The following is a 57,671-nucleotide window of genomic DNA, read 5'->3' on the forward strand; positions in this document are numbered from 1 at the left end:
CAAGTATCTACATGCAATTTGTCTATAGTCTTCAACCAAACATTTCGGTAGATTCCAGATCCGGAATACCAACGCGAGTTAGGCTGTTTAGAATTATCAACTTTTACTAAAATTTCGTTCTCTTGACCATTGTATTTTATGTAAGGTGTAAGGTCGTACTCGAACCCAATATACCCGTTGGGACGATTTCCTACATGATGACCATTAATCCATACGTCGCTGTCCATATACACACCGTCGAAATGGATAATCGTCATTTTGTTGGCATCTTCAACTGTAAATGTTTTCTTGTACCAACCTAAACCTCCAGGTAAATACCCGCCTCCTAAATCGGCAGGATGGTCTTTTTTGAACTCGCCTTCAATGCTCCAATCGTGCGGTACATTTAATGTACGCCAATTGATGTGTTCCGAAATCGAATCGGATGCTTGAGCGGCTAAATAAAACTGCCAATTATTGCTAAAATTCACTTCTCTTGCGGAGGTTTCACCAGAAACTTTTGGCGATTGACAAGAAGTGCCGACAACCAAAATTGTCAAAAATAGACTTATCGATTTAAGCGAAAAAAAATTGAACATTGCTCTAATTGGATTTTGTTTGTGTTACTATTTATAAATAGGTAAGAAGCAGTAAAACACACTGCTTCTTACCATAATTTTAATTCAATATGACAATTGCAATTGTCATGATTTTTCAGTTTTTATCGGCTAAAACCGATGGTGATAGATTAGTAAATTACAATACTGTCTATAGTTGCCGTTACAGCTTCGAGATCTGCAAGATCTGGCACCAACCCTGCAATATCAATCACAAACACGACTACGCCTTCTACAACTGAACCTGGATTAAAAGAAACTGTATAGGTACCATCTCCGTTTACAGTAACAGCATTTCCATTTCCTTGCGGGTTCCAGTCTGAATCGGCATAATACATGGAAGCGTCATAAGTTCCAACTGCTCCTTCATTCAAGGTAACACCACTAAGGGTAAAGGTCACATCAATAGATTCAAAAGATGCCAAATCCTCTGTATTCAATCCAGGATCTGCAACAGTTCCTCCATATTCATTATAAATTTCTATTCGGTATTTATCATTTGAATCTTCAAGATTTCCAAATAACAACTTAGAATTATCGAAGGCCACTTCTGTTCCTTCAACATCTCCGCCTCCGCCAGCACCACCGGCACTAGGCACTAAATGGAATGCTGTATATTGGGAAGGATTGTTCACATCATCAACAGCTCCTAGCCACATATCGGAAATGTTACCATTCGCATCGGTATCTATTTGTAGAATTCGAAGCTCATTATTAGCATCTGGAGCAAAGCTTGCCCAGTTGATTAAGGTAAAACTTGGCACAGTTACATCGAAAGAATAAATTCCTGAACTGCTTACTGCATATGTTCCCTCAGTGGTTGTGCCATCTGGAGTTACAAACACAACCGAATTGTCTTCTGAATCCATAGTCATCGAGAAATCTCCATACACTGCTGGATCCGGTGTTCCTAACCAATCAGGATAATCCTCTGGCGACTGCCATCCGTTCATCATTGTACCACTTAAAGTTGCCCAATCTAATGGGTTGCTTTCAGACAATTTCCATTCAATAGCTGTGGTTGTAATTTCAGAAATAATCTCTTCCCATCCACCTGGCAAGGTTGGTTCTTCTGGTCCAGTTTCTTCTGGCACCCAGTTATCACTATACTCTTGAGAAATAAAGTTATATACCAATAAAGCTGGTCCATCACCTGAACAATCTCCAATGTGATCTCCTCTTAAAACGCCTAATTGCATAGTATCTTCAGTAAGAGACATTACTCTAACATTAGCCCAATCAAGTACACAAGTATCAAAATTGGAATTATGTAGCATCACAGCATCAAAAAATGACAACTGATAGCTGTTGATATCTAAGTAATAAGTACCGTTTTGATCTCCATAAGAAGGCATTGTAGCATGATTTACAGTTACTGCCGGACTTCCTTCCAAACTAAATGTCATGCTACCAAAGTCTGCAGCATCCATAAGCCAAGTGTTACTTGCCCAATCAGGATTCCAGTTCCAACAATCGTCACCATAGCAACCATTGTCTCCACCTTCTAACCATCCATTATCGGTTCCATAGAAATACATTGGTCCTGCAAAGTATTTAGACACTCCGTCCGAATCTAAATCCAACAACCAAGTTTTAGAATACCCTACACCACCAGTTAAAGCAGTCCATAAAGGATCGTTAACATAGTTCAGGTTATCTTGAGTTACACTTATTGTTACTGGCTCTGCATCAACTAAACCTCCTGCTGTTACTGCAGAAAATTTAATAGTATAATCTCCTGCAAATGCAAAACGTACAGTATCGATAGCTCTGTTGGATTTTCCTGTACCATAGTCCCAAACAGGCACGGTTTCTGGAGTGTTATTGATTAAAATAACCGTATTTCCTCCTTCGTCTAAAGAATAATCTTGAATTATCGCGAAGTCAAGTTCTGAAGGATCCAATTTTCTTCCTAAATCATAGTCATCACTACAGGTGAAGAAGGTCATTAAGATCCCAATTAACATAAAAATTTTAATAGTACTTTTCATAATTTTCTATTAATTAGTTAATTACCAACCAGCATTCTGTTGAAGAACACCACCCGATAATGTAATTTGCGTATTTGGAATTTGAGACAACCCTTGTGTTGTTTGGAAATTGGCTCCAGAAATAGTTTTTGGCTCCTCAATGTTACCTGTTAGTACAGTTGAACTTTCCTCCAGTTCAGAAGCTGCTGCTCCTACACCTTGACGCATTAAATCCCAATATCTAATACCTTCCAAAGCAAACTCCTTGTGTCTTTCATTCAACAAGTTTTCTGAAGTCACTGTTAAAGGCGTGAAGTTATTACCGTAAGCACGTTGTCTTACTTCATCGAAGTAACTTTGTGCACTTCCACTACCAAGTTCAGCTGCCATTAGCAACACATCTGAATATCTGATAGCAAAATAATCTTGGAATTGTCCAATTTGGAAACTTTCGTTGCCCGCTGCAATGGCAGAACTTACCAATTCACCCTCTTCGTTATACTCAGACATTGGGGTATACTTTTTATTGTAATATCCAGTATATTCTCTTTGGCCTTCAAAGTTGTCGAAAGGAACGCCTTCCTCATCTACCGCGATAACCGTCGCAAAACGTCTGGAATCCCCATCGTTATATAAATCGTACAATTTTTGGGTTGCGGTGATTCCCCAACCATTTCCGTAAGGGAAGCTCATGAACTCACGCATACCAAACAATACCATCCAGTGGTTTCCGTCTGTATTGCCGTTGTAATCACTAGTGTAAGTATACTTTACAGAGAATACTACTTCCTCATTAGCTTCACCTGCATAAGTAGTTCCATCTTCTGTTGTAGAAGCAGCTGGCCATAAATTAGCAAAATCAGAAACCAAGGCATGACCACTAGAAGCTATCACATCTTCCATATGAGCCAAAGCTTCCGCTTGCGATACCAAACCAACCAAATCTGAAGCACCATAGTATCCTGTATAATACAAATACACACGTCCTAACATTGCTTTAGCCGCCCAACGGGTTACGCGCCCATTAGGAAGCGCATTATAAGCTTCAGAAGGAATGTTTTCAGAAGCATACAATAAATCTTCTGCAATTACTGTATACACTTCAGCAGGATCTGCCTGTGGAATGTTTTCTGTTGAAGGCTCAGTCAACAATGGAATGTTCCCCCAAAGACGCACCATATCGAAATAAAGATATGCTCTAATAAAACGTGCTTCTCCAACATAACGGTTTCTCAATTCCTCTTGTCCTGACCAATCTATTTGATCGATTCTTTGTAACAACACATTACAACGGTATAGTGCTTGGTAATACTTAATCCACGTATCGTTGTACAAATCTTGAAACGCAGGTGCCACACTCATATCGAATTCGTCGATGGCTTGGTAATCTGGATTATCTGAATATCCCAAACCACTGAAACAATCGTCTGACATTACTTCCGAAGCGGTATAGAAGGTTCTTCCTGCAGCTCCAGTAACTACCTGCAACCCATCATAACACCCTACTAAAGCTGAATAGGCATGTTCTGGAATTTGGTAATAACTCTCATCTGTTGTATCTGTTATGGGAGCCGTGTCCAAAAAGTCATCGGCACAACCTACCATGGCGAGCATTCCTAATGCTACTATATATTTATTTATTTTTTTCATGGTTCAATTTTTAAAATTTAACGTTTAACCCTAACATATAAGTTCTAGGTCTTGGATAATACCCAACGTCCACTCCAGATGAGAAACTGTAATTATCATCGGAAATACCAAATCCTACCTCTGGATCCATACCATTATAATTTGTAAAGGTGTAAAGATTCAATACAGAGAAGTACAAACGGAATTGCTCAGCAAAGAAATCTTTCTTTTTAGCACCTCTGGCAATGTCATACCCTAAGGTAGCCGTACTGATTCTCAAGAAATCTCCGTCATGAACAAAAATATCAGAAAACGTACTGTAGTTTTTGTTGTCTACGGTTACTCTTGGAAGGGTATTTGAAGACCCTGGCCCATGCCAACGATCCAAGATTTCACTTGTCCAGTTTTGGTTTGCAGAAATGTTTCTGTACGACTGTACAATTTGATTACCCGCAACCCCATTAGCCTGTAAAGAGAAATCAAAGGCTTTATAGTTAAATCCTAGAGAGAATCCATAAGTGAAATCTGGATTTGGATCTCCTATTTCGGTTCTGTCATCTCCATCAATCACACCGTCACCGTTGGTATCCTTATAAATTAGATCTCCAGGCTGGGCACTTGGTTGCAATAAGTCTCCATTAGCATTTACGTAGTTATTTATGTCTGCTTCCGTTTGGAATACACCTGCCGTTTCATATCCCCAGAAGTATCCAAGTGGATGTCCTTCTTCTGCTCTATAAAACTCTTGAGAGTTATCCCATAATTGGCCACTGGCACCGTGAATAATCCCATCTTCCGTTGGAATTTCACCAACTTCATTTTTGTTGTAAGCGCCGTTGAAACTGAAGTTATAACTAAAGTCTTCATTCACGTGGTTGTTGTATCCCAACACAAATTCAACCCCAGTGTTCACTACACTACCGCCATTGATATATGGGGCATCAGCTCCTGCTGTAGCTGGAATTGGCGCCAATACCAACCAATCTTTTTGTGTTTTACGATACCAATCGAAAGCAAGAGTCAACTTAGAATCGAAGAATCTGGCATCAAATCCAAAATCCAACTCTTCAGCAGCTTCCCATTGCAAATCAACATTTCCCAATCTGTATGGATAGGCTCCAGGAATCAAAGCATCTGCACCTTCACTATCTCCAAAGATATAGTTGGTGTTACTTGTTCTTACCAATCCTAAGAATTGGAAGTTCCCTACATTTTGGTTACCAACTTGCCCCCAGCTACCTCTAAGTTTCAAGTAATTCATGAAAGAATCGCCATCTCCCATAAAATCTTCTTTGGTAATGATCCAACCCGCAGATAAGGAAGGGAAATATCCCCAACGATTTCCTCTAGCAAATTGCGAGGATCCATCAGCTCTAAAAGTAGCATTTAATAAATACTTACCTTTAAAGTTGTAGTTCAATCTTCCAAAATAGGACATTCTTTTACTAATGTTATCAGGTCCACCTGTAAGTGTAATAAAAGAACCATCTAAGTTTGTTGCATTACTTAACCAAGCATGAGTTAAATCATCATAAATCAAATCTACATTTTCTCCGTACATAGAGTTCCCGTCATATTTAAAGGCCTCTGTACCTAACATGGTTTCAAAATGGTGGTTTTCTCCCAAATCAAAATCGTAAGTCAACAAGTTGCTCCAAATCATGCTTTTTCCTTTGCTCATACTTTGGTTAACTTTTCTAAACCTACTGAAAGCATAAACAGACAAATCATAAATTGGGGTAAAACTGTGACCTTGACTTGCAAAATAGTCAATCCCTAAATTGGTTCTGAAGTTTAAGTTTTTGGCCAACTCAAAATCGAAGTATACATTCCCAACCAATTTTTGAGTGTCATTTTCATTTTGGTTAGAATAGGCCATTTGCGCATATGGGTTAGACACTCCTTGTAACCAAGGCTCACCATATCCTACAGAACTAAAATACTCACCGTTTTCGTCATACATTGGGAATAATGGGTTGGTTTGGAAAGCTCCTCTTAAAGAGTTGTTGTATTGGTTTCCAACACCGATACCATTATTGTTGATCCAAGCGAAACTCAAGTTTTCACCAAACTTGATTCTGTCCCCATACAATTTGTGCTCAGAGTTAAATCTGAAGTTGTAACGCTCGTAATATGAATAATCTGAACCACCTACAATACCTGCTTGGTTCAAATAAGACAATGAAGATGAATAGGTCGATGTTTCAGATCCCCCAGTGATTCCTAAAGTATAGTTTTCAGTAGGAGCAGTTTCGAACATTTCGTCCATCCAATCTGTACCATTACCAGCATTGGCAATATCATCATCAGAAAACTGTCTAGCCATTCCAGAATTGATTCTAGCTTCATTTATCATGGTCATATACTCCGTAGCATTTAGCATGTCTATCTTTTTAGCCAACGTTTGTACCCCATAAAATTGGTCGAAGGTGATTTGTGCTTTTCCTGCCTTACCTTTTTTGGTAGTAACCAATACTACCCCGTTAGCTGCCTGAGACCCATAGATAGCCGCAGAAGCAGCATCTTTTAAGATAGAGATGCTTTCAATATCGGCATTGTTAAGATACGAAATATCTCCGGTTTGCACACCATCTACAATGTACAATGGCGAATTGCTTCCCGCAGATCCCAAACCACGAATTACTACATTCATAGATTCTCCAGGTTGCCCCGAAGTAGAGGTAATTTGTACCCCTGCCGCTTGCCCTTGCATAGCTTGAAGAGCATTGGTAGTACTTTGCTTTTGAAGGGCTTCCCCATCAACCTGCAGATTGGCACCAGTTGTCAATTCTTTCTTTTGAACACCGTACCCAACTACCACCACTTCACTCAATTCTTCAACATTAGTCTCCAATTGAATGTTAATTGTGGTTCTGTTTTGAACACTTACCTCCTGGGTTTTGTATCCAACATAACTCACTACCAACACCGCATTTGGCGATACCGTTAGCGAGTAGTTTCCGTCGAAATCTGTGGAGGTTCCTTTTGTTTCGTTGCCCTTTACAATAATCGATGCTCCGGGAATTGGCATTCCGTCCGCAACATCTTTTACTACTCCGGACACAGTGATTTCACTTTGCGCAAACATGGATTGTGTACTGAATGCACAAAGTAAAATTGCCACCAAAATGGCCAACACTCCAGAAGAGTCATAAAATTTACTTCTCATAATGAAAAACGTTAGTTTAATTGATTAATTTAAATGTTAATTAGTAAGCGTTCGCAATGATTTGCTCAAACAATTCTTGCTTGCCGCTTATTTGCTGTGGTTCCCCATTTGCTCTTCCAATTTTGCTTAGCTCTTCCAAGATCAATTCTCCCTTTTCAAACTTAGCGCCATTACCAGAGTCAAATGATTGGTAACGTTCTGTTCTTAACTTTTTATAGTTGGTATTCTGTAAAATATGATCTGCACATATCAACCCTCTAGCAAAAATATCCATACCAGAAATGTGGGCGATGAATCTATCTTCAAGGTCTGTTGAGTTTCTTCTAACTTTCGCGTCGAAGTTGACACCTCCACCTTGGATACCACCTCCTTCAAGAATCACAAGCATGGCTTGGGTAATCTCATAAACATCAATTGGGAATTGATCTGTATCCCAACCGTTTTGATAATCTCCGCGGTTAGCATCGATACTTCCAAGTAATCCGGCATCAACCGCAACTTGCAATTCATGCTCAAATGTATGCCCAGCTAAGGTTGCGTGGTTCACTTCCAAGTTCAGTTTGAAATCCTTTTCAAGACCATAATGTCTCATAAACCCAACACAGGTAGCTGCATCAAAATCGTATTGGTGTTTTGATGGCTCCATTGGTTTTGGCTCAATTAAGAAATTTCCTTTAAAGCCTTGGCTACGTCCATAATCTCTACACATTGTTAAAAAACGCGCCATATGCTCTTGCTCACGTTTCATATCGGTATTTAGCAAGCTCATATATCCCTCGCGGCCACCCCAGAAAACGTAGTTTTGTCCACCTAAGGCAATGGTAGCATCCATAGCTATTTTTACTTGTGCTCCCGCATAGGCTACAACGTCGAAATTAGGATTCGTAGACGCTCCGTTCATGTATCTTGGATTCCCAAACAAATTGGAAGTTCCCCAAAGCAATTCAATTCCTGAATCGGCTTGTTTTTGCTTCGCATATTCCACCATTTGCTGAACTCTATTTTCAAATTCAGCCAAGGTTGGAGCCTCGTCTACTAAATCTACGTCATGAAAACAGTAAAACGGAATTCCCATTTTGGACATAAATTCAAAACCGGCATCCATTTTATCTTTTGCTCTCTGCACCGCATCTTCACTTTTATCCCAAGCAAAAACTGATGTTTCCTTACCAAAAGGATCTCCCCCTTTATCACACAGTGTATGCCAGTAGGCCATTGCAAAACGCAAATGGTCCTTAAGCGGCTTCCCTGCTACAATTCTGTTGGCATCATACCATTTAAAAGCTAGTGGGTTATCACTCTCTCTTCCTTCATACTTAATAGTATCGATTCCTTTAAAGTAAGCCTGTTGGCTATTTGTACTCATAATTAAATTTCTTGAAGTTTAATGTGTTCTTTCCAATTAAAATATATGTCCTCGTACTGTGCCGCCAAATCCTTGTTAGGTTCCAACTGCTCAATACATTCCAAATCACCAAAAGCCTCCGCCAAAGTTTTATAAAATCCAAAGCCATAAGCCGCACCTCTAGCTGCACCTTCAGACCCCGAATTGTTATAAAGCTCCAATGAAGTTTTGGTTGTGTTCACAAAAATTTCTCTAAATACCGGGCTCAAGAATAAATTCCCTTTGGAAGCCCTAACGATGTTCCCTGAAACCCCAATAGATTTCATGACATCAAACCCATAATTCATTGCGAATACAATGCCTTCGCAGGCAGCTCTTACCAAATAATTGGAATTATGGATATTGAAGTTTAAGTTCTCAATTCCAGAGTTGACCTCCTTATTGTCAAAAATGCGCTCTACGCCATTCCCAAAAGGATAAAACCTTAAACCCTTACTCCCTATTTCAGCTTTTGCTGCGGCACTATTTAAAAGTTCATAGGAAACCAATTCATCGCTTCCTAATGACATCATTTTTCTTAACCATTGATACAAAATCCCAGAGCCATTAATACACAATAGCACGCCGTTGCGCTTTTGAAGCTCTGTATTGTTCACATGCAAAAAGGTATTCACCCTGTTTTGCTGGTCCATATGGTTTTGATCCGAAACCGCATAAATCACTGCCGAAGTTCCTGCAGTGGTCGCAATTTCACCTGGATTCAAGACATTCAAAGACATGGCATTGTTTGGCTGATCTCCCGCGCGATAGGTAACTTTCACTTTTGGATCCAATCCCAAATCGGCCGCAATAGCAGGATCAATAGTGGCGTGCTCACCAAATGTTGGCACGATTTCCGGAATTTTACTCAATGGTAATCCCATGCCATCCAAAATCTCGGTTGCCAATCTATTTTCCTTAAAATTCCACAAAGCCCCTTCAGACAAACCAGAAGTACTGATTTGAGGCACCCCCGTAAATTTAGCCGCGATGAAGTCCCCAGGAAGCATCATATAAGCCGCCTTGGCAAACACCTCCGGTTCATTCTGCTGCACCCACTTAAGCTTAGAAGCCGTAAAGTTACCAGGTGAGCCTAATATTTGCTGTTGGCAAGCCTCAGTCCCGATGGATTCATAATACTGCCTCCCAATTTCAGCTGCTCTTCCATCACACCAGATAATGGATGGACGTACTGGGTTTAAAACCTCATCCACCAATACCAAACCGTGCATTTGGTACGCTATACCAACAGCAACGATTCGCTTAACATCTATAGAGTGCTTGTTTTTAAATTGTGAAATTCCGCCTTTGATATACTCCCACCAAAGATTGGGATCTTGTTCAGCCCACCCCAATTGAGGCGCATTGATTTCTGTTTCAAAATCAGGTACAGAAATTGTCTTCAACACACGTCCGTTATCCCCATCGAATACGGACATCTTAATTGAAGAACTACCTAAATCTATTCCTAAAAAGTACATGGATAGATATATTTTAGTTTCAAATAGTTTAAAAGACTATTAGTATTTGCCCAAACCTCATCATAACCTCCTCATTTTAAAAACCATGGTCTTAAACAATTCTTATGGTTATTTTGACTACAAGTATACGCAAGATTGTTGGATTTAACAAAAAATTAATGTTTATTTTTCAATTTTCTTAAAAAAAATTTAATTAAATGAGTATTTCGTAATATCTTTGAACTCAAATCGATAAGGGTTTTAACAATCTTTTTTGCACACGCTCTTTTCCGATTCATCCTGAAATATCTTATTTTGCCATTTTATGGTCCAAAGGACATTTACATTTACCCCAGGCCATAAAATTAGTTTTCGACATTTACAGCATCATGCCAATGATTAAAAAATTTATTGACGAAGAGTCTGGAAAGGTAATCGAGCGCTCTGTAATGAATTCCATTACAATCGATTGCGTGATTTTTGGCTTTGACAAAGGAAGCCTTAAAGTTTTATTGGTTGAACACGCCGAGGGTATCAGCAAAGGAAAGTGGGCCCTACCTGGAGGTTGGATTAAGGAAGAGGAAAGCATTGACAACGCCGCCCACCGATTGCTAAGGGAACTTACCGGCCTTGACAACATCTACCTAGAACAGTTAAAAGCTTTTGGTGATCCTGACCGTTTCCCCTTGGGACGCGTTATTACCATAGGCTATTATGCCCTTATCAAGATTGAAGACTATAACATTACCGCCGGATTTACAGCCTCGGATGCCAAATGGTACGAAGTTGCCGATATCCCTGAGCTTATTTACGACCACAACAAGATTATCAATTTCAGTCTAAAACAATTACGAAACAGGGTAAAACAAGCCCCCATAGGCTTCAATCTTTTACCGGAAAAATTCACCCTTCTGCAACTTATGCAGCTATACGAGCAGATTTTAGGTATCGAAATGGACAAGTCCAATTTCCGAAGAAAAGTTTTACGCATGAAGCTCCTACAAGCTTTGGATGAAAAACAACAAGATGTTTCCCATAGAGCGGCCAAACTATATCGTTTTGACTACGCCATCTATAAAAAGCTCACGGAAAAAGGATTTAATTTCGAGTTTTAATTTTTGTACAAAGAAAAAAGAGCCTGAACTTCAGTTCAGGCCCTAATTCACAAAATCAACTCAAACAAAATTATTCATTTACTGTGCCGTCCAGCCTCCATCCAAAGTAAAGGACGAGCCGGTAATAGTAGTAGAAGATTCTTTGGCCAGAAGCAATGCCATATCGGCAATAGCCTCTACAGGCACAAACTCTTTCACCGCCTGTTTTTTCAACATCACCTTAGTAACCACCTCATCGGGCGTCATGTTATGGGCCTTTGCTTGGTCCTGAATTTGCCCTTCAACCAAAGGCGTTTTTACATACCCAGGACAAATGGCATTCACCGTAATATTACATCTGGCTCCCTCCAACGCCAACACTTTGGTCATCCCAATCACGCCGTGCTTCGAAGCCACATAGGCCACTTTAAATTCAGATGCCCGAAGACCATGCACAGAAGACACATTAATGATTCTTCCAAATTTCTGCGCCTTCATATAACCCCAAGCTTCCTTGCTGGCAAAAAAAGCTGCATTAAGATTAATAGCTATAATATTCAAATATTTTTGATCAGGGAATTCTTCTATTGGAGACACAAATTGAATTCCAGCATTGTTCACCAACACATGAATCGTCCCGAAATACGCCACAGCATCCCGAACCAGTTGTTTCACCTCCTCCGCATCCAATAAATTTGCGTTGGAAAAAGACGTCTTTACATTAAATTCTTCAGAAATTCCTTTAGCAATCTCTGCTCCATTCACTTCTAGGCCATGAAACATTATATGATATCCATTTGCAGCAAATTCTCTCGCAATACCAAACCCAATACCACTGGTACTCCCAGTTATCAACGCTACTTTATCCATGCTTCAAAAATTTATAAAGTTCATAATTAAAAGCCCCTGCTTGATCCATAACCACCCCATGTCTTGAATCTTTGATCACAACCAATTCTGCATCTGGAAGTTCTTTGACATAGGCTTTCTTGAAATCAACAGGCGTATAATCCATATCTGAAGCAATCACCAAAGTCTTAGCTTTGATCTTCTGGATTTTATCTCCCAGCCCCCATTTCATCAATGTTACAAAAGACTGGTAATAAGCATTCAAATCATTTTGTTTACAACGCTTTTCAAAAGCCTCTCGCACATCTTCCTGACCTTCTTCAGGAAACATATTGAAAGCAATTTGTTCCGCTAAAGGACCGATCCCAAATTCATTTAAGGATTTGGTGCGCTCAGTAACCATCTGGTCACCTATTTCCCCCATAGCATTAAAATCTGGACCACTATTTACAATTACCAATTTGTCCACCATTTCAGGAAATTGGCTCGCAAACTGAAACGCAACGGCACCACCCATGGAAAATCCAACAATAGTGACTTTCCCTATATTTAGCTGTTCCAGAAATTGCCTAATGTCCTCGGTCATAAAGTCAACCCCATACCCCTCTTCTGGTTTTGAAGTTTCCCCATGTCCCCTAAGGTCCACCGTGATTACTTTAAATTCCTTTGAAAAGACTGGGACTTGTGCCTCCCAGTCTTGTTTTGTTGAGCCCAAACCATGGAGTAACAAAAGCACATTTCCTTCTCCTGCCACCTCATAGCTCAGGTCGATATTATTTACTCTCAAAAAAGGCATTTGCAGTGGATTAGTTAGTAGCCGATTTTTTCTTGAAGAAATTCACTTGATATTTCAACTCCACAGAGAACAAAGTCTCTATTACAGGAGAGGCCACGAACTCACGAACCTCTGCATTGAACAAGTTGGCTACACTTGCTCCAACAGAAAGCTCATCTGTGATATAATACCCTACATTGGCATCTACAGTAAAGCCTCCTAGAGGACCATAGTTCCAAGACCTCCCATTTCTAGCGTTCTCAATAACATCATCAACACCATCCCCATTCAAATCTTGAGTTTCGGCTGCTGTATAGATTCCTGAGAAGAAATCGTAATCCTGCACCCATCTTCCAAAAATGGACCCGTAGAATTTGTTTTTAGAATAATGCAATCCTAAAGCCAACTTGTTTGCCGGCGTGTTCACAGGCAATTCAGATTCCAATACTTGTCCATCCAAGTTACCATCATTGGCAGGATCATTTTTATCTAAATCCCTTCCGAAGTAAGAGTAGTTAAGAGTCGCTCTAAAGGCATCGGAAAAATAATAGTTCAAACCAACGTCAAATCCATAGGTATCTACCTTACCGAAGTTTTGGTAAGTCAAAATAACAGCTCCGGTAGATCCTGGAACCACCTCATCAATTGGCTTGTCCCCCACATGCGTTACCACAACACCATTGGCTGCATCCGTAATCGTTCTAAGTGGACTGATGAAGTTTTCAGATTGGTTGTAATAGGCATTGGCATCAATAAATAATTTATTGGCGATTTTTCCTTTGTACCCTATTTCATATGTATTGATAGACTCTACATCCAAAGGAGACACTTTGTTTCCATCAGACAAGGTAAACCCTTCTCCGTTCCCTAATACCAAACCTCCAAAAAGATTTCCTTTTAAGTTCAAAATTGACGGCACAGCGATTCCTTTTCCATAAGTCACCCTAAGTTGCCCTTCTCCAAGCGCCTTGGTAATAGCCGCCTTTGGAATAAAATTGGAACCATACAAATCATGCTTATCCAATCTGGCTCCAAGAAGGAATCCCCATCCTGAACTTGGAATGCTATATTCCGTTTGCGCATAAAACCCCGTTTGGCCAATGTCAATTCCACCTTCATCCAAAAGATATGTCCCTTTAGAATCGGCCATATCCAATTGGTACTGCGCACCAACAGTTAAGTCAAAATTCCCCCAGCTATTGTTGTACTGCAATTCCGAATTGAAACGTTGGGAAGCATCCTTAAACACAGCGCCTCTTGGCAATACAATACCGGTATCCGGCCCTGTTGGAAACCATTGCTCCGTATATGATCTTGCCAAAGCCTCTTCTTCAGAAAATCCATTATTTATGAAGGACACATAGTTTTGTGTTCTTTGGTTAATAGCATAAGTATCGTCAGTATTACTCCAAGTATAGTTTACGTTGGCAAAGAAATGCTTAGAAATATATTTTAACTGAGCCACGTCAATGCTCCAATCCTTAATTTGGTTTCTTCCAGCGTTAGTAACCGCCAGATTATTGTTGTTACTGTGACCATAATACCCAATAAGCTCTGAACTAGACGTAGGTCTGAAATACAAACCTGCTCCATATTTCTGCGTATCGAAATCTCTATCCAATTCCAACTCCTTGTAGGCTGTAGTTCCTACATACACACTATCTACATATTCAAAATCCTCTCCTTGAGATCTTTCAAAATGGAACTTGAAAGCAAATTTATCACTAACCACTTGCGCATGACGAGCACGGGCTGTGAATACATTTTGGTTTCCACCTCCCAAGGCCAAAGTTGTCCCTTCTGAAGTAAATGGATTTTTAGTTCTAGTACTAATCAAACCATTGTGGGCATTAGGCCCATAAAGCGTTCCGTTAGGCCCCAACAAAATTTCAACTTGCTCGATATCGTCTGTAGTTACCGTAGCGAATGTTCCTAATGGTAAACCAGTAGCAATCAAGGTGGATAATCTATCATCCGTTACCTGAAGGTTTTTAGAATTAAAGGCAGAGTTGAATCCTCTAATGTTGATTCCTGTCCCTAAAACCCCGGTTCTCACAAAATCAACTCCTTTTTCACGAGCAGCCAGTTCTCCAACATTAAAACCTACATGTTCCTTAATGTCTTTGGAAGTTATCACGTTAACCGTTGCGGGTACGTCTGTCATTTTTTGAGGCTTTTTGTTGGCCGTCACCACCACTTGCGAAAGCATACTTGTAGACTCCGCTAAAACCACATTAACCTCAACAGTTTGTCCCGCCACTACCGAGACTGATTTGGTAATTGTTTCGTACCCCAAATAAGAGTACACAACATTGTAAGTGCCCGCTGGAACATTTTCTATAATGTACGCTCCATCAAAGCCAGAAACCACCCCTTTGTTCAAACTTTCAATATGAACCGTCGCACCAGAAACTGGCACATTGTTCTCATCAAGAGTCAATCCTTTAATACTTCCAGAATCCTGAGCAGAAGCATAAAAAGAAAGTAACAAAGCGATAAGTGCAAAAAATTTCTTCATTGTTTTCATAAATAGTTAATTAGATTACCGCAATCTATCATGAAAATAATTTAATGGCCTATCTGGATTTTTAGCATTTTGCTGCGACTTTTAAACATCAAACCTCATCAAAACACACAAAACACACATTTTTAAATGAAAATATCCATTACAATTGCATGTGTGACTTTAGATATAAAAAAGCTTCAGGAAGGTTATTTGACAGCTTATCGATGACTTGAGTCATCAACAATTTTTGGTTATCGGTCGCTTCAATTCCTTGAATTGGCTCCTTAATTTCCTCCAATAACTTACTGGAATTAATCTCTCCCTCCATATAACGAGACAAGGAAATACTCCACGAAATATTAGGCACATAATTGCTCTTGCGCTTGCGTTCAATTTCCCGTTCCCTTAAATTGAATTTTTTGGTCAGTTTTAAAACCTCAGCATACTTTTCCTGAATAACCAACACATTAATATAAGACGTGAAGAAATGGTGCCATCTATGGTTGAACACTTCCGTTTTATTATGTTTTAAAAACAGCCTAGCCAAAGTTTCGGCATCATGATATTTATAAAGGTCTGTCAAAACCCTAACCTTATAGGACACATAACTATTTTTCTGGTGGTTGTTATGCGTTGTATCAAACAACGGTTTGTACTCTTCCAACAAAGAAAAAGCGAGTTGGGTTTTCTTATTCCTCAACGTAATAGCCACGAGATTATTGAGATACATTAGGGTATCGTCATTATACTGACGGATTGATAAAAACCCATAATATTCAGCCTTCTGAAGCTCATTGTCTTTGGAATGCATCAGCACCCTATTGGCGTAGTAATTGGAAAGTAAACGACGGGAATACATTTCACCTTGACTGAAAAACACATCTATTTCATCAAACAAAGATCTTAGCTTTAACTTTTCATTGTAATTGGTGTACATAAAAGTGAGTAATACAAAAGCCTGATACCTATTTTTCCCATCAACAGTGTTGGACCTAAACACTTCCAACAGCCAATCTTCCCAATATTTGGTTTCTTTATTATTTAAGGTGTATTGACTGGTGATTTCCTCGGTAGCATTATAAAGTTTCTCATGGATTTGAATAGCCCGTTCATAATGCTCCCTGTAGGCCTGCAGAAAATCGGCCACTATTTTATGGTCTCGGTATCGCATCCTTATAAGAAGGTAGGACTGATACTCCTTTACCAGCTCAAATAAATTCTGAAAGTAATAATCAATATGCTTGTAATGATGCAGGAAATGAAGGAATTCTTTTTCGTCCTCATAACTTATGGCATCGGTAAGAATCAATTGGCGCAACCGAAGCAACCACACAATGTTTTTATCGACATCTATGGCCTCCAGCTTTTTGTCTACCCAATTTTTTATATAGGTATACTTTCGCTTGTCAATAGCGACATCAAAATCTACAAAACCTGTTTCTAAAACAGCATTGTCGATAATTCGGGTAAGGATTTGCATTTTTTCGTCATCCTGAATTTGATGACTTAACGAAGCCAAATATTTGGCTTCATTGGGCAAGATACTTTTACTAAATTCTGTAAACTTTTTAAGTTTAACTTTCATTCTTAGGGCGTCTCTACAAACTGCGAAATAAAAGCACTGACTTCCATTGGCTTTTCAAATTGCACAAAATGCCCACTCTCATTTATCATTTTCACCTCAGCCTGTTTTATTTCCTCTTGAGCCATTTGCACTACAGCTTGCGTAGTTAATTGTGGATGAAGATAGCCATTTGGAATCAATTTATCGTTATTGCCAAAAATAACCAACACGGGCGGCTGAATCCTTTTCAAATCCTCAAACACAGGATCATCCAACATCCCCCAAACACTGCTTACAATGGCTTTGCAGTGCATATCAAAATCGGCCGCATCCCTAATACGCTTTCTATCCGCTATCATTTTATCCACCTCTTTTGGTTGCTGAAAAAAGTTGAGTGCATAATTTCTTTCTATTTGAGCATCGGTGGTTCCTTTTACCACCGCTTCGGTCATTGCGCCTTTCATAAGATTGGCCTCCGCTTCAGAAAAACGTTCAATTCCCGCAGGTGCCACAAGTACTAATTTTGAAATAGCCTCAGGATGATTTACAGCCAATTTAACGCTGGCCTGACCTCCCATGGAATGTCCCACCAAAATCACATTTTTAAGCTTTAGCTCAAGGATAAATTGATGCACCACATCCGCAAAAAAAGTAGAGGTATATTGGGTTTCAACAATGGAAGATTTCCCAAATCCAGGCAAATCCAACGCAATGCAAGTGTACTTATCTTTAAGCTCCTGAATATTTTTAGACCAAGCATCGGCATTACTGCTCAACCCATGCACAAACAACAGGGTTTGTTCATGATTACCCTCCTTTACATAAGCCACTTCCAAACTATCCAAAGTGACGTAATGCGTTTTATATTCATATTCTGAAAGCAGCTCCTTCATAGCAAGCGCTTTGTTTTGAGAAATTCCTACCATAGACAACAGACAAAAAACAGACAAAAAAAGGAACGATTTCATCACTATAATTTTAAGGTATTAAAATACTTATTGAGCTTTTTACGAGACACCTTGCTTAAACTGGTAAGCGGAATTTCGTCCAAAACAAAGATGTATTTAGGCTGCTTAAAATCGGCTATATTCTCTTTTAAGTACGCCCGAAGCACTTCACTGGTCACTGCCTTATCCTTACTTTCCACAAAAGCGATTCCACAGGCACCCCAACGCTCACATTTGACACTGAAAACTGAAGCTTTGGTAACTCCTTGATAATTTTCCAACAACAGTTCAATTTCCTGGGGATAGATATTTTCCCCTCCCGAAATATACATATCGTCTATGCGTCCTTTTAGATACAGAAAGCCTTCTTCATCCTTTAAAGCCAAATCTCCCGTATGCAACCAACCATCAACAATCTTACTCTTAGTGACCACGGAATTATTCCAATATCCAGGAGTAACAATATCCCCCTTAATACACAATTCCCCAATTTCATCAACACCTAACGGCTCATCATTTTCATTCACGATTTTTAAATCCAAATAGAAATTTGATTTCCCTATGGAATTTGGCTTTAAAAGAGCCATATCATGATGGAGGGATGTAATGCTCGGCCCTGCTTCCGTCAGGCCATAGCCAGGGCGGATATAGATATCCTTTTCCTTTTTCCAAAAGGACACCAATTCTGCATTTACCTTTTCACCCCCGGAAATAATATATCGTAGCTTCTTTAAATTTACCCGCTTAAAAACTTCCGCTTTTTGCATCATCAACAGCATTGTGGGTAATGCCATGAACAAGGTTGTTTTTTCAAGCTCCAATAAACAGAGTGCTTTTTGGGCGTCAAATTTTTCCATCATTCCAATGTGGCCACCTTTATGCAAGAGCGGTGTAATGAACACATTCCATCCAGAAGTATGATAGGGCGGTAAGGTATTGATTGTAGAATCCCTATAGGTAATCCCCAATTGCATGGAGGTATTTAAGCTGTTCCAGAACAACATTTTATTGGTATAGATGACCCCCTTTGGCAACCCAGTTGTACCTGATGTGTAAAAGATAAACAAAGGATTGTCTTCTTTAATATCATAATCCCGTTCAGGAATCGACACCTCTTCTTTATAAGCCTCGATGACACGTTCCATGTTCACCGTTTCAATGCCTTCCAAAGTGAGTTCGTTTAACTGAGAACGCAATGTTTCACTAAAAATCAAAATTCTTGGATTGCAATCTTTAACCAGTTTATCCAATTCCCTGGATGCCATTCTATAATTAAGTGGCACTAGAATTAGCCCCATTCGCTGACACGCCGCAAACAACACTATGTAAGCTACATTATGCTCCGCAATCACCGCAATTCTATCTCCTTCCCGATACCCGGCCTCATGAAATTTCTCAATCAACCTATTGGCATAAATATGCACATCTTTATAGGTATACTTTTCATTGGAGGCATACGAAGTCAATGCCACTTTATAAGGCGTATAATCAGCCCATTTTGCTATCCAGTCCAATACATTCATACCAAAACAGGTTTTCTATTCAACTTATATAAAACATATCCCACTATCAAGGATACCACAATAGCTATTGCAGCCGATACCCCAGGATTATTTACAGGCTCCTGCATATATGGCGTTAAACGTCCATAATAGATTCCAAAATGCACTACAATGGCCATGATACTAGCAATAAACACGGCACTCACTGGTACGTCCTTTAAGAAAATTCCAAAAAGCACCGGAACAAAGGCTGCTGCAAAATAGGCATACACCCCGTTTTGCGCGAAAATGGCAACACTCACGTTGGGAGACTTGATTTGCTGCCAACTCAACACAAAACTCACAATGGCTAATATCAATATTACAATTTTATTGATCATAAACGAATTGTTAGTGACCTTGCCCTTAAAAATAGGCTCCAAAATATCAGAGGTCACCGTTATAGAAAGTGACTGAATCAAACTCTCTAAGGTTGACAATCCCGCAGAAATGAGCCCAACCACGATTACCATACCCACTCCTACCGAAAATTTGGTCACCACATAAGTTGGAATGATCTCGTCCATTTTTAAGGTTTTTCCCATCACTGTCAACTCCGGAAAGGTTAAGCGCGCATACAAACCAACCACTACCACCATAAAAAACACAACCATGACCGCAATGGCACTAAACAGATACGAATTCACTTTGGTTTGGTCTTTCAACAACAATGATTTTGTTATAATATGAGGCTGACACACAATAGCTATTCCAATTACAATCTGAACTACAACGATTTCGAAATAATCGCGAAATAAAAAACTTTGGCTATTTGTGGCCTTAGACAGATTAGGATCTATATTGGAGAGTTCTTTAAGAATTCCAGAAACTCCCCCTTCAAAATATTCGCGACCAGAAGTTATTAATATGATAGCTACAACAAACATGATGACCGCTTGAATGGTATTGGTATACACCATGGAATTGGCCCCTCCAAACATCATATACCCAAACACAAACACCGTAATCCCCAAAAGCACATAAAAAGGCTCTACATTCAAGGATTTTGAAATTACCTGAGTCACCCCTACATTAATTAGCACGATAAAAGTTATGAGCAGCATGGCGGTAACCGCAAAAAAGAACGCATAGTTTTTACTTTCATAACGTCTTCCTATCCATTGTGCCATGGTGGTTGCCTTTACCACGTTGCCATGTTTAGCAAAACCTTTGGTAAACATGATCAAAGAACCAAAAATGGCAATCGGCATGACAACCGCAAACGAAATCACCCCTGAAACCCCATACAAGGCGATAAAACCCGGATTAATTATAAAAGTTGCCGCACTGGTCATGGAAGCCGCCAAGGACAAACCTACCACCCAAGGGGAGAAACCTATATTTCCAACCGCATAATCGGCTATGCTATTTGCTTTTTTAGCGCCACGCATTACAAAAAAAAGGATTACAAAAGCATAACATGCCAAAAGAATCCACATATAGGTTACCCAATCATCGGTTGCTACCATAAGTTACATTTAAGGTTTTCACAAATAAAAAAAATAATCCCTGAAGGCAATCACAATATCCCAATGCAAGCGCTACGACTTTTACAAAAATTATTAACAAAATAACAAATTCACCCATAATAACAACAACTTATCAATGTGCGACTATAAAAAAAGCGCAGTAATTAATTACTGCGCTTTTCCATATTTAAACATTAACACTTTCTAGTCTTGATGATCTTCCTTTACATCTTGATCGCGATATCTACAACAAGCATGCACACTATTATAAGCTTCCTCTGTTGCTGTCATCTCTTTAGTATCATGCCCTACGGCCACGATATTTTTTTGAATGCTATCCAAATTGGTTTTACGCTCATCGTAAATCAGCTTTAGCTCATGGGTATCAACATTCCACACTGCAGACTTAACCCCTTTCGTTTGTATGCACGCCTTTTCAATTCGCTCCTTACACATCATACAAACACCATCTACCTCTAAAGAAGCTTTTGCATTTTTATTTTGACCTATGGCAGTAATTCCCACCAAAAACATAAGGCCCATTATTAGTTTTTTCATCTTTCTAAAAGTTATTTTTTTTATTAATTATTGAATTCTAAAACGCAACCCAGCATAATACATACTTCCAAAAATTGGACCATACACATAAGTTGAATCAAAATAAGGCCCAAATGGATCATCGGCCGCCAAGATAGGATTATCCTGTCTTACATTAGTGATATTTTCACCTCCTAAATATACTTCAAATTTTGGAGAAAACACTTTTGTCACTTGGGCATTCAAGGTACCCACGGTAGGCGTGTAATCGGATAATTGATAAGCAACTGGGCTACTACTTGTTGAAGCAAATCGTTGTTCTCCCAACCAATTATAGGTCGCATCAAATTTCCATTGCCCTCCATTGTCTTTCATGTGGGTTTCATAACTGGCATTTGCAAACAAACGGTGTTTTGGAGTTAACGGCTTCTCTTTTTTACCAGTTTGATATTGGGTCTTTACATCATAATATTTATAAGCAAAGCGCACATCTGTATGCTCAAACAAATTATAGTTCAATTCAGCCTGAAAACTATTGGCATAACTGTCCCCATCCAAATTACTAAAAGTCACCATCTGCGGGTTTTCATAATCTACCACTACCTGATTTTGGAAATCGGTACGGTAAAAGTCCAAGGTCACATCTGCTTTTCTACCAAACAAATTAAATCCTTGGAGATAGGACACTCCATAATTCCACGCAATTTCAGGATCCAAACCATAAATATGCCCTCCCGCATTCAGGATTTGTATTTGGCGAGAGGAGGCAAAAAGACTTTGGTTCTCCGCAAAAATATTGGCCGAACGTTTCCCCCTTCCAAAAGAAGCTCTAAACGCCGATTTTTCCCAAGGCGTATAGCGAACATGCACTCTAGGCGTCACAAAAAAGCCCAAGCGATTGTGTTGATCTACACGCAAACCTGCCGTTAGGTTCAGCTTTTCTAGATTGTCAAAATTGTATTCAAAAAAGGCCCCAACCGAATTATCGATTCTCGCATAATTTGTAGCCTCTACCAATTCATCAAAATGATCATACGTAAAGCTTACTCCCGTCTTTATTTTATGTCGTGAATCCCCTATGATGGAATTATAAATAAGGTTGGAATAAATGCTGCTTTGTTCAATATCATAAACCCGAGTTCCGAAATAAGAATCTTGCTGATGATTGCTCACCGCAAACTGCAAGCCCATACTCTGCCATGGCAATTCTGGATTCACATAGCCCAACTTCCCAGAAAAGTCAAAACGTCTTGTATCAATCTCACTCCCCCAGGCGTTTGTTGTCAACTTATCATTTTCAGGATCAAAGTCCAATTGACCAGTTTGCTTCTGGTCATCCAAATATCTAAAGTTAAAAAAGCTCACAATCCCCTTTTCAGCGTCTGTATACTGCCAGCGGTTCATAACATTAATCTGCTTATACAAAGGCATATCCAAAAATCCATCATTATTAACATCGTGCTTTTTGTTATGGCTATTCCCATGTAGATACAAACCTGTGCTCCACTTATCGCTGAGCTTCGTATTGAAATGGGTATTCAGTTCAACTCGCTCACTCGTCGCTCCATATAGGTTCACAAATAGTTTATCATCTTTTGTAGGCTTTTGCAATTCGGCATTTATTTGCCCTGCAATACTTTCATAGCCATTCACCACGCTTCCTGCGCCTTTCGTGATTTGAATACTTTCCACCCAAGTCCCCGGCGTAAAACTCAACCCATAGGCTTGGGATGCCCCTCTTACCGTTGGAATATTTTCCATCGCAATCAAAATATAAGGACTGGTCAATCCCAACATTTTAATTTGACGTGTTCCCGAAATGGCATCGGCAAAATTCACATCGATGGAGGGATTGGTTTCAAAACTCTCAGAGAGGTTACAGCAGGCCGCTTTCAACAATTCATCGCTGCTCACCACCATGGTATTTTGAGCCTGCAAATAAGATTTTGAAGTTGCCTGCTTTCGAGACGTTACCGTTACCTGATCCAATTCACTTGTAGGCTGTAGCCAATGGTGAATCATTTTTGGTTCGGTAATAGTTAAGGTATCTGTTTTATACCCAACATAGCTTATCACTAATTGGGTATAACTCTTTTCATAGGGAACCGTAAAGGTTCCATCAATATCCGTAACAGCTCCTACGGAGGTGTTAAGCCAGTACACATTGGCACCCGCCAAAGGGATATGTTTATTTTCATTATTTGCTTCCATGACCATTCCTTTAATCTCTTGTTGAGAAAAAGCGAATACCGGAAACATCAATATATATATAAGGTATTTCATGATGATATCAATTGATTATGTTGCCTCAAGATGAAGCATTAAAAAACTAAATTCTATGCGCTATTGCGCTAGTAATCCAAAATCAAATGACAAATACCTGATTGAGCACCTGCATGTCTGCAATCAAGCTTGGGGGAGTGTAATATTCATGGGGAACATTCGCTTTGGTTTCCCCTTGAAAAAGATGTATGTAACTATAAACGAAACTGGACAAGAAGACCTTTTGCCCAAAATCGAGTTTATCAAAATCTGAAGTATTTAGATTGTCCTGCCCTTGCACCACTTCTACTTCATCCTTACAGCAAGATTTTTTTTCTACCGAAGTCTGAGCATGGTCTTTCATTTCCATCCCACATTTTTCAACCTCGGTAAACACAGCTACATCAATAAGGTTATCGCCACAATAATGCTTTACCACCGTTAAGGAAATGGTTGACAACAACACCAAAATGGCCATTGCTACAGAAAACACTTTATGTACCTGCTTCTTTTTCACAGCACAAATGTATTAAAAATAGTACAGAGATACTTCACTTTACAATAGACTTAACATTTATCGTTTTAATCGTTGGTAATAAAACGCCGGTAACAGCAACAACAAGCCTATTGGCTGAATTAAAAACCTTCTAAGATTAAAGAACAGATAATATTGTGACTGCTTTGGCGACAGAACAAAATATAAGAATAAGCCAATTAAAATCACATAGGCAATACCATACATGAGACTTGAAAACTTTACAATACTCCAATCCTTAAATGCTACAAAAAGAATCCCCAAAGAAATTATGCTATTCAACACATACCGCAAGGTTGTAGACAGGGTCAGTTTAAAAACTTCCTGCCTAGGATTGTCCATATATAGGTAATCGTTTTTGAAAAACAACAGATAGGGATCATAAAACAATTCGTTTTCAAAAAAACGAATCAAGACCAAAAGTCCTATCAAAATAACAATCAGAATGTATTTAATTACTTTCTTCATTTTCCTTTTTTGAAACCGATACCCGATTCACCCATATAATCCACAACAAAAACAACATCCCGTAAATAATTAAAGGAAACACCACCGAATGCAACACTTCCTGACTTTCGGGATAATGATAAAGGCCCACCGCCAAAAGGGCAATCCTTATAACATTAACGGCATAAATCAAGATGCTCCCCACCAACAAATAAATAATGGTAGGTTTTAACCGTCCTGCAAACGCCACTATAAATGACACAAACAAAATGATAACACTTATAGCATTGCACCCTTCAACGATTCGCGCCAAGAACACATCATTGACAATCATTTTCATGCAGGGCTCATCTGGATGGGGTTCAATTTTGGCATTGTAACCAAAATTTTCAACCACCTCCCTACTTTGTCTCGCTACCAAATTGGTGATATAATCTGGGTAATAGCTATCACCTGTACTATATTGCAAATACATCCTATATCCAATTACCAGCACCGCGTACACCGCTAAAAAGGTGACAATAAACCTGACAACGTCTTTGTATTTCAGCAATAATTCCTTCACTAATACCTAAAAATTGAATTGTTAAATTTATACAAATTGAAGTTTTGGTATAACCGCTTTTAAATACTTTTACAAAAACTTTTAAACAATATGAATTTCGACCAGCTTATCCCCCAAGTAGACAGCATTATCCAAGGATCTTCAAGTGTAGACGAAAAACTATTGGCTATCTGCACCCTTTTGGAAGCCAATGTTGAATACTACAACTGGGTTGGATTCTATTTCAGAAACGGAGATAAGGAAGAGTTGAAATTAGGGCCTTATGTTGGGGCACCAACAGACCACACGATTATTCCCTTTGGAAAAGGGATTTGCGGACAAGTAGCCGTGAGCAATCAGAACTTTGTGGTTCCCGATGTTTCAGCACAGGACAATTACATTGCTTGCAGCATTACCGTAAAGGCCGAGATTGTGATTCCTATTTTTGTAAATGGTGAGAATATTGGACAGATTGATATTGACTCCAACACACCAGATCCGTTTATCGAAGCAGACGAACGCTTTTTAGAGTACGTATGCGCTCAGGTTTCCAAAATTCTTTCCTAGAAAGAAAACTACATTCCAGTTCTAATAGCCTCTACAGGGTTTAATTTTGAGGCTGAAATAGCCGGTATCACACCAGATATCAAGCCAATTGCTGTAGAAAGCGAGAAGCCTAACATCATATTTGGAATCGATAGAATAAACTTAAAATCTCCAGTAAATTGAGAGGCAATAATTGAGGTTATCCACACCAGAACCAAGCCCACCAAACCACCAAACACAGCCAAAATAACAGCTTCAAATAAAAACTGTAACAGGATAAATCGGTTTTTGGCGCCCAGTGATTTTTGAATTCCGATAAGGTGCGTGCGCTCCTTCACACTTACAAACATAATATTGGCAATCCCAAAGCCACCAACCAAAAGAGAAAACCCGCTTATGATCCATCCCATAACATTCATGGTTCCCAGAATATTATCTATCATATTGGTCATACCCGACAATTTATTGACAAAAAAGTCATCGGGCTGATCCGCCTTTAAACCTCTAAAATTTCTAAACTTTTGTTTTAGCACCTGTTCAAAGCCACCCAAATCTATCCCTTTTTCCGGCTTTACAATAACTGCTCCAGGAACACCATCGACACCTCCAGTTTGAAAACGTCTCACAAAATTTACCGGCACCCATGCCTTTTCATCCGGAGAATCCCCAAAATTGTTTCCAAACTTTTTCAGCACCCCGATCACAGTCAATTTTCGTCCATAGGCACGAATTTGTTTCCCGATAGGATTTATGGTTCCAAATAAACTCTCTGCCAAGTTATACCCCAATACAATTACCGGCGATCCCGTAACAGATTCGGATTCCGTATAAAAACGCCCTTTCTCCAAGGTTAAATTCTCAATATCATAAATCTCGTTGGTAACCGGGGTAATATTTACGCCAGAAACCGTTTCCCCTTCATACCGTATGGTTTCATTACCTCCAAAAATCACAAAAGCACAGGCCGCTATTTCTGGAACATTTCTTCTTATAAATTCATAGTCATCATAGCCCGTTTGCGGATATCTTTCGCGTTGCCATCGTGGCACATCAGTTGGCCCAAATGAAAATTTGGTAATGTACATGGTATTTTTATCCAACCCCGAGAGGTCTTCCTGGATTTTTTGATCTAAAGAATCTACCGCAGCCAAAATGGCAATGATTGAAAAAATACCAATGGTAACTCCCAACAAAGACAAGGCAGTACGGAGTTTATTGTTACGAAGGGCATTTAAGGCAAATCCAAAACTTTCTTTTAATAACCTTAGGTAAAGCAGCATTTATAGAGATGATTTTTTACTGATTTAAAGATAGGACGTTTTTAACGTATTTGTGTTACAAAAAAACTAAAATAAACCCTCCACAAATAGGTGGCAATTTCTTTAAGAATGTGTATTTTTGCACTTTAAAAAAAATGAGGCTTTCAATTGGGATGGAAGCCTACAAAAATAACTGTCATTTCCGTAAGAAAAGGAAACTAAACAAGAACAAAATGAATACTGACAAAACTATTAAATCGGCATTAATCTCCGTTTTTAGCAAGGAAGGCTTGGAACCAATCGTGAGAGAGCTTCACGCCCAAAACGTAACCATTTATTCTACTGGAGGTACTGAAACTTTCATTAAAGACCTTGGGATAGATGTTGTCCCTGTTGAAGATGTGACCTCTTACCCATCTATTTTGGGAGGACGTGTAAAAACTTTACACCCTAAAGTATTTGGTGGTATTTTGAACCGTCAGAACAACGAGAGCGATGTAACCGAGCTAGCTGAGTTCAACATCCCTCAAATCGATTTAGTAATTGTTGACCTGTATCCTTTTGAAAAAACTGTAGCGTCTGGAGCCGCACACCAAGATATCATCGAAAAAATTGATATCGGAGGAATTTCCTTGATCCGTGCTGCAGCCAAAAATTACGCCGATGTAGTTTGTGTATCTTCTGTTGAAGACTATGCTGAATTCTTGGAATTGTTACAAACCAAAAAAGGAGAAACTTCCGAAGCTGACCGCATCCGATTTGCAGCCAAAGCTTTCAACGTATCTTCCCACTACGATTCTGCCATTTTCAACTACTTCAACCAAGAACTTGAAATCCCAGCCCTTAAAGTAAGTGAAACAAAAGGTAAAGTATTGCGTTACGGAGAAAACCCTCACCAAAAAGGATTCTTCTACGGTGATTTCGACGCCATGTTCACCCAACTTAACGGAAAAGAATTAAGCTACAACAACCTTTTGGATGTTGACGCTGCCGTTAACTTAATGGATGAATTTAAAAATGACGCGCCAACTTTCGCCATTTTAAAACATAACAACGCTTGTGGTTTGGCACAACGCGACACCCTTCACCAAGCTTATGTAGATGCCTTGGCTGGAGATCCAGTTTCTGCTTTTGGCGGTGTTTTGATTGCCAATAAAGAAATTGACTTGGCTACAGCCGAAGAAATTCACCAATTATTCTGCGAAGTAGTAATCGCTCCAGGTTTTACTGCGGAAGCTGAAGAACTTTTAAAAGGTAAAAAGAACCGCATCCTGTTGGTACAGAACGATGCTGAATTGGCTCAAACGCATGTTAGAACTTGCCTTAACGGTGTTTTGGTGCAAGACCGCAACAATGTATCCGACACTAAAGAGGGTACTGAAACCAAAACTGATAAAGCGCCAACCGATGCCGAACTTGACGATTTGATCTTTGCTTCCAAAATTTGTAAGCACACCAAATCCAACACAATCGTATTGACAAAGAACAAGCAATTGTGTGCTAGCGGAACGGGACAAACTAGCCGTGTAGACGCTCTTAACCAAGCGATTCATAAAGCACAATCTTTCAATTTCGATTTGAAAGGAGCAGTAATGGCAAGTGATGCATTTTTCCCATTCCCAGACTGTGTAGAGATTGCAGACAACGCAGGAATTACAGCTGTAATTCAACCAGGAGGTTCCATCAAAGACCAATTGAGCATAGACTACTGCAACGAACATGGTTTGGCCATGGTATTTACAGGAACACGTCACTTTAAGCACTAATAAAGCGTCCACTTTGTGGAAATTTATCATAAAAACTGGCACTCCTGTAGGTCTCCGTACCACATGAGTGCCTTTTATTTTACATATAATTAGAATACCAATTAAAGGCTGTATATTTAGCAAGTTTTATTACATTTACAACAATGTGAAAAAGCAGATAGATATAAACCCAAATAATTACAAAATAGCACATGGGATTTTTTGATTTCCTTACTGAAGAAATAGCTATAGACCTAGGAACAGCAAACACACTCATCATACATAACGATAAAGTTGTTGTAGACAGCCCATCCATAGTTGCCAGAGACCGTGTATCTGGAAAAATCATTGCCGTTGGAAAAGAAGCCAACATGATGCAAGGTAAAACACACGAAAACATCAAAACCATTCGCCCTTTGAAAGATGGGGTAATTGCCGATTTTGATGCCTCTGAGCAGATGATAAGTATGTTTATTAAAAACATTCCTGCGCTTAAGAAGAAGCTATTTTCTCCAGCCCTACGCATGGTCGTTTGTATCCCTTCTGGGATTACCGAAGTAGAAATGCGTGCGGTAAAGGAATCCTGTGAACGTGTAAATGGAAAAGAAGTCTATTTGATCCATGAGCCTATGGCTGCTGCCATCGGTATTGGGATTGACATCATGCAACCTAAAGGAAACATGATTGTAGATATAGGTGGAGGAACCACGGAAATTGCGGTGATAGCTTTGGGTGGAATTGTGTGTGATAAATCGGTGAAAGTTGCGGGTGACGTATTTACCAACGACATCATTTATTACATGCGGACGCAACACAACCTTTACGTTGGAGAGCGTACTGCCGAAAAAATAAAAATCCAGATTGGTGCTGCTACCGAGGATTTGGAATTACCACCAGACGACATGAGTGTTCAAGGACGTGACTTGTTAACAGGAAAACCAAAACAGGTACAAATTTCATTTAGAGAAATTGCCAAGGCCTTAGATAAATCCATCTTGAGAATTGAGGATTCCGTAATGGAAACCCTTTCCCAAACCCCACCAGAATTAGCTGCCGATATTTACAACACCGGTATCTATTTAGCAGGTGGAGGAAGTATGCTACGAGGATTGGATAAACGTTTATCACTTAAAACAGATTTACCGGTTTACATCGCCGAAGACCCATTACGTGCCGTTGTAAGAGGAACAGGAATTACACTTAAAAACCTACCTAGATTTAAAAGTGTATTGATAAAATAAGGAATACTAGATGCAGCAAATCATCAACTTTGTTATACGCAACAAAATCGTGCTTTTGTTTTTGCTCTTATTTGGTATCTCGCTTGCTTTAACAATTCAGTCCCACTCCTACCATAAAAGTAAATTTATTAGCTCCGCCAACTTCTTCACTGGCGGCATTTATAAACGCGCCCATGGTATTGGACAGTATTTTAACCTAAAGACCGAAAACGAACAATTGGTGGAAGAAAACGTAAGATTAAAAACCTTATTATACAATTCACAAATTGCCGATACCACTCAAGAGTTCCAAAAGGACACTTCCTTTTATGGAGGGGTATTTCGGTTTATTCCGGCAAAAGTTTATAAAAACAGTTATTCAGCTACCAAAAATTACCTAATGCTCAACAGAGGAGAGCGTGATGGCGTGAAACAAGATTTTGGGGTGGTTACCTCACAAGGTATTGTGGGGATTATTGAAAACACCTCCAATAAATATGCTACGGTACTTTCCATATTGAATACCAAGAGTAAAATCAACGCCCAACTTAAGAACTCCAATCACATTGGGTCTTTGGTATGGAATACCAAATCCTATGAACTGGTGCAACTCACAGACATCTCTAAGTTTGCCCCTGTAGCGGTTGGCGATACCATCATTACAGGAGGACAGTCTACTATTTTCCCAAAAGGCGTCCCTATTGGAACCATAGATTCCTTTACCACGGATATAAGTGGTGATACCTATACCATAGATGTAAAACTTTTTAACGACATGACTAACATTGGTCATGTATATATCATCGAGAATACCGATGCAGAAGAAATTAAAACCTTGGAACAATCGGTAGATGAATAACAGTAATGTAAATATAATCATCCAGTTTGTCTCCTTACTATTGGTGCAGGTATTGGTGCTTAATCATGTTAACTTTTTGGAATACATCAATCCGTATCCCTATATCTTATTTATCCTACTATTCCCGGTAAGAGCCAATAGATCACTTATCATTTTCTTAAGTTTTCTATTAGGGCTATTGGTAGATATTTTTTCAGATTCCGGAGGTATCCATGCTGCTGCGTGTGTGACCTTGGCGTTTATTAGGCCAGCGATCCTAAAATTCTCATTTGGGATGATTTACGAATACCAAAGTATTAAATTCAGTCAGACCGAATTTGGACGACGCTTGGTCTATTTTTCCATTGGTACCGTAATCCATCATTTTATGATGTTTTCTTTGGAAGTTTTTAACATTTCAAAAATAATTTTAGTCCTGCAAAAGACGTTATTCTCAAGTATTTTTACTATAATACTAAGCCTATTGATTACAGTATTATTTAGCAGAAAACGTAGATGAGAAAATTATTACTTTTTTCAACGGTGCTCCTTGTTGGAATTATCTTTATTGCCCGGTTGTTTTACTTACAGATCTATAACCAAACTGCCTACAACCTCTTTGAAGACAATGCCATTAGAAAGGTATACGACTACCCCAAACGAGGTTATGTGTATGACCGAAACGGTATTTTATTGGTTGCCAACCAGCCATCTTATGACGTCATGGTCATTCCACGAGAAGTGGAGCCTTTGGACACCCTAGAATTTTGTGAACTTTTAAAAATTACCAAGGAAGATTTTACCCGTCTTTATGACAAGGCCTATCACTATTCGCCAAGGCTTCCTTCGGTGTTTGTTCCTCAGCTCTCCAAAAAGGATTACGCTATTCTTCAGGAAAAAATGCGCAAGTTTGAGGGTTTTTACATCCAAAAACGATCTCTTAGAGATTACCAAACTTCCATTGGAGCCAATGTATTGGGAGATATTGGGGAAGTGAACAATGCTATAATCGCAAAACAGCCCTACTACAAAATGGGTGACCTTATAGGGAAACAAGGGGTTGAAATTTCTTATGAAGAAGAATTACGCGGTGTAAAAGGTATTAAGTTTATACAAAAAGACCGTTTCAACCGAAACATTGGTCCCTATAAAGATGGGATCTACGACACCTTACCTCAACCCGGAAAGGATATCACTATCACCATCGATTCCAAACTGCAGGAATATGGGGAGTTATTGATGAAGCACAAACGAGGAGGGATTATTGCCATTGAACCTAGCAGTGGCGAAATCTTAACCATGATTTCTTCTCCAACCTATAACCCCAACCTTTTGGTGGGGCGTAACCGTTCCAAAAACTTTACTAAGCTTTACCTAGATACTTTAGCGAAGCCCTTATACGATCGCGGACTCCAAGCTATGTATCCACCGGGGTCTCCATTTAAAGTCATAAATGCGCTTATCGGCCTTCAAGAAGGTGTGGTAACACCTAGAGACCGGTTTACCTGTAATCATGGTTATAGCTATGGAAACAGAAAAATGGGCTGTCACGGCCACTCTGGTATTTCCGATATGGATATTGGAATTTACAAATCCTGTAACTCCTATTTTGCCAATGTGTACAGACGCATTATAGACAAATATGAAACTCCAGCCCAAGGCATGGATGTTTGGAGTAACCATGTTAAAAGTTTTGGATTAGGCGACTACTTGGGTTATGACCTACGTATTGGTCAGCCAGGTAAAATTCCTGATGCCTCCACCTATGACCGCGCTTATGGCAAAAAAAGATGGTACACCACTTTTACCCTATCTAATGCCATTGGACAAGGAGAAGTATTGACTACTCCAATCCAATTAGCGAATATGGCCGCCGCTATAGGGAATCGCGGGTATTTTTACACCCCGCATATCATTAAAAAGATTGAAAACGATACCATAGACAGTAAATATCTTACCCTTCATAATACCACAATCGACAAAGTACATTTTGAACCTGTCATTCAAGGAATGTTTGACGTTTACAATAAAGGAACAGCCCAGACTTTACAGGTTCCTGGAATAGAGATTTGTGGAAAAACGGGAACCGCTGAGAACTTCACCAAAATAGATGGGGTTAAAACCCAGTTGACAGACCATTCCATATTCGTGGCTTTTGCCCCGAAAGACGATCCAAAAATTGCCATCGCTGTATTTGTAGAAAATGGTTATTGGGGAAGTCGTTTTGCCGGACGTATTGCCAGCCTTATGATTGAAAAATATTTGAAAGGCACTATTTCCCGAACCGATATGGAAAATTGGATTTTAACACACAGTTTGGAAAACGAATATAGCAAACCTTATTCTGGAAAACCTTTCCAAATAAACGGGCATACCACCCTTCAGGTTATCGAGAATTATCGCGACAAGCCTGATTCAAACAACGACATCACCATACCCCAAACATGGAACCCATAAAGCATGCATAGAGAGAATATAGGATTACGTTTCGACTGGATTACGATCATACTTTTTTTGATTTTGGTTGGTTTTGGGTGGCTCAATATCATGTCTGCTTCGCATATGGGAGACATTACCAATTACTTTGACATGGACCAGCCTTACGGTAAACAACTCATGTTTATCATGATGACCTTGGCCCTCATTGTAATCATCCTTTCCATAGAAGCAAAGTTTTATGAACGTTTTGCCAGTGTCATTTATTTGGTATCCCTCATTTCCTTGGCAGGTCTATTTGTCTTTGGAAAAAACGTTAATGGCGCCACCTCTTGGTATGGTATTGGCGGGATGACCTTACAGCCAAGTGAGTTCGCAAAATTTGCAACTTCACTTGCCGTAGCGAAGCACATTAGTGACCTACAGACTAACTTGAAATTTCTTAAGGACCAATTAAAAACCATTGCCATAATTTTTATACCGGCATTGTTGATTCTTTTACAAAATGACGCTGGAAGTACTATTGTTTATGCCTCCTTCTTCTTTGTTTTTTACAGAGAAGGAATTCAACAAATTTATTTGATTATTGGAGTCATCATCATGCTACTATCAGTGCTATCCTTAAAATTTGGAGTACTGCCCACTTCCCTATTCTCGGCACTTGTTATTTTGGGACTCTATTTTTATAAGCGAAAGAAACAAGCCTCCATATTAATGCCTTTGACCATTTTGGCGCTTTGCATTGGCTTTTCTTTTGCGGTACGGAATTTTTATGACCACGTTCTAAAGCCTCACCAAAAGGACCGCATCAGTCTATGGTTACGTTTGGAAAAAGACCCAGATAAATTGGAACAAATGAAACGGACCATTCTCTACAACCTCAACGAATCTGAAAAAGCCATCAGTTCTGGAGGCTTAACAGGAAAGGGCTTTTTGCAAGGCACCCGTACTACTGGTAAATTTGTTCCAGAGCAACACACCGATTATATTTTTAGCACCGTTGGAGAAGAATGGGGATTCGCAGGCACCACTATGGTAGTCGTCCTTTTTGTTGCCCTTATCTTAAGAATACTCTACCTCGCCGAATCGCAAAAGAGTCAATTCAGTAGAGTTTACGGCTATTGTGTGGCTTCTATTTTATTTGTCCATTTCACCATCAACACAGGAATGGTTATGGGGCTCATCCCCACTGTGGGTATCCCGCTTCCCTTTTTCAGTTATGGGGGTTCTGGGCTTTGGGGTTTCACTATTTTACTGTTCATTTTTATAAAATTGGACTCCAACAAAATCAATGAGTGGTAAATTTTATAAGTGCTTCAATCCCAATAAATACAAGTAGTCTGTGAATTAAACTGACAATTTCCATTTTTACGTCATAATTACTGACATACAATTCTTTAGGGTTCTTAAATCTTTTTCGTACATTTATGTATCACCTTAAGAATCAGCACTATGTCATTCGTAAAAAAATCTTCACAAAGCATCTTTATTGGAGGTTTATTTTTTATGGTTCCTACCCTTATCCTGATCATGTTATTTGGAAAGGCCTTAAAGCTGATTTTGCCCTTAGCAAAAGCCCTTTCCAATATTTTTGATCTGCATTCGGTCTTTGGAACCGCTTCGGTGACCTTGATGAGCCTAGTGTTGCTTTTTTTAATTTGTGCAGGAGTGGGTCTTTTGCTCCAGAGAGGATTCCTAACTCAATGGAGCCCCAAAACCGAGCAACGGCTGTTTTTTCATTTCCCTGCTTTCCAAATGCTCAAATACCGCCTTTTGGATGAGAAAAAATTAAAAAATTCAAGTCTATGGAAAGCTATTTTACTGAAGGAAGACTCGAATTTCACCATTGGTTTTATAACCGATGACACCCATCATTCTTACCTTACTCTTTATTTGCCAGACGCTCCTAAAATGGATGCCGGGCAAATTAGATATGTCTTGAAGTCCAATTGCGAGTACTACCCCATCACCATGAAACAAGCCATGAATGCCTTACATGATTTTGGAAAGTGCCCAGATTTAAGCCAATTACTTTCTTCCATTAAAGCCTCAAAAACAACATAAGCCACCAACAAACAAATTCAAGAATCCATGACCCTCACAATTTTATCCAACAATAACCCTTTTTGCCTTCAAAATATCTTTTTGACTGCTCTTTTCTTAATTGTTTTTGGGAATATGAAAATTAATGCCCAAGATGCCTATACCAATCAAACAACACAGGATAGTATCATTGCCAACACCTACCCTTATGTGTTACCTGTTTGGGGACAAAAAGTTCAGGAGCGGGGAATGGCAGATCAAATGCAATTGCCCTTCGGCTTAAATGTTAATTATGTGAATGCCTTTGTGGATTTGAAAATTACAGAATTCCAACTTTTGGTTGGTGATACTGATTTATCAGGAATTATCAATTCTGAAACCTTAAATTTTCAAGAAGTAAATGGCACCACTAATGGTGCCAATTTTAGGGCCGATGCCTGGATACTCCCCTTTTTGAACATTTATACCCTATTCTCTGTTGTAAAAGGAGGCACCATTGTAAGTTTGCAACCCACTTGGAAAGACGATACCGGTGAAATCATGCTCCAATTACCTGAGTTTTCATCAGAAGTTGAGTTTGACGCCCTAGCTTATGGAGTTGGAACAACCTTGGTTTTTGGATGGCACCGTTACTTCTCCAGCATCGATTTAAATTATTCTCGCACCGATACCGACCTGCTCAAAGAACAACTTGGTTATTTAACTCTCTCCGCTCGCTTAGGACATTCCTTCAGGTTAAGCAAACGCAGAAAAGACATTTTTATAGCGCCCTATTTAGGCATGATGTACCGCGATTTTGTAGGTGCCGATGGTAGCAGTGGCCAAATAAACCTCAATGAAGTATTCCCAGATTTGGATGCCACTTTTAACCAAAAAGTGGAGGATAAAATTGCAGCAAACCAAGAACTGATAGACAACCCAACCACACCACCGGGTCAAAAAATAAAACTGCAAGCCCAAAACCAAGCCCTTACCACTATTCAGGAACGGGTAAATGATAGCGGCGTGTTTAGAACTAGTTTTAACTATTTTATCCGTAAAGAACTTATTCAATCCATTACCTTCCAATTTGGCTTCAATTTTCAACTTAACAAACATTGGATGTTACGTGGCGAATATGGTGTGGCAGACTCCCAACGCTTTTTAATGACAGGTTTGCAATACCGTTTTGGAATCAAGAAAAGATCTTATAAAGAATTGCTACAATAAAAACCCTTTATGCCATAACCCTATTTGCTTTGAATATCAAAATTTAACGCCATGCACACAAAATTCCTATTCGCCCTTCTATCCGTATTATTTGTTTTGCAAGTACAAGGTCAACCAAAAGGCATTAAACGCTATATGGAAAAAAGGGAACAGAAAAAGGATAGTGCCATTGCCCAAGGACGTCCCTTTATGAGCATTATTGCTGGTCCCGGCTACACCCCTGAAAACGGTCTTTTGGTTGGTGCAGGCATGATCTATACCTTTAAAACTAACCGAAAGGACAGCCTGATACAGCGCTCTTCCATCCCTTTTATGGGTTTTATTAGTACCAAGGGCAATTTTGGCTTTAACTCCAACCTTAGGACCTTTTGGCTGCATGACAAACTTCGCGCGAATATCTTGGCCAAATTTTCGGTAGCCAATGACAATTATTTTGGAGTAGGTTTTTCAAATATCAAACAATTGGAGGAAGGGGATTCCACTACAGCTTTTAAGCGCCAAAAATTTATTATCAAACCATTGATCATGTACCAACCCATAAAGCATTTATATGTTGGTGGAGGATTCGACTTTAATTCTACAAAGGTTCAGGAAACCAACCCCGTTATGGACGAAGATGCCTACTACAATCAATTTGGACCCGATAATTTTAATGTGGGCTTAACTTTCACCTTGAATTATGACAGTAGGGACATTATTGTAAACCCCTATAAAGGCTACTTCTTCAATTTTGCTGCAGGTTTTTATGGGGATTATTTGGGAGGTGATAACGATTATAACATCTACGAGCTAGACTTTAGGACCTACCAACAGATCCACCGGCCGGGAAACACCATTGCCCTTAAACTCTACGGTAGATTTGGTAGTGGCGACATCCCTTATGAAGAACTCACCAAATTAGGCGGCGGCGACGGTTTACGAGGTTATATCGAAGGACATTATAGAGACCGTACGGGTCTTTATTTTCTAGCGGAATGGCGACATATGTTTTTAAAGAACGACGGAAACATGAGCAAACACGGCGTGGTGACATGGCTGGGATCTGGTACCATTGCCTATAACCCCGATAGTATTGAAGAGTGGATTCCAAACTTTGGAATCGGGTATCGTTTTGAGGTGCAACCCCGCATGAATGTTAGAATTGATTTTGGTATAGGAAGGGAATCTTCTGGATTGTATTTCAACTTTACGGAAGCCTTCTAAGTTGAATTCCACACAACGAATTTTGAGTGAAGTTAGCCTCCATATTCTCAGAAAACACAAAGGGAGAAAACTTCACTTATCTTTTTGATTAACAATAATTTACTTTCAAAATATCTTGTAATAATTGACAATTTTTAAGTACCTTTAAAATTCCAATGTCCTCGAAGACATAGCCCCACTTCAAGAACCAACGTGTTTATTTTCAATTGCAAGCTTCTTATTATGAAAAAAGTACTTCTATTAGTAATGATTCTTATGACCCTTCCATTGTTAGGGCATGCTCAAACAGCCAAAGATATCGACGCCGAAGCCGTGCGCGTATTGGATAAAATGACGGACGCCATTAGTGAATTGACCTCTTGCAGTGTCCATGTAAAAAACTCAATAGACACCCTCAACGCCGATAACAAACTAGTAAAATATCACCGTAGCAGTGATGTCCAATTCTCGGGGCCCGACAAATTACTCATACAAATACAAGGAGATACTGGTCATAAAGGCTATTGGTACGATGGCTCTTTCCTAACCTATTATTCCTATGATGAAAATAACTATATCACCTTGGAAACCCCCAATACCACTTTGGAAATGATTGATGCCATGCACAAACGCTTCGACTTTGAGTTTCCTTCAGCCGATTTTTTCTACCCTCATTTTGTAGATGATATTTTAGACGACTTCCAATCTGTTAAATACAAAGGCGCTTCTAAGGTAGAAGGTGAAAATTGTGACCATGTTGTTGCCGACAATGACAAAATGAAGGTTGAAATTTGGGTCTCCAAAAATGCGCCCAATATGCCCAAGCGTTTTTTAATTACCCATAAAGATGAGCACAACCGTCAATACGAAAGTGTTTTTAGCAACTGGAACCTAAGCCCTGTCATTCCTGATGAAACCTTTGTTTTTTCAGCTCCGGCAAATTCCAAACTTATTAGTGTTATGTCCAAGTTATAATCTCGCAATGCCTTATATTATGAAACCATCTATTGTAATTTCTTCCACTATAAAATCCTATCTAAGTGCTTTAGCCTTGTTAGTAGCCCTTAGTTTGCCTTCCAATCTATTCGCGCAACGCCTCAACCACCGACCTGCCGGAGGAGGACATTCTGTGTCCAGAGCAACACCAAGTAGAAGCAGGCCTGCTTCCACCCCAAAAGTCAATCGCTCTACGCGACCTACCACTTCCAAACCCACTATTAATGGTGGGCATACAACTACAAGACCTACCACACGGCCTAGTACCAGTACCAAGACCCCTAGTAAACCTACTACCACCAAACCCACAACCACTAGACCTACAACCACCAGGCCTACAACCTCAACGAGCCGCCCTACATCCAATGTAAAAAACCATACCACCAATAGACCAGGAACCAACAACGCTAACAATAATCGTCCTGGAAATAATAACAATAACAGGCCAAATAATAATGCAAACCGACCTGGGAACAATAATAATCGGCCAGGAAACAATTACAATCGTCCTGGCGGTAATACTAATATTAATATTAACGTAGATAATAGGAACCACCACAATACCTATGTACGTCATAACTCTAGGCCTTACCATAGACCTCCTCATCATTACGGAGGCCATTTTTACTATTCCTACCATCCTTACTATTACCATCCTTTCCGTCCTTTTTATTGGGGAAGCTATTGGCATCCTTGGGGCTATTTTGTAACCACTTTGGCTACCACGGCCATTGTTGTAAGTATTATTGATGCTGCCACTGATGACCATGAAGAATATCATTATGACAACGGAACCTATTACCTCAAAACCGAAGAAGGCTTTGTGGCAGTACAAGCTCCTGTAGGCGCCCAAGTCCCTTCGATTCCACAAGAAGCCCAAACCGTCACGGTTAATAACACTAACAATTATTACTACGGAGGTGCCTTTTATGAGAAAAATGCGGATGGTTATGTGGTAGTTCCTGCCACTGCCGGTACCATTGTACCCGGATTACCAGAAGGTGGTGAAGAAGTTAAAATAGGCGATATTACCTATGTACAATACGGAGACACCTACTACCAGCCGATACAAGTAGACGGCAAAAACATGTATGAAATCGTGGATGTCACTACAGAAGAAAAATAATACGATTGCTTCCATAAAAAATCGGTGGTTTCAATAGAGAAACCACCGATTTTTATTTTAACGATACTTTAGAGTAACGATTAAATACTGTCTACAATTACTTTTACCGATTGACTACTATCCGACTGTACCTCGAATGCTTTAGGTAAATCGGTTAAAGGAAAATGATGGCTAACTATAGGCGTCAAATCCACGATTCCCTTATCCATTAAATCGATTGCTTCCAAGAAATCCTCATTGGAATAAAACAATGATCCTCTTATCTGCAAACGTTTGTACACCACATGATTTGGACTGATGGTCATATCTTTACTATAAATAGCCAAAACAGTCAATTTACCATCGGGTGCCAAGAGTTCCAAACATTGTCCAAATAGGGCGCTTACCCCAGAACATTCAAAAGCAGCTGTTAAATTGGGGAGTTTCCCAGAATAATCCAGAGCCATCACACTACCAAAAAGTTCCGTTACTTTATCTTTAAGACTGCCATCAGTCTTTGGGTTAAACGTGTATTTGGCCCCCAATGTTTTGGCCAACTCCAATCGTTTCTCACTAATATCCGAAGCTATAATATTTTCTACGCCCTTACTTTTTAGGCCTGCAATGGTTACCAAGCCTATGGTTCCGCAACCGGATACCAATACATTGTCTTTGGCGGTCAACTGTGTTTTATTAATGGCCGCCAAGCCAACACAGAAAGGTTCCACCAAAGCTCCCTTTTCACTAGAAATAGTGTCGGGAATGACATATATATTATGATTGGCCTTGGCCTTATCTATTTTTACAAATTTGGCAAATCCACCGGGACTAGGTCCCAGTCCTACCCCATTGTACATAGGATTGACCACAACCCGATCGCCTACTTTTAGATCTTTGACGTCCTTTCCTACTTCTACCAATTCGCCACAAAACTCATGTCCCAATACCGATCCTTGAGGAACGAGTCCTTCATGGTAAATGTGCAAGTCGGTACCACAAATACCGGTCATTTCCACTTTAATAATTGCGCTGTCATCCGTTAATTCAGGAACTTCCTTATCCAATACACGTATGTCATGAACATCGTGAAATACCCCCGAAGGGTTTGCTTCTTTCATAATGGCTGTTTATTTATTGTTTTAACTTTAAAATTTCACACTAAAAATCACTTATTATTTTGATTTTCATAAAGTTAACCAAATTGACGCAGATTTCTAAATAAATAGGTTTTGTTATTTAAAGGACAACCATATCCTCCATTTTTCTCAGGAGGTCTGAGCCACAAATTCATTCAAAAATACCCCATAGGTTTCCATAGGGTTACTATAGGGTTGATATGGGGCTGCTATGGAGCAGCTATATGGCCTATTCATGGAAAAAATTAGTTCGCTCTTCGGAAGACACTCATATTCTTGTTATTCAGAATGAAGTGAAACGCAATTAAGAAATTATTGGAAAGCAAAGGGCTTCCTCCTTTGTCGGAATGACATAGACATCAATTTTTAAACACCAAGAAATAAATTGTGACTTGGAAAAGCTATCTTTAAACTCAAATAATCCCTACAAACTCAAACAACCAAATGAACTACCAACCAGCGTTCCTGATATTTTGCTTTCTAATCTATCATATAAATATGTATTGTCAAACCAACGATACTCTAAAAGAGCTTCTTTGGGAAAGCGTGTCGCCTTGTTATGAAGCTTTGACTAGCGAATTGGATCCAGATGACATTGAAAAGCTAAATGTATTTGAGCTTGAAGAGAACATTTACGATGAGAAGAATGGCTACATCCAATTAAACATAAGCTACCCAACTTGTGGGTGTTACTGCAGCAACATTGCTGGCGCCTATAAACAACAGAACAAGGATTACACCATATTGATTAATGAAGCTTGGAGCTGCTCCTCCGAAAGGAAACTACACTCGAATAAACCAATGGATTCTGTCCTTCCTAAAGGCTTCGGAATCAACACTTTTATACCGAGTTTGACCACTGAAAAATTACCACTGGATCAGGCTATCTTTTTCTTGAACCTCCAAATCCCAAGAAAAGGAACAGAAACCAAAGTAACTTTGGAAGTGATTCCCTTTGGCATTAACTTTTCTTCCAATTCTCCACTTACCTATGAATACTCCGAAAGTGACCAAAGCCAAAACTTGAACGATATCCAATATCTAGCTTCTAAAATTAAAGACAAAAAAACTTTGGACTATTTGGCAGAATCCACACATGATAGCATTGACCATAATGATTTTGAACTCATCAATTCTTTGATTGACCCAAACCATACAAGCAAAGCCTTTCAAAGTCTAGACAAGCTTTCTGCACAATTAAGAGAACTAAAATTTATCTTTTATCTCTACCATGCTATTGAATACAAAAGTCTCATCTTGGATTGGGACCAAGAAGCACAGCGCTTCTATATTAAAACACAAATCCCCAATAAGGAATGGATGGATTTTAGGTCCTTTTTATTAAGAAATGACTATTGGCAAGGGCCAAGCTGCTAGGAGATATTCAGGTGGCATTAGCGTTGTAAGTTTCTGAAAATTTAATATCTTCAATCTTAAACTACTAGGATTGAAAATGCTCATGAAACACCTCACCATACTTCTATTAATATATTTTTCAATACAAAGCTGCCAAGACAATGGGCAAGTGAGCTCTATACATCCCGTAAATTGGGATAGCAGAACACTAAAGCACAGTTTAAGTGATTCGCTTTCAACTGGCAGCACCTACCTTTCTGTTTACTCTCAAATTTATAGTGAATCGGAGCATCGCACCCATGACTTAACCGTCACCGTAAGCATGCGAAACACCAATACCACTGATACCATTTTCATTAACAAAGCTGACTATTTCAATACGAAAGGCCATTCTATCAGAACCTACTTTAATCGCCCTATTTACATCGCTCCTATGGAAACGGTAGAAATCGTTATTGACGAAAAAGACCAAGAAGGTGGCACGGGCGCCAATTTCCTTTTTGATTGGACCATCAACCCCAACACCCATGAACCACTTTTTGAAAGCGTCATGATTTCTACCTCTGGACAACAAGGCATTTCTTTCACTACACAAGGCAAACGTATAGAATAATTACCAAAAACCTATGAGACAATGCTCAGCATCCTAAAAAACATAAAAAAGGGATTTTTGAATCAACATAAATTCGGTAGATATCTTTTATATGCTTTAGGAGAAATGACTCTGATAGTTCTTGGTATTTTAATCGCCTTAAAAGTTGACAATTGGAACCAAGAGCAGGTCTTGAAACGACATGAAACCCAAGTACTGAAACAATTGTTGAACCATGCCCAAGCCGATTACAGTTTCTTTTCCTCTAAATCTGATTTCTTCGACAACCAAGAACATTTGTATCAGGAATTATTAAGATTGTGCAACCATACATTGCCCGATTCACTGTTGATGAGAAAGCAATTGAATGTTTTCAATCTATTTGGAAAGGCCACCATACAATCCAATATTGTCAACAGCAATTTTATCACCTATGATATCATTAGCAACCAGCAACTCAAAAAACAGTTACTGGACTATAAAAGACAGTACGAAGCTGTTAAAATAAGTTATGATCTTTTTAATAGTAAAACCACCCTCTACACCGATCCAATTTTGGTCCAAAACTATGCCGATGTTTTAAAAATAAATGAAGACACCAGTTGGTCTGATTTGGAACCTTTTTGCGATTACCCAAATATAGAAGGCATCTCCTATTTATTATCTACCACGGCCTCTTTTGCCCAACAGCAAACCAAAACACTTTTGGATCTGAACAACGAGCTAACTCAAGAACTAGAACAGGTTCTTGAATCCAAAAAATGACAAGGCGCTGTCAACTAAAATGTGCTTACCTTTGTGGAGAATAAATCCATCTTTATTTCTAAAGATGAACGCATCCCCATGGCATTAAAAAACACCATCCATAAGGAACTGGAACAATTGGTAACCCTAAAGGATTCCACAAGAACTTGGCACACCCCAATGCTAACCGCCATCTGTGTTGGATTTCCTTTACTGGTAGGATTGTATGTTGACAATCTTCGCTATGCCCTTATTTCCTGTTTAAGTGGTTTGGTCATTCTTTACCTTCCCAGTTCGGGGTCGTTTACCAATATAATTACCACCTTATTGGTAAGCTCATTTGGGTTTATGGTATCCTTTGCTTTGGGGCAGTTTTTTAGTTTTTCCCCCACGGTTTCGGTGATTGTGTTTGGGCTGTACTCGCTCATCGTGCATTGGATCATTCTGTATTATAAAACGGCTCCCCCACGGAGTTTCTTTTTTATCATGATCCTTTCCATTTCCATTTGCCAACCTTTCAACTTAAGTACCATTCCTACCAAAGTTGGTTTGGTTGGTTTGGGCACCATGTTTTCCTGTACATTGGGTTTGGCCTATATTTTATGGTTGTCGGCCACCCAAAAAATAACACCACAGAATGCCCCTGTCCCCCTGCTTAAAAAAAATACCTATGCCGATTTTTGGGAAGCCATCATTACTGGAGTCATCATGGCCATTTCTTTGGCCCTAGGTTACTGGCTAAAACTTGAAAACCCCTATTGGATTCCTATTTCCTGTGGGGCCGTGATGCAAGGCGCCTCCCTTTATCATATTTGGCAGCGTACTTTCCAACGTATTTTGGGAACCTTTTTAGGACTTTGTCTGTGTTGGCTGTTGCTCCAGATAGCCAACACCCCTTTAATGCTTTGCCTGTTCATCATTGTGTTGCAATTGATCGTAGAATTGCTCATCATTAGAAATTATGCCATGGCCGTGATTTTCATTACGCCTTTGGCCATCTTTCTTTCGGAAGCTGCCAACCCCATCATCAACGATCCCAATGAACTTATCGCACTTCGCTTTTGGGAAATCCTAATCGGTAGTGGTTTGGGAGCTATTGGAGGTTGGCTGTTGCACAAGGAAAAAATACGCTATGCCAGCATTCGAGGGCTTAAAAAACTTGGCAACCAAATAGAGCAGAATATTTCTTAAGAAAGAAAATTGGTATCTTTAAGAAAGGTAATCTACCACTTCAGCTCATACCGTCGATTCGAGTGACATTTTGAAAACATATGGCATCGAGAATAGATGCTTCTAAAGCCCTTTTGGTTTCGATACAATGGTTCTCAATAGCTTTCAAAAAATCAGGCAACCTGACGATGCTTTTTATATAAATTTCAACTTGCAAAGCCATGCTACAGAAAGACATCCAAAACTACAATACACAGCAAAACGAAACAGACCAAGAAATCTGTCATGTACTGGCAACCATCATTGATGCGCAAATGTCTGAAGCCGAAAGCAAACTATGGCATGGACACCCTGTTTGGTTTTTGGAAGGCAACCCCATTGTGGGTTACAGCAAACAAAAAAAGGGATTGCGTCTGATGTTTTGGAGTGGTGCCGATTTTGAAGAACCCGATTTAAACATTCTAGGTGGAAAATTTAAAGACGCCTCCATTTTCTATAATTCCATAAATGACATCAATATGGAAGCTTTAAAAAGGTGGTTGGAAACCTCTAAACATATTCAATGGGACTATAAAAATATTGTAAAACGTAAGGGGCGTTTGGAACGATTAAAATAGTCTTCCCAAAAAACCTCTTAAACAAATGCAATCAATTCATTTTCAATTATTAACACTTTTTTTTGTTTAAAAATAATCCTACATTTATATAGCCTCAATTTGTTTCTTTTGGCTACTAAATATATAGTCTTTTAATTACTACGTCAAAAGACATTCACCTAAAAAGCTATTAACCGTAATATTATTTAAAATGAAAAAAAGTATTCTTACAGTATTTCTTTTGGCACTCTGCTGGAATATGAATGCGCAAAAAATCAGCATTTTTGATGAAACCGTTGTCGAAAAAGAAAACATGGAACCTGCAATTCCGAGACCGGAACAAGAAAATATTGCATCACAAAAGTTAAAAGACTTTTCAAATAGATCCAAGAAGAAGCCAAATGTGCTCATCTTTTTAGTGGACGACTTAGGCTGGGGAGATATTGGCTGCAATGGTGGAGGAGTAGCCGTGGGAGCCCCCACCCCAAATGTAGACAAATTGGCTAGAGAAGGGAAGCGCTTTACATCCTTCTACTCTACCCCAACCTGTACTTCATCGAGAGCCGCACTAATGACAGGAAGGCAACCCATTAGAAGCGGTCTCACAAGACCTCTGTTAAGCGGCGACAAAGTAACCACAAACCCTTGGGATGTAGAGGTAACACAGGCAAAACTATTATCTTCGGCAGGTTACAAATCGGCCTTAATAGGAAAATGGCATATTGGGGAAGCCGAGAATATGTTACCCCATGAGGTAGGCTTCGATTATTTTTATGGGCTTCCAGCCGTACAATCGGATTACACACAATTCTTGGTTGAGCGTCAATATTCTGACATGATCAACAACAAAGAACTCCATGACAAAGCGTTTCAGTTACAACCAGAAGGGCTTCTTATGGGACGTAAAGGAGGTGGGCGTTCTGTTGGTTTCGAAATCAAAACTATTGAGGAATTACGGCAGATAGACGAAAAACTCAAGGACGAGTCTATAAAATTCATCAAGGAAAACTCAGGCAAAAATCCTTTTTACCTAATCCACTCCTTTACTGCCATTCACAATGACACCTATTGTGGCGAGGAGTATATTGGAAAAAGTCCTGCCGCCATGCCAGTAAAAGATGCTATTGTACAAATGGACCATATTGTTGGAGAAATTATGCAGGCCCTTAAAGATAGTGGAGAATTAGAAAACACCTTAGTGCTGTTCACTTCAGACAATGGTGCCAATGAAGATGTGTTTCCAGATAGTGGCTATCACCCTTGGAAGGGAGGAAAAGGAACCACTTGGGAAGGAGGGGTTAGGGTACCTCTCATTGCCTATTGGAAAGACATGATTGAGCCAGGGCAAGAAACCAACGAATTGATTGATTTAACCGACCTGTATATGGTCTCCTTAAGACTAGGCGGAGTAATGAACCAACTTCCGAACAATCTTTATTTTGACGGCATAGACCAAACCTCTTACCTCTTGGCTAAAGACGGACGCTCTAAAAGACAGTGCGTGTTTTTATGGAACGGCACCGATTTTTGTGCTATGCGATGGAAAGACTACAAAGTACATTTCCAAGTATTCGACATTAAGGAAACGAGAAGAAACATTGATGCCTCCAACCTATCCAGAATTGGTACCGCGCCATGGTGCTACAATCTAAATGTAGACCCTAAAGAAATGGGAAGCGAGGGTCACCGCTATTTCGAATGGGGCATACCTGCAGTAAACGCGTTTAGGATGCGCCATTTGGCCACAATGAAAAAATACCCCAACACCGATATTGGTCTAGGGCTCTAAAATTTAAAAGGCTACCTTATCGGTAGCCTTTTTATATATGGGAGCTTAAACCAAAATTCCAAATTCCCATTATTTAATAAAAACCCACAATTTCAAAAATAACTACAGAAGTATTCCTTTTTAAACGAAGAATTCGTACATTAGTAACTGATTGATAGCGAATCAAATACCCCCTAACTTTAACACTTTACCTATAGATAAAGGCAAGGCCTTATCTGTAGTGCCAACAACAAATAAGTGCATTAATGTTGAGAGAACATCCTTATCAATCATGCCCTAATGGCTTTTCTGCTTTGGGTACCCACCCCAACCACCCTTGGTTGGAAGCTCGTCGTGTGGTTTGTTCGCACTTTAAGCCATCCTCTCAAATAATACAAATGTCATTCTCTACAAGTGGTTTTGTCCACTACCAAAACTCTACCACCCCAACAACAAACAAACTTCAAAAGTTCAATTATCACACCATTAAATACATTTTATTATGAAGCATACTGCACACTTTTTAAAAATGCTTAGCATACTATTGTTACTGCCCTTAGTTACCACGGCACAAGACAAACCCAATATTTTGGTAATTTGGGGAGACGATGTAGGGATGTGGAACATTAGCGCATATCACCGAGGCATGATGGGCGGCACCACCCCCAATATAGACCGCATTGCCAATGAAGGGATGCTCTTTATGGACCATTACGCTCAAGCCTCCTGTACGGCAGGGCGTGCGGCATTTATCACTGGCCAATACCCAATGCGTACAGGATTGAGTACCGTTGGTCTTCCTGGAGCCCCTCAAGGTCTTCAAAAAAAGGATCCAACACTTGCAGAAATGCTAAAACCCTTGGGGTATGCCACCGGTCAGTTTGGTAAAAACCATCTGGGAGATCGGGATGAACACTTGCCTACAGCCCATGGCTTTGATGAGTTTTACGGCATCCTGTACCATTTAAATGCGGGAGAATATCCTGAACAGTATGACTACCCAAAAGATGAGGCCACCTTAGAAAAACTTAACTTAAAGCAACGCGGTATTATTCATTCCAAAGCTTTGGGCAATGGTAAACAAGACATTAAAGATCTTGGTGACTGGGGTACTGAAGTTCAACGGAATTTAGACCAAGATGTATTGGAGCAATCCAAACGCTTTATTAGGGATGCCGCACAATCCAATAAACCGTTTTTTGTGTGGCATAATACCACTCGCATGCATTATCGCACCAATTTAAGTAAGGAATATGATGGAAAAACGGGATACGGTCTTTATGCCGATGGGATGGCAGAATTAGATGATGATGTTGGGGAGCTTTTGGACTTATTGAAAGAATTAGGACTAGAAGGCAATACTATTGTTATGTTTTCAACCGACAATGGCGCCGCTTCTAATAGTTGGCCCGATGGAGGAAACCAACCTTTTCATGGAGAAAAAGGCGTTGGTGGTTGGGAAGGTGGCTTCAGAGTCCCTATGGCAGTGAGATGGCCAGGACATATTCCAGCTGGAACAACGACGGGAGAATTTATGACCATGGAAGATTGGTTACCTACCCTAATGTCCTTTGTAGGCAGTCCCAATATTAAGGACAACCTGTTAAACGGACACAAAATAGGAGGTACTTCTTTCAAAGTACATTTAGATGGCTACGATCAAAGTGATATTCTATTAAACCAAGGAAAAACCAAACGTAAGGAATTCTTCTACTTTACAGAAACTACCTTGCATGGCATGCGTTATGGCGATTGGAAATTATTGTTTAGAAATCAGGAAAAATGGTTTAGAGCTTCTCAGGATGTGTTAACATCTCCTTACATTATCAACTTAAAACTAGATCCTTTTGAACGCTTTACCGAAGCTCGTGGTTATGATGAATGGGCCGAAAACCGGAGTTGGATCATTGGTCAGGCAGGTGGTCATGTTACTGAGTTTTTAAAAACCTTCAAGGAATTCCCCCCTAGCCAGGAAAGTTTTTCTGCTCAAATGGGAGACTTTAACTCCATGTTAAAAGCAGTCAACAACAGGTAACGGCAGAAAAAAAAAATATAAAACAGGAGCTGCACATGCCAACAACATTCCAGTTCCTTTTCACCTTAAAAACAATCAAGTTATGAGCCTTTTTAAAACCCTTCCATTAGCACTATGCCTTTTTATAGTCACAGCCTTCAAGACAGATGACAAGTCCAATATTTCCAATACCGAAACCTCTGTTCAAAAAGATCCACTGCCCTCCTGGAATGAAGGGGCTGCAAAAAAGGCCATCATAGCATTTGTAAGCAATGCCACCAATAGCAAAAGCTCCCAGTTTATTCCTGTGGAAGACCGTATTGCCACTTTTGACAATGATGGCACCCTATGGAGTGAGCAACCGGCCTATTTTCAATTGTTTTTTGCCATAGACCGTGTAAAAGCCATGGCCAAAGACCATCCCGAATGGAAAAACCAGCAACCCTACAAAGCCATTTTAGAAAATGACATGGAAGCCTTAAAACAAAGTGGTATGAAGGGTATTTTACAAATAGTTGCAACTACCCATACCGGCATGACAACAAATGAGTTTGAAGCCGTCGTGAAATCATGGGCCAGTACGGCCAAACATCCTACCAAAAATGTGCCCTACACCGATATGGTGTTTCAGCCCATGCTTGAATTGTTACACTATTTAAGAGCCAACCAATTTAAAACCTATATCGTTTCGGGTGGTGGCGTCAATTTTATGCGAGCCTTCTTACCCAGTATTTATGGCATTCCTGAAGAACAAATTATTGGAACACGTTTTAAAACCGAGTGGATTAATGATGGTGATAAGCCAATCATCAAGGTCTTGCCAGAATTGGAATTTAATGATGATAAGGAAGGAAAACCGCTAAACATTCAAAAGATTATTGGGAAAAAACCAGTGTTTGCTGCAGGAAATTCCGACGGGGATTTGCAAATGCTGCAATGGACAGCCTCCAACAAATTGAACAGTTTTATGCTCTATGTACACCATACCGATGCCGAGCGTGAATGGGCCTATGACAGAGAGTCGCATATTGGAGGGTTAGACAAAGGATTGGATGAAGCTACCAAACACGGCTGGACCTTAGTGGATATGAAAAAGGATTGGAAAGTGATTTATCCAAAATATCAATAGTAGAACTAAAAAAACAATACACCATGCTAAAACAACTAGGTATCCTACTCATTGCCCTTTTAACACTGCTTTCATGCAACAGCAAAAAGGAAAAAGCACAAGAACCCATTGCTTCAAATCAAACCCTCTACTTCAATGGAGATATCATCACTGTTGAAGGCGACGCTCCCAACTATGCAGAAGCCTTGGTTGAAGCGGATGGTAAAATTATTTATGTAGGATCAAAAGATCTGGCTTTAACCAATTATGAAAATGCCAAACAAATTGATCTTGAAGGAAAAACTATGGTTCCCGCTTTTATCGATGGACATGGACACTTTTATAACACAGGGTTTGCTTCTATAGTTGCCAACCTTCTGCCTCCGCCAGATGGACCGGGAGGAAGCGTTCAAGAGCTTGTTGACGCCATGAATAGTTGGAAAGAGTCTGAAGACGGAAAATTTGTTGTTGAGAAATTTGGTTGGATCATTGGTCATGGGTACGACGACTCCCAGCTTACTGAAAAAGATCATCCAAAAGCCACCGACCTTGACAAAATCAGTACCGAATTACCAGTTTTGTTGATTCACCAGTCTGAACATTTGGGTGTTATGAACAGTAAAGCGTTGGAAATGTCTGGCTATACCAAAGACACCAAAGACCCAGAAGGCGGACACCTTAGAAGAAATCCTGACGGAAGTCCCAATGGTGTTTTAGAAGAAAAAGCGATGTACGCAATTCTGTTTCCGCTGCTAGGAAAGGCAGATGCCGAATTTGCAATGCGCTGTATTGACAAATCCCAAGAAGAATATGCCAGCAATGGTTACTTAACTGTTCAGGATGGCCGTACGACTCCCGAGCAAATGACCATTTTTAGTGAAGCCGCAAAGCAAGGGAAATTTTTTATCGATATTATTTCCTATCCTGACATTGATGTAGCAAACTTCGCTATGGATAGCATTTATTACAATAAAGATCATAGTTACAAAAACCATTATCGAGCAGGCGGTGTAAAATTAACCTTAGATGGTTCCCCACAGGGAAAAACAGCATGGTTGACCCAATGTTACCATGTCAATCCCGTAGGTAAAGATGGCTGCTATAAGGGCTTTGCTATAATGGACGACGAAAAGGCTGAAAAATATGTAGAAAAAGCATTTCAAAACCAATGGCAATTAATTTGTCATACCAATGGGGATGCCGCCATCGATCAATATTTAAAGGCCATTGCCGATGCCGAAGCAAAATACAATTACCCCGACCATAGAACCACTATCATTCACGGGCAAACCTTACGCAAAGACCAAATTCCTACTGTTAAAAAACTGAATGTATACTGTTCCCTATTCCCAACCCATACCTTTTATTGGGGCGATTGGCATAAAGAATCTGTTCTAGGTGAACCTAGAGCCGATTATATTTCGCCATGTCGTGATGTCATTGATGCTGGCATCAACCTAACCTCCCATCACGATGCCCCTGTAATTTTCCCTAAATCCATGCGCGTTTATGATGCGACTGTTAACCGAGTAACAAGAACTGGCTATATTTTAGGTCCAGACCAAAGAGTAACGCCGTATGAAGGTCTTAAAACCTTAACTATTTGGGGCGCCAAACAAAATTTTGAAGAAGACAGTAAAGGAAGTTTGAAAGAAGGCAAAATTGCAGATTTGGTAATCCTTGATAAAAACCCTTTGAAGATTGACCCGATGCAAATACATACCATCCAAATTCTGGAAAGTATAAAAGAAGGTAAAAGTGTTTATAAAAAAAGTAATTAGCTATGACCTTAAAGTTTAGAATCTCATCCCTCTTTTACATCCTCTTGGCTAGCTTAAATACTACAGCCCAAGAGGGTTCCAGCAGAAACTATTTATCGGGAAATTGGAACGGAACGAGAGACACTTTGGAGGCAAAGGGACTGTACATAAATCCACGACTGACTGTTTTCAACCAAAATTTTGTTGCAGGAGAAGGAGGTAATGAATCAGTTTTCAATGGCAAAGCGCAATTGGATGTAAAGTACAATGGAAAAAACATTGGATTAAGCCGTTGGACTTTGGTTACCAAAGCCGAATATAATTTTGGGGATGCCCTAGATTATTCAGGAAATGTATTAATTCCAAAACACACGGCAATTACATTCCCCGGATATGTACATGGAGAACGCTTCGATATCAGTAGTGTGTTTTTAATCTATAGTTGGAAGCCCGGAAATCAAATATTAGCAGGAAAGATTAATATGGTCGATATGGCTGCTGGAACTACCTATAGCGGCGGCGCAGGTTTAGATGCCTTTTGGAATTTGGCCTTTGCCGCACCTGTTTCGGGCATCACCCCTCCATATATTTTTGGAGCCATTTCCAACATCAGTAGTAACAAATTAAAATGGACGTTCATGCTATACGACCCTGTTAGCGTGGTAGGCAAATCTGGATTTGAAGATCCCTTTAGGGAAGGCTTCGTGCTTTCTGTATCGCCCAGTTGGAAAGTAAAAATTGGAAACTCCGTAGGTAACCATGCTTTGCGACTGGCTTATAGCAATCAGGACGGGAACAACCTCTATAATTTAGGGGATATCAATCCACCTGTAGAAGTCCCACTTTCAAATAAAGAAAATAGATACTATGCATCTTACAGTTTCAACCACCCTTTGCAAAACCTAAGCGATAACAAAAGTTGGGGAGTATTTGGGCAAATTTCTTTTTCCGACGGCAATCCCAACCCAATCGATTTTAGTTTTCAGTTGGGACTTGGCGGTAACAGTTTTATCAAAAACAGATCACAGGACAAATGGGGCTTGGCCTTATATGACTATTCATTAAGTAGTATCGTAGACGATAAAGCAGAAGACTTTGGCATACCCCTTCGTAATGAAGTGGGGATAGAGTCCTTTTATCAATATTGGCTAAACAATTGGCTTTCCATTGGAGCCGATATACAAATCGTCAAACCAATAATTAAAGATAGCGATACAGCTGTTTTCATTGGCTTTAGGTCCTCTGTTAAAATTTAAATAACAATTCATCATCAATCAAAAATGGCTATTAAATCAATTAGTAATATATAAACCAGAAATTATGAGCAATTTTTTTCGCAAGAAGACCATTCTCCCAATACTGCTCTTACTGCCGCTATTGGGATGGAGCCAGCAAAAGCCCAATATTTTAGTGATTTGGGGAGATGATGTAGGTTGGCAAAACGTAAGTGCCTATGGTATGGGCACTATGGGCTATACCACGCCCAACATTGACAAAATTGGAAATGAAGGCATCAAGTTTACCGACCATTATGCACAGCCTAGCTGTACGGCCGGTAGAGCTTCCTTTATCACTGGACAATATCCTATTCGAAGTGGAATGACTACCGTTGGTCAACCTGGTGATGTTCTTGGACTTCAAGCAGCCTCTCCATGTTTGGCAGAAGTATTGAAAGCCGAAGGTTACGCTACGGGACACTTTGGTAAAAACCACTTGGGCGACCGTAACGAACACTTGCCAACGGCCCATGGCTTTGATGAATTTTATGGCAATCTGTACCACTTGAATACTCAAGAAGAGTCTGAACAGCGCGATTACCAAAACTTCGCTAAAGCCTATTCCGGAGATTTAGAAGATTATGAAAAGAAATTTGGAACCCGTGGAGTGATCCATTCTTGGGCTACCGATAAAATGGATAATACCGAAGATCCACGCTTTGGAAAAGTAGGCAAACAACGTATTACTGATACTGGTCCTTTGACCCAAGAGCGTATGAAGGATTTTGATGCTGGGGAAGTGATTCCTAAAGCGGAAGACTTTATGAAACGTGCCAAAGCCGATGGCAAACCATTTTTTGTATGGCTCAACACTTCCAGAATGCATCTTTACACTCGCCTAAACGATGAATGGCGCTATGCTGCTGAAAAATATACTTCTGAGGCTGACCTATACGGTAGCGGGATGTTGCAACACGACCACGATGTAGGCTTGGTTCTAGATTTCTTAAAAGCTAACGGCATGGACCAAAACACCATTATTTGGTATTCTACCGATAATGGTCCAGAGCACAATTCTTGGCCACATGGAGGTACTACGCCTTTCCGCGGTGAGAAAATGGGAACTACCGAAGGAGGTGTAAGAGTCCCTAGTATGATTATGTGGCCTGGAGTATTCAAACCTGGTCAAGTTCTAAATGGCATCCAAGCCCATATGGACATGTTTACCTCTTTGGCAGCGGCAGCAGGAGTTCCTAATGCAGCCGAACGTTTGATGAAAGAGAAAAAACAATATATCGATGGTGTTAACAACCTTCCTTATTGGAAAGGACAAAGTGAAAAATCGGCTCGGGATATGTACTACTATTACTACGAAAGTAATCTGAACGCCGTGAGGATGGGCCCTTGGAAATTCCACTTTATCTACAAAGAAACTTATTATGGCACAGCCGAAGCGAGAACCGCTCCTTTGATCTTTAATTTAAGGATGGATCCTTTTGAAAGCTATGATACCGAGGATGCCTATGGGCACCTTATGCAAAAAGTTTCCTGGTTGATGGCCCCAATGGGAGAGCAGATGAATGCCCATATCAAAACCTTGATGGACTATCCTCCTGTTCAAGGCGGTAAAAGTTTTGACATGTCTTCTGTAATGGATGCCGTTGTCAAGAAAGGGCATGAATAGCCGTTTTAGGATTTTAAATCATTATTACTAAAATAGGGTACCAAGGCAACTTCCTTCTTTCAAATGGAAGTTGCCTTAAATGCCTAAAAAACTAAACCAAATGAAACAGTTTTATAGAATAGGATATCTTATATTATTGTTATTGTCAATCAGTGTCAATGCTCAGGAAGCCGAAGCCCCTGCTTCAACAGGAGGCCCTTCAGCAGAAGATTTGGCCAAACAATTGGCAAACCCAGTGGCTAATCTTATTAGTGTGCCTTTCCAAAACAACTTTGAATTCAATGTGGGCCCAAATGAGGGCTTCAGATACAATTTAAATGTTCAACCCGTATTACCATTTAGTTTCAACAGCAAGTGGAACTTGATAAGTAGAACCATTGTGCCATTTATCACTCAAAAAGATGTACTCTATGATGGTGATTGCGCCAATGGTTTGGGTGACATTGTACAAAGTTTTTTCTTTTCACCCAAAAACCCTACCTCTAGTGGAATTGTTTGGGGAGTTGGCCCTGTATTTTTATTGAATACAGCCTCAGAAAATGAATTGGGTGCCAATACTTGGGCTGTAGGACCCAACGCCGTATTCTTGAAACTAAGCGGGCAGTATACCTATGGTGCTTTGGCAAACCATATGTGGTCCTATGCAGGAAAAGGCGAAGACATTAGTGCTACTTTTTTTCAACCCTTTTGTACCTATGCCACACCCAACGGAGCGTCTTATACCATTGCTTCAGAAAACACCCAAAGTTGGCGCAATGACATTTTTGGAGGGTTTATAGGTGTGTATTACGCCAAAGTAGTACAGATATCCAAACAAACAGTACAGTTGGGAGGCGGCCCTAAAGTTTATTATGGCAATAACCCTTTGAATCCAGATTTTGGCTTCCGAGCTAATGTCATTTTATTGTTCCCCAAATAAACAACATACAACAATGAAACAGATCCTTACATGCATTATCATTTTCTTTGTGTTTGGGTCTTTACACGCCCAAGAGGAACCAGATTTAATGGGCTTGGATAGTACGGTTGATTCTACAAGCCAAACCATTTACAAAGACAATACCGTAAGGTATCCCGATTGGAGATTGAAGCGTTTTGAGATTTCTGCTGGCTTGTTTTTTCCTTTGAACGATACCGAAGTTAGGGTTGGCAGCACCAATTTTGATGACTTTGGAACCACCATTAATTTGGAAGACGACCTAGGCTTTGATAAAACTACCTTTTCATTCTACGCCAATGCTGAGTGGCGTATTTCCAGACGTTCTAGGCTCGCTTTGGATTTCTTCTATTTAAACCGAAAATCGACCTATACACTAGACGAAGAAATTGAATTTGGAGACAATGTATATCCTGTGGATGCCAATTTGGAAGCCTTTTTCAACATGAATATTTATAGACTGTATTACAGTTATACCATCTTTGCAAAACCCAAATATGAGATTGGCGCCTTGATTGGTGCCCATGTATTGTTTACCGATGTGGGCATTAGAGCCAATTCTGGAAATGTGGAAGCTGAACTCAATGACAGTTTTGATTTTATAGCACCTGTGCCAGACATTGGGATTTGGTTTGACGTACTTCTTTCCAAACGCTTCTCACTTTACACCAACATCAATTATTTAGGGTTGACTATAGACAATATCAAGGGACGCATATTTAGTACGAATGCAACATTGGCCTATCAACTATACAAGGGCTTGAGCTTAAAAGCTGGGTTTACAAGTTTGGACATCAAAGTGGAAACCACGAGAAAACATTTGGACGGCTACTTTAAATGGGGCTATAATGGACCAACCTTCACGGTCAATTTTGCATTTTAGCAAGTCACCAAATGCGTATTTGAAAAATGAAAGTTATGAAAACAATGAAGTGGAACCTAATCATAAAATTAAGCCAACGGGTGCAACATTATGGCTTTATCCACTTCTTCATAATTCTATTCTTTCTCTTTAACCATACCAATGTTCTTGCCCAAGAAGAAAAAACAGAAGATTCCCTCCCTAAATGGAACATTGGATATAGCAGCAAAGGATTTGAACTAAAGTCTAGTGACAACCTTTATAAATTACAAATACAAAGCAGACTACAGTTTCGGTTTGCCACTCCAGATGACCAAGACCCAATTACCTTTGATGACTATGATGAAGATGGGACCCACCTTTTTAAAATTAATCGTGCCCGCCTAAAAGTAGGTGGTAATGCCTATAGAACTTGGTTAAAGTATTATTGGGAATACGACATGGTAAACTCCAACCTTTTAGACTTTAGGGTGATGGTTGAAAAGTGGAAATGGCTCAGTTTGAAATTTGGCCAATGGAAACTGGAGTATTCCAGAGAACGGCGTATTAGTAGTGGGGAACAGCAATTGGTAGATCGCTCCATCATTAACCGGCCCTTTACGGTAGATCGTCAGCAAGGTGTTGAATTATATGGGCGCTTGGATGGAAAATCACTTTTGGATTTCAGCTATTGGGCAGCAGTCCTAACAGGTACGGGAAGAGGCCACAACACCAATGACGATGCCCATTTTATGTACTTTGGAAGATTGCAGTGGAATCCCCTTGGGGAGGATATGGGATTTGAAAGTAGCGATATGGAACATCATGGCAAACCAGCAGCCATCATTGCCATTGCTGGGGTCACCAATAGAAGTCCCTACACCCGATTTT

At 39.7% G+C, this 57,671-nt stretch carries 48 protein-coding genes (2 of these 48 running past the window's edge); 28 read left to right on the forward strand and 20 right to left on the reverse strand.

The genetic code is table 11. The annotated features are described in order from the left end of the window. The 6 genes from galB to ZA06_RS03140 all read right to left on the reverse strand — a co-directional run. On the reverse strand, window positions 1-539 hold the start of the coding sequence (gene galB, locus ZA06_RS03115) for a beta-galactosidase GalB (protein WP_316931740.1). 1,897 nt of this gene lie to the left of the window's left edge; only the first 539 of its 2,436 coding nucleotides appear in the window; the start codon lies at window positions 537-539; its stop codon lies off the left edge, out of view. 188 nt (window positions 540-727) lie between these two features. Continuing rightward, window positions 728-2,587: a hypothetical protein gene (locus tag ZA06_RS03120; protein ID WP_157503067.1), complete on the reverse strand. Its 1,860-nt coding sequence runs from the start codon at window positions 2,585-2,587 to the stop codon at window positions 728-730. Between the two features lie 21 nt (window positions 2,588-2,608). Further along, complete coding sequence (locus ZA06_RS03125; protein WP_053975943.1) at window positions 2,609-4,216, reverse strand: RagB/SusD family nutrient uptake outer membrane protein; 1,608 nt, start codon at window positions 4,214-4,216, stop codon at window positions 2,609-2,611. 10 nt (window positions 4,217-4,226) lie between these two features. Next, window positions 4,227-7,364, reverse strand: coding sequence for a SusC/RagA family TonB-linked outer membrane protein (locus ZA06_RS03130; protein WP_082331910.1), 3,138 nt, complete (start codon window positions 7,362-7,364; stop codon window positions 4,227-4,229). A 40-nt stretch (window positions 7,365-7,404) separates the two neighbouring features. After that, window positions 7,405-8,730, reverse strand: a complete 1,326-nt coding sequence (gene xylA, locus ZA06_RS03135) for a xylose isomerase (RefSeq protein ID WP_053975944.1) — start codon at window positions 8,728-8,730, stop codon at window positions 7,405-7,407. 2 nt (window positions 8,731-8,732) lie between these two features. Continuing rightward, window positions 8,733-10,229, reverse strand: coding sequence for a xylulokinase (locus ZA06_RS03140; RefSeq protein WP_053975945.1), 1,497 nt, complete (start codon window positions 10,227-10,229; stop codon window positions 8,733-8,735). A gap of 374 nt (window positions 10,230-10,603) precedes the next feature. Here ZA06_RS03140 and ZA06_RS03145 point away from each other — a divergent pair, with 374 nt between their 5' ends. After that, complete coding sequence (locus ZA06_RS03145; protein WP_053977042.1) at window positions 10,604-11,323, forward strand: NUDIX hydrolase; 720 nt, start codon at window positions 10,604-10,606, stop codon at window positions 11,321-11,323. A gap of 78 nt (window positions 11,324-11,401) precedes the next feature. Here ZA06_RS03145 and ZA06_RS03150 read toward each other — a convergent pair whose 3' ends face one another. From ZA06_RS03150 to xrtF, 12 genes are all read right to left on the reverse strand, one after another. Beyond that, entirely contained in the window at window positions 11,402-12,172 is a 771-nt protein-coding gene (locus ZA06_RS03150; RefSeq protein ID WP_053975946.1) for a 3-hydroxybutyrate dehydrogenase, read from the reverse strand. Continuing rightward, on the reverse strand, window positions 12,165-12,947 hold the full coding sequence (locus ZA06_RS03155) for an alpha/beta fold hydrolase (protein WP_053975947.1): 783 nt from the start codon (window positions 12,945-12,947) through the stop codon (window positions 12,165-12,167). The genes ZA06_RS03150 and ZA06_RS03155 overlap by 8 nt, the downstream gene beginning before the upstream one ends. A gap of 10 nt (window positions 12,948-12,957) precedes the next feature. Beyond that, window positions 12,958-15,444 carry a TonB-dependent receptor gene (locus ZA06_RS03160; RefSeq protein ID WP_053977043.1) on the reverse strand — a complete coding sequence of 829 codons (2,487 nt, stop codon included), beginning with the start codon at window positions 15,442-15,444 and terminating at the stop codon, window positions 12,958-12,960. 148 nt (window positions 15,445-15,592) lie between these two features. Further along, on the reverse strand, window positions 15,593-17,017 hold the full coding sequence (locus ZA06_RS03165) for a hypothetical protein (RefSeq protein WP_053975948.1): 1,425 nt from the start codon (window positions 17,015-17,017) through the stop codon (window positions 15,593-15,595). Between the two features lie 2 nt (window positions 17,018-17,019). Then, window positions 17,020-17,964: an alpha/beta fold hydrolase gene (locus ZA06_RS03170; protein WP_082331911.1), complete on the reverse strand. Its 945-nt coding sequence runs from the start codon at window positions 17,962-17,964 to the stop codon at window positions 17,020-17,022. 2 nt (window positions 17,965-17,966) lie between these two features. Then, window positions 17,967-19,466, reverse strand: a complete 1,500-nt coding sequence (locus ZA06_RS03175) for a class I adenylate-forming enzyme family protein (RefSeq protein WP_053975950.1) — start codon at window positions 19,464-19,466, stop codon at window positions 17,967-17,969. Next, window positions 19,463-20,953: a sodium:solute symporter family transporter gene (locus ZA06_RS03180; RefSeq protein WP_053975951.1), complete on the reverse strand. Its 1,491-nt coding sequence runs from the start codon at window positions 20,951-20,953 to the stop codon at window positions 19,463-19,465. Before ZA06_RS03180 ends, ZA06_RS03175 begins: the two co-directional genes overlap by 4 nt. A 204-nt stretch (window positions 20,954-21,157) precedes the next feature. After that, on the reverse strand, window positions 21,158-21,511 hold the full coding sequence (locus tag ZA06_RS03185) for a heavy-metal-associated domain-containing protein (protein WP_053975952.1): 354 nt from the start codon (window positions 21,509-21,511) through the stop codon (window positions 21,158-21,160). 27 nt (window positions 21,512-21,538) lie between these two features. Further along, the gene (locus ZA06_RS03190) at window positions 21,539-23,773 is read right to left on the reverse strand and encodes a TonB-dependent receptor (protein WP_053975953.1); all 2,235 of its coding nucleotides are present in this window, start codon (window positions 23,771-23,773) and stop codon (window positions 21,539-21,541) included. 82 nt (window positions 23,774-23,855) lie between these two features. Next, entirely contained in the window at window positions 23,856-24,269 is a 414-nt protein-coding gene (locus ZA06_RS03195; RefSeq protein ID WP_240472194.1) for an HYC_CC_PP family protein, read from the reverse strand. Between the two features lie 57 nt (window positions 24,270-24,326). Next, entirely contained in the window at window positions 24,327-24,755 is a 429-nt protein-coding gene (locus ZA06_RS03200; RefSeq protein ID WP_053975954.1) for an exosortase F system-associated membrane protein, read from the reverse strand. Next, window positions 24,739-25,299 (reverse strand): exosortase family protein XrtF, encoded by a 561-nt coding sequence (gene xrtF, locus ZA06_RS03205; protein WP_053975955.1) that lies wholly within the window; start codon window positions 25,297-25,299, stop codon window positions 24,739-24,741. The genes ZA06_RS03200 and xrtF overlap by 17 nt, the downstream gene beginning before the upstream one ends. A gap of 90 nt (window positions 25,300-25,389) precedes the next feature. Between xrtF and ZA06_RS03210 the strand changes: the two genes are divergently transcribed. Beyond that, on the forward strand, window positions 25,390-25,845 hold the full coding sequence (locus tag ZA06_RS03210; RefSeq protein ID WP_053975956.1) for a GAF domain-containing protein: 456 nt from the start codon (window positions 25,390-25,392) through the stop codon (window positions 25,843-25,845). Between the two features lie 8 nt (window positions 25,846-25,853). Here ZA06_RS03210 and ZA06_RS03215 read toward each other — a convergent pair whose 3' ends face one another. Further along, window positions 25,854-27,104 (reverse strand): ABC transporter permease, encoded by a 1,251-nt coding sequence (locus tag ZA06_RS03215; RefSeq protein WP_053975957.1) that lies wholly within the window; start codon window positions 27,102-27,104, stop codon window positions 25,854-25,856. A 212-nt stretch (window positions 27,105-27,316) separates the two neighbouring features. Between ZA06_RS03215 and purH the strand changes: the two genes are divergently transcribed. From purH to ZA06_RS03270, 11 genes are all read left to right on the forward strand, one after another. Then, a complete protein-coding gene (gene purH / locus ZA06_RS03220) occupies window positions 27,317-28,849 on the forward strand; it encodes a bifunctional phosphoribosylaminoimidazolecarboxamide formyltransferase/IMP cyclohydrolase (protein WP_053977045.1) in 1,533 nt (510 codons plus the stop codon). A gap of 191 nt (window positions 28,850-29,040) precedes the next feature. Next, window positions 29,041-30,069: a rod shape-determining protein gene (locus ZA06_RS03225; protein ID WP_053975958.1), complete on the forward strand. Its 1,029-nt coding sequence runs from the start codon at window positions 29,041-29,043 to the stop codon at window positions 30,067-30,069. Window positions 30,070-30,118: 49 nt separating this feature from the next. Further along, window positions 30,119-30,907: a rod shape-determining protein MreC gene (mreC, locus tag ZA06_RS03230; protein ID WP_316931770.1), complete on the forward strand. Its 789-nt coding sequence runs from the start codon at window positions 30,119-30,121 to the stop codon at window positions 30,905-30,907. Next, complete coding sequence (locus ZA06_RS03235) at window positions 30,900-31,406, forward strand: hypothetical protein (protein WP_053975960.1); 507 nt, start codon at window positions 30,900-30,902, stop codon at window positions 31,404-31,406. Before mreC ends, ZA06_RS03235 begins: the two co-directional genes overlap by 8 nt. Further along, window positions 31,403-33,343: a penicillin-binding protein 2 gene (gene mrdA / locus ZA06_RS03240; protein ID WP_053975961.1), complete on the forward strand. Its 1,941-nt coding sequence runs from the start codon at window positions 31,403-31,405 to the stop codon at window positions 33,341-33,343. Before ZA06_RS03235 ends, mrdA begins: the two co-directional genes overlap by 4 nt. Window positions 33,344-33,346: 3 nt before the next feature. Further along, window positions 33,347-34,624 (forward strand): rod shape-determining protein RodA, encoded by a 1,278-nt coding sequence (gene rodA / locus ZA06_RS03245; RefSeq protein WP_053975962.1) that lies wholly within the window; start codon window positions 33,347-33,349, stop codon window positions 34,622-34,624. Between the two features lie 150 nt (window positions 34,625-34,774). After that, window positions 34,775-35,386, forward strand: a complete 612-nt coding sequence (locus ZA06_RS03250) for a DUF502 domain-containing protein (protein WP_053975963.1) — start codon at window positions 34,775-34,777, stop codon at window positions 35,384-35,386. Window positions 35,387-35,413: 27 nt separating this feature from the next. Further along, the gene (locus tag ZA06_RS03255; RefSeq protein WP_205625691.1) at window positions 35,414-36,574 is read left to right on the forward strand and encodes a hypothetical protein; all 1,161 of its coding nucleotides are present in this window, start codon (window positions 35,414-35,416) and stop codon (window positions 36,572-36,574) included. 51 nt (window positions 36,575-36,625) lie between these two features. Next, the gene (locus ZA06_RS03260) at window positions 36,626-37,777 is read left to right on the forward strand and encodes a BamA/TamA family outer membrane protein (RefSeq protein WP_053975965.1); all 1,152 of its coding nucleotides are present in this window, start codon (window positions 36,626-36,628) and stop codon (window positions 37,775-37,777) included. 222 nt (window positions 37,778-37,999) lie between these two features. After that, window positions 38,000-38,731 (forward strand): DUF2092 domain-containing protein, encoded by a 732-nt coding sequence (locus ZA06_RS03265; RefSeq protein WP_053975966.1) that lies wholly within the window; start codon window positions 38,000-38,002, stop codon window positions 38,729-38,731. Between the two features lie 19 nt (window positions 38,732-38,750). Then, window positions 38,751-39,878, forward strand: coding sequence for a DUF6515 family protein (locus ZA06_RS03270; RefSeq protein ID WP_082331977.1), 1,128 nt, complete (start codon window positions 38,751-38,753; stop codon window positions 39,876-39,878). A gap of 80 nt (window positions 39,879-39,958) precedes the next feature. Here the strand turns inward: ZA06_RS03270 and ZA06_RS03275 are convergent, their stop codons facing one another. Continuing rightward, window positions 39,959-40,975, reverse strand: a complete 1,017-nt coding sequence (locus tag ZA06_RS03275) for a zinc-dependent alcohol dehydrogenase (protein ID WP_053975968.1) — start codon at window positions 40,973-40,975, stop codon at window positions 39,959-39,961. Between the two features lie 516 nt (window positions 40,976-41,491). On the opposite strand from ZA06_RS03275, the gene ZA06_RS03280 reads away from it, so the two are divergent. From ZA06_RS03280 to ZA06_RS03345, 15 genes are all read left to right on the forward strand, one after another. After that, on the forward strand, window positions 41,492-42,370 hold the full coding sequence (locus ZA06_RS03280) for a hypothetical protein (protein ID WP_053975969.1): 879 nt from the start codon (window positions 41,492-41,494) through the stop codon (window positions 42,368-42,370). Window positions 42,371-42,452: 82 nt separating this feature from the next. Further along, on the forward strand, window positions 42,453-42,962 hold the full coding sequence (locus tag ZA06_RS03285; protein WP_053977046.1) for a DUF3124 domain-containing protein: 510 nt from the start codon (window positions 42,453-42,455) through the stop codon (window positions 42,960-42,962). Between the two features lie 57 nt (window positions 42,963-43,019). Further along, window positions 43,020-43,706 carry a hypothetical protein gene (locus ZA06_RS03290; RefSeq protein WP_157503069.1) on the forward strand — a complete coding sequence of 229 codons (687 nt, stop codon included), beginning with the start codon at window positions 43,020-43,022 and terminating at the stop codon, window positions 43,704-43,706. Between the two features lie 33 nt (window positions 43,707-43,739). Next, window positions 43,740-44,876, forward strand: coding sequence for an FUSC family protein (locus ZA06_RS03295; protein WP_240472195.1), 1,137 nt, complete (start codon window positions 43,740-43,742; stop codon window positions 44,874-44,876). A 200-nt stretch (window positions 44,877-45,076) separates the two neighbouring features. Continuing rightward, entirely contained in the window at window positions 45,077-45,472 is a 396-nt protein-coding gene (locus ZA06_RS03300) for a DUF1801 domain-containing protein (protein WP_053975971.1), read from the forward strand. Between the two features lie 190 nt (window positions 45,473-45,662). Further along, window positions 45,663-47,240: a sulfatase-like hydrolase/transferase gene (locus ZA06_RS03305; RefSeq protein WP_053975972.1), complete on the forward strand. Its 1,578-nt coding sequence runs from the start codon at window positions 45,663-45,665 to the stop codon at window positions 47,238-47,240. Window positions 47,241-47,485: 245 nt separating this feature from the next. Next, the gene (locus ZA06_RS16865; protein WP_157503071.1) at window positions 47,486-47,725 is read left to right on the forward strand and encodes a hypothetical protein; all 240 of its coding nucleotides are present in this window, start codon (window positions 47,486-47,488) and stop codon (window positions 47,723-47,725) included. Then, window positions 47,722-49,254 (forward strand): arylsulfatase, encoded by a 1,533-nt coding sequence (locus tag ZA06_RS03310; RefSeq protein ID WP_082331912.1) that lies wholly within the window; start codon window positions 47,722-47,724, stop codon window positions 49,252-49,254. Before ZA06_RS16865 ends, ZA06_RS03310 begins: the two co-directional genes overlap by 4 nt. Before the next feature lie 82 nt (window positions 49,255-49,336). Then, window positions 49,337-50,362, forward strand: coding sequence for an HAD family hydrolase (locus ZA06_RS03315; protein WP_082331913.1), 1,026 nt, complete (start codon window positions 49,337-49,339; stop codon window positions 50,360-50,362). A 23-nt stretch (window positions 50,363-50,385) separates the two neighbouring features. Beyond that, window positions 50,386-52,122 carry an amidohydrolase gene (locus ZA06_RS03320; protein WP_053977049.1) on the forward strand — a complete coding sequence of 579 codons (1,737 nt, stop codon included), beginning with the start codon at window positions 50,386-50,388 and terminating at the stop codon, window positions 52,120-52,122. A gap of 2 nt (window positions 52,123-52,124) precedes the next feature. Next, window positions 52,125-53,357, forward strand: a complete 1,233-nt coding sequence (locus ZA06_RS03325; RefSeq protein ID WP_053975974.1) for a carbohydrate porin — start codon at window positions 52,125-52,127, stop codon at window positions 53,355-53,357. Between the two features lie 64 nt (window positions 53,358-53,421). Continuing rightward, window positions 53,422-55,002, forward strand: coding sequence for an arylsulfatase (locus ZA06_RS03330; protein ID WP_082331914.1), 1,581 nt, complete (start codon window positions 53,422-53,424; stop codon window positions 55,000-55,002). A gap of 100 nt (window positions 55,003-55,102) precedes the next feature. Beyond that, window positions 55,103-55,921, forward strand: a complete 819-nt coding sequence (locus tag ZA06_RS03335) for a transporter (protein WP_157503073.1) — start codon at window positions 55,103-55,105, stop codon at window positions 55,919-55,921. A 13-nt stretch (window positions 55,922-55,934) separates the two neighbouring features. Beyond that, window positions 55,935-56,822: a hypothetical protein gene (locus ZA06_RS03340; RefSeq protein WP_053977051.1), complete on the forward strand. Its 888-nt coding sequence runs from the start codon at window positions 55,935-55,937 to the stop codon at window positions 56,820-56,822. 35 nt (window positions 56,823-56,857) lie between these two features. Further along, a protein-coding gene (locus tag ZA06_RS03345) for an OprO/OprP family phosphate-selective porin (protein WP_240472196.1) crosses the window boundary here: on the forward strand, window positions 56,858-57,671 show its 5' portion. It continues 446 nt past the right edge of the window; the window shows 814 of its 1,260 coding nt (coding positions 1-814); the start codon lies at window positions 56,858-56,860; the stop codon falls past the right edge of the window.

This window comes from Mangrovimonas xylaniphaga (genome assembly GCF_001280435.1).
GTDB classification, from domain to species: Bacteria; Bacteroidota; Bacteroidia; order Flavobacteriales; family Flavobacteriaceae; genus Mangrovimonas_A; species Mangrovimonas_A xylaniphaga.

Coding starts and splice junctions, on each gene's coding strand:
- ZA06_RS03120 (WP_157503067.1), bottom strand. CDS start 2,587: ATGAAAAGTACTATTAAAATTTTTATGTTAATTGGGATCTTAATGACC.
- ZA06_RS03125 (WP_053975943.1), bottom strand. CDS start 4,216: ATGAAAAAAATAAATAAATATATAGTAGCATTAGGAATGCTCGCCATG.
- ZA06_RS03130 (WP_082331910.1), bottom strand. CDS start 7,364: ATGAGAAGTAAATTTTATGACTCTTCTGGAGTGTTGGCCATTTTGGTG.
- xylA (WP_053975944.1), bottom strand. CDS start 8,730: ATGAGTACAAATAGCCAACAGGCTTACTTTAAAGGAATCGATACTATT.
- ZA06_RS03140 (WP_053975945.1), bottom strand. CDS start 10,229: ATGTACTTTTTAGGAATAGATTTAGGTAGTTCTTCAATTAAGATGTCC.
- ZA06_RS03145 (WP_053977042.1), top strand. CDS start 10,604: ATGATTAAAAAATTTATTGACGAAGAGTCTGGAAAGGTAATCGAGCGC.
- ZA06_RS03150 (WP_053975946.1), bottom strand. CDS start 12,172: ATGGATAAAGTAGCGTTGATAACTGGGAGTACCAGTGGTATTGGGTTT.
- ZA06_RS03155 (WP_053975947.1), bottom strand. CDS start 12,947: ATGCCTTTTTTGAGAGTAAATAATATCGACCTGAGCTATGAGGTGGCA.
- ZA06_RS03160 (WP_053977043.1), bottom strand. CDS start 15,444: ATGAAGAAATTTTTTGCACTTATCGCTTTGTTACTTTCTTTTTATGCT.
- ZA06_RS03165 (WP_053975948.1), bottom strand. CDS start 17,017: ATGAAAGTTAAACTTAAAAAGTTTACAGAATTTAGTAAAAGTATCTTG.
- ZA06_RS03170 (WP_082331911.1), bottom strand. CDS start 17,964: ATGAAATCGTTCCTTTTTTTGTCTGTTTTTTGTCTGTTGTCTATGGTA.
- ZA06_RS03175 (WP_053975950.1), bottom strand. CDS start 19,466: ATGAATGTATTGGACTGGATAGCAAAATGGGCTGATTATACGCCTTAT.
- ZA06_RS03180 (WP_053975951.1), bottom strand. CDS start 20,953: ATGGTAGCAACCGATGATTGGGTAACCTATATGTGGATTCTTTTGGCA.
- ZA06_RS03185 (WP_053975952.1), bottom strand. CDS start 21,511: ATGAAAAAACTAATAATGGGCCTTATGTTTTTGGTGGGAATTACTGCC.
- ZA06_RS03190 (WP_053975953.1), bottom strand. CDS start 23,773: ATGAAATACCTTATATATATATTGATGTTTCCGGTATTCGCTTTTTCT.
- ZA06_RS03200 (WP_053975954.1), bottom strand. CDS start 24,755: ATGAAGAAAGTAATTAAATACATTCTGATTGTTATTTTGATAGGACTT.
- ZA06_RS03210 (WP_053975956.1), top strand. CDS start 25,390: ATGAATTTCGACCAGCTTATCCCCCAAGTAGACAGCATTATCCAAGGA.
- ZA06_RS03215 (WP_053975957.1), bottom strand. CDS start 27,104: ATGCTGCTTTACCTAAGGTTATTAAAAGAAAGTTTTGGATTTGCCTTA.
- purH (WP_053977045.1), top strand. CDS start 27,317: ATGAATACTGACAAAACTATTAAATCGGCATTAATCTCCGTTTTTAGC.
- ZA06_RS03225 (WP_053975958.1), top strand. CDS start 29,041: ATGGGATTTTTTGATTTCCTTACTGAAGAAATAGCTATAGACCTAGGA.
- ZA06_RS03235 (WP_053975960.1), top strand. CDS start 30,900: ATGAATAACAGTAATGTAAATATAATCATCCAGTTTGTCTCCTTACTA.
- mrdA (WP_053975961.1), top strand. CDS start 31,403: ATGAGAAAATTATTACTTTTTTCAACGGTGCTCCTTGTTGGAATTATC.
- rodA (WP_053975962.1), top strand. CDS start 33,347: ATGCATAGAGAGAATATAGGATTACGTTTCGACTGGATTACGATCATA.
- ZA06_RS03250 (WP_053975963.1), top strand. CDS start 34,775: ATGTCATTCGTAAAAAAATCTTCACAAAGCATCTTTATTGGAGGTTTA.
- ZA06_RS03255 (WP_205625691.1), top strand. CDS start 35,414: ATGACCCTCACAATTTTATCCAACAATAACCCTTTTTGCCTTCAAAAT.
- ZA06_RS03260 (WP_053975965.1), top strand. CDS start 36,626: ATGCACACAAAATTCCTATTCGCCCTTCTATCCGTATTATTTGTTTTG.
- ZA06_RS03265 (WP_053975966.1), top strand. CDS start 38,000: ATGAAAAAAGTACTTCTATTAGTAATGATTCTTATGACCCTTCCATTG.
- ZA06_RS03270 (WP_082331977.1), top strand. CDS start 38,751: ATGAAACCATCTATTGTAATTTCTTCCACTATAAAATCCTATCTAAGT.
- ZA06_RS03275 (WP_053975968.1), bottom strand. CDS start 40,975: ATGAAAGAAGCAAACCCTTCGGGGGTATTTCACGATGTTCATGACATA.
- ZA06_RS03280 (WP_053975969.1), top strand. CDS start 41,492: ATGTATTGTCAAACCAACGATACTCTAAAAGAGCTTCTTTGGGAAAGC.
- ZA06_RS03285 (WP_053977046.1), top strand. CDS start 42,453: ATGAAACACCTCACCATACTTCTATTAATATATTTTTCAATACAAAGC.
- ZA06_RS03300 (WP_053975971.1), top strand. CDS start 45,077: ATGCTACAGAAAGACATCCAAAACTACAATACACAGCAAAACGAAACA.
- ZA06_RS03305 (WP_053975972.1), top strand. CDS start 45,663: ATGAAAAAAAGTATTCTTACAGTATTTCTTTTGGCACTCTGCTGGAAT.
- ZA06_RS16865 (WP_157503071.1), top strand. CDS start 47,486: ATGTTGAGAGAACATCCTTATCAATCATGCCCTAATGGCTTTTCTGCT.
- ZA06_RS03310 (WP_082331912.1), top strand. CDS start 47,722: ATGAAGCATACTGCACACTTTTTAAAAATGCTTAGCATACTATTGTTA.
- ZA06_RS03315 (WP_082331913.1), top strand. CDS start 49,337: ATGAGCCTTTTTAAAACCCTTCCATTAGCACTATGCCTTTTTATAGTC.
- ZA06_RS03320 (WP_053977049.1), top strand. CDS start 50,386: ATGCTAAAACAACTAGGTATCCTACTCATTGCCCTTTTAACACTGCTT.
- ZA06_RS03325 (WP_053975974.1), top strand. CDS start 52,125: ATGACCTTAAAGTTTAGAATCTCATCCCTCTTTTACATCCTCTTGGCT.
- ZA06_RS03330 (WP_082331914.1), top strand. CDS start 53,422: ATGAGCAATTTTTTTCGCAAGAAGACCATTCTCCCAATACTGCTCTTA.
- ZA06_RS03335 (WP_157503073.1), top strand. CDS start 55,103: ATGAAACAGTTTTATAGAATAGGATATCTTATATTATTGTTATTGTCA.
- ZA06_RS03340 (WP_053977051.1), top strand. CDS start 55,935: ATGAAACAGATCCTTACATGCATTATCATTTTCTTTGTGTTTGGGTCT.